The sequence below is a fragment of the Streptosporangium canum genome, from assembly GCF_900113865.1.
In the GTDB taxonomy this organism is placed as follows: Bacteria; Actinomycetota; Actinomycetes; order Streptosporangiales; family Streptosporangiaceae; genus Streptosporangium; species Streptosporangium canum.
Map to the genome: position 1 here is coordinate 1 of NZ_FOQY01000016.1, position 57,671 is coordinate 57,671.

45 protein-coding genes (1 of these 45 running past the window's edge) are annotated in these 57,671 nt (G+C 71.0%); 17 read left to right on the forward strand and 28 right to left on the reverse strand.

Annotated features, from left to right (window positions below; all coding sequences use genetic code 11):
• The 13 genes from BM085_RS22940 to BM085_RS23000 form a co-directional block, all read right to left on the reverse strand.
• Positions 1-2,421, reverse strand: a 2,421-nt coding sequence (locus tag BM085_RS22940; protein ID WP_093889121.1) for a sensor histidine kinase, incomplete at its 3' end; no start/stop codon positions are given.
• A gap of 5 nt (positions 2,422-2,426) precedes the next feature.
• Entirely contained in the window at positions 2,427-3,299 is an 873-nt protein-coding gene (locus BM085_RS22945; RefSeq protein WP_093888998.1) for a potassium-transporting ATPase subunit C, read from the reverse strand.
• Positions 3,300-5,432 (reverse strand): potassium-transporting ATPase subunit KdpB, encoded by a 2,133-nt coding sequence (kdpB, locus tag BM085_RS22950; protein ID WP_093888999.1) that lies wholly within the window; start codon positions 5,430-5,432, stop codon positions 3,300-3,302.
• Positions 5,432-7,093 (reverse strand): potassium-transporting ATPase subunit KdpA, encoded by a 1,662-nt coding sequence (gene kdpA, locus BM085_RS22955; protein WP_093889000.1) that lies wholly within the window; start codon positions 7,091-7,093, stop codon positions 5,432-5,434. Before kdpA ends, kdpB begins: the two co-directional genes overlap by 1 nt.
• On the reverse strand, positions 7,093-7,182 hold the full coding sequence (gene kdpF / locus BM085_RS43295; RefSeq protein WP_037936924.1) for a K(+)-transporting ATPase subunit F: 90 nt from the start codon (positions 7,180-7,182) through the stop codon (positions 7,093-7,095). The genes kdpA and kdpF overlap by 1 nt, the downstream gene beginning before the upstream one ends.
• 370 nt (positions 7,183-7,552) lie before the next feature.
• Positions 7,553-8,371 carry an alpha/beta fold hydrolase gene (locus BM085_RS22965; RefSeq protein ID WP_093889002.1) on the reverse strand — a complete coding sequence of 273 codons (819 nt, stop codon included), beginning with the start codon at positions 8,369-8,371 and terminating at the stop codon, positions 7,553-7,555.
• 674 nt (positions 8,372-9,045) lie between these two features.
• Positions 9,046-10,473, reverse strand: a complete 1,428-nt coding sequence (locus BM085_RS22970; RefSeq protein WP_093889003.1) for an L-fucose/L-arabinose isomerase family protein — start codon at positions 10,471-10,473, stop codon at positions 9,046-9,048.
• A gap of 39 nt (positions 10,474-10,512) precedes the next feature.
• The gene (locus BM085_RS22975; protein ID WP_093889004.1) at positions 10,513-12,555 is read right to left on the reverse strand and encodes a bifunctional aldolase/short-chain dehydrogenase; all 2,043 of its coding nucleotides are present in this window, start codon (positions 12,553-12,555) and stop codon (positions 10,513-10,515) included.
• Between the two features lie 89 nt (positions 12,556-12,644).
• Positions 12,645-13,817: an L-rhamnose isomerase gene (gene rhaI / locus BM085_RS22980; protein WP_093889005.1), complete on the reverse strand. Its 1,173-nt coding sequence runs from the start codon at positions 13,815-13,817 to the stop codon at positions 12,645-12,647.
• 62 nt (positions 13,818-13,879) lie between these two features.
• The gene (rhaS, locus tag BM085_RS22985; protein WP_093889006.1) at positions 13,880-14,965 is read right to left on the reverse strand and encodes a rhamnose ABC transporter substrate-binding protein; all 1,086 of its coding nucleotides are present in this window, start codon (positions 14,963-14,965) and stop codon (positions 13,880-13,882) included.
• A 12-nt stretch (positions 14,966-14,977) separates the two neighbouring features.
• Positions 14,978-16,033 carry an ABC transporter permease gene (locus tag BM085_RS22990; RefSeq protein WP_093889007.1) on the reverse strand — a complete coding sequence of 352 codons (1,056 nt, stop codon included), beginning with the start codon at positions 16,031-16,033 and terminating at the stop codon, positions 14,978-14,980.
• Entirely contained in the window at positions 16,023-17,045 is a 1,023-nt protein-coding gene (locus BM085_RS22995) for an ABC transporter permease (protein ID WP_093889008.1), read from the reverse strand. Before BM085_RS22995 ends, BM085_RS22990 begins: the two co-directional genes overlap by 11 nt.
• Positions 17,046-17,157: 112 nt before the next feature.
• Positions 17,158-18,621 (reverse strand): sugar ABC transporter ATP-binding protein, encoded by a 1,464-nt coding sequence (locus BM085_RS23000; protein WP_177245236.1) that lies wholly within the window; start codon positions 18,619-18,621, stop codon positions 17,158-17,160.
• Positions 18,622-18,916: 295 nt separating this feature from the next.
• Here BM085_RS23000 and BM085_RS23005 point away from each other — a divergent pair, with 295 nt between their 5' ends.
• Positions 18,917-20,017: a LacI family DNA-binding transcriptional regulator gene (locus BM085_RS23005; RefSeq protein ID WP_093889010.1), complete on the forward strand. Its 1,101-nt coding sequence runs from the start codon at positions 18,917-18,919 to the stop codon at positions 20,015-20,017.
• Positions 20,014-21,432, forward strand: a complete 1,419-nt coding sequence (locus BM085_RS23010) for a rhamnulokinase (protein WP_093889011.1) — start codon at positions 20,014-20,016, stop codon at positions 21,430-21,432. Before BM085_RS23005 ends, BM085_RS23010 begins: the two co-directional genes overlap by 4 nt.
• Positions 21,433-21,498: 66 nt before the next feature.
• Here BM085_RS23010 and BM085_RS23015 read toward each other — a convergent pair whose 3' ends face one another.
• The 6 genes from BM085_RS23015 to BM085_RS23040 all read right to left on the reverse strand — a co-directional run bounded on the left by BM085_RS23015 (position 21,499) and on the right by BM085_RS23040 (position 29,547).
• On the reverse strand, positions 21,499-23,382 hold the full coding sequence (locus BM085_RS23015) for an ABC transporter ATP-binding protein (protein WP_093889122.1): 1,884 nt from the start codon (positions 23,380-23,382) through the stop codon (positions 21,499-21,501).
• 505 nt (positions 23,383-23,887) lie between these two features.
• A complete protein-coding gene (gene fmdA, locus BM085_RS23020; RefSeq protein WP_093889012.1) occupies positions 23,888-25,135 on the reverse strand; it encodes a formamidase in 1,248 nt (415 codons plus the stop codon).
• A 110-nt stretch (positions 25,136-25,245) separates the two neighbouring features.
• Complete coding sequence (locus tag BM085_RS23025) at positions 25,246-25,893, reverse strand: AmiS/UreI family transporter (RefSeq protein WP_093889013.1); 648 nt, start codon at positions 25,891-25,893, stop codon at positions 25,246-25,248.
• Between the two features lie 185 nt (positions 25,894-26,078).
• Complete coding sequence (locus BM085_RS47450) at positions 26,079-26,354, reverse strand: FmdB family zinc ribbon protein (protein ID WP_093889014.1); 276 nt, start codon at positions 26,352-26,354, stop codon at positions 26,079-26,081.
• A 401-nt stretch (positions 26,355-26,755) separates the two neighbouring features.
• Entirely contained in the window at positions 26,756-28,003 is a 1,248-nt protein-coding gene (locus BM085_RS23035; protein ID WP_093889015.1) for an MFS transporter, read from the reverse strand.
• A gap of 266 nt (positions 28,004-28,269) precedes the next feature.
• Entirely contained in the window at positions 28,270-29,547 is a 1,278-nt protein-coding gene (locus BM085_RS23040) for an aspartate aminotransferase type Ic (RefSeq protein WP_177245225.1), read from the reverse strand.
• 175 nt (positions 29,548-29,722) lie between these two features.
• Here BM085_RS23040 and BM085_RS23045 point away from each other — a divergent pair, with 175 nt between their 5' ends.
• Positions 29,723-30,613: a DUF4429 domain-containing protein gene (locus BM085_RS23045; protein ID WP_177245226.1), complete on the forward strand. Its 891-nt coding sequence runs from the start codon at positions 29,723-29,725 to the stop codon at positions 30,611-30,613.
• A 144-nt stretch (positions 30,614-30,757) separates the two neighbouring features.
• Here BM085_RS23045 and BM085_RS23050 read toward each other — a convergent pair whose 3' ends face one another.
• Together BM085_RS23050 and BM085_RS23055 are read right to left on the reverse strand one after the other, a co-directional pair.
• On the reverse strand, positions 30,758-31,489 hold the full coding sequence (locus BM085_RS23050; RefSeq protein ID WP_093889016.1) for an HNH endonuclease family protein: 732 nt from the start codon (positions 31,487-31,489) through the stop codon (positions 30,758-30,760).
• A 127-nt stretch (positions 31,490-31,616) separates the two neighbouring features.
• A complete protein-coding gene (locus BM085_RS23055) occupies positions 31,617-32,585 on the reverse strand; it encodes a magnesium transporter CorA family protein (protein WP_093889125.1) in 969 nt (322 codons plus the stop codon).
• A 140-nt stretch (positions 32,586-32,725) separates the two neighbouring features.
• Between BM085_RS23055 and BM085_RS23060 the strand changes: the two genes are divergently transcribed.
• Complete coding sequence (locus BM085_RS23060; RefSeq protein WP_093889017.1) at positions 32,726-33,253, forward strand: hypothetical protein; 528 nt, start codon at positions 32,726-32,728, stop codon at positions 33,251-33,253.
• Positions 33,254-33,414: 161 nt separating this feature from the next.
• Here the strand turns inward: BM085_RS23060 and BM085_RS23065 are convergent, their stop codons facing one another.
• The gene (locus tag BM085_RS23065; protein ID WP_093889018.1) at positions 33,415-34,653 is read right to left on the reverse strand and encodes a benzoate/H(+) symporter BenE family transporter; all 1,239 of its coding nucleotides are present in this window, start codon (positions 34,651-34,653) and stop codon (positions 33,415-33,417) included.
• A gap of 130 nt (positions 34,654-34,783) precedes the next feature.
• Here BM085_RS23065 and BM085_RS23070 point away from each other — a divergent pair, with 130 nt between their 5' ends.
• Together BM085_RS23070 and BM085_RS23075 are read left to right on the forward strand one after the other, a co-directional pair.
• Complete coding sequence (locus tag BM085_RS23070) at positions 34,784-35,335, forward strand: helix-turn-helix domain-containing protein (protein ID WP_093889019.1); 552 nt, start codon at positions 34,784-34,786, stop codon at positions 35,333-35,335.
• Positions 35,336-35,444: 109 nt separating this feature from the next.
• Positions 35,445-36,665 carry an MFS transporter gene (locus BM085_RS23075; RefSeq protein WP_245789584.1) on the forward strand — a complete coding sequence of 407 codons (1,221 nt, stop codon included), beginning with the start codon at positions 35,445-35,447 and terminating at the stop codon, positions 36,663-36,665.
• A 108-nt stretch (positions 36,666-36,773) separates the two neighbouring features.
• Here BM085_RS23075 and BM085_RS23080 read toward each other — a convergent pair whose 3' ends face one another.
• Positions 36,774-37,526, reverse strand: coding sequence for an MBL fold metallo-hydrolase (locus BM085_RS23080; RefSeq protein WP_245789586.1), 753 nt, complete (start codon positions 37,524-37,526; stop codon positions 36,774-36,776).
• Between the two features lie 180 nt (positions 37,527-37,706).
• On the opposite strand from BM085_RS23080, the gene rho reads away from it, so the two are divergent.
• Positions 37,707-38,858, forward strand: coding sequence for a transcription termination factor Rho (gene rho, locus BM085_RS23085; RefSeq protein WP_093889021.1), 1,152 nt, complete (start codon positions 37,707-37,709; stop codon positions 38,856-38,858).
• A 128-nt stretch (positions 38,859-38,986) separates the two neighbouring features.
• Here the strand turns inward: rho and BM085_RS23090 are convergent, their stop codons facing one another.
• Positions 38,987-39,478, reverse strand: coding sequence for a hypothetical protein (locus BM085_RS23090; RefSeq protein WP_143121032.1), 492 nt, complete (start codon positions 39,476-39,478; stop codon positions 38,987-38,989).
• A 98-nt stretch (positions 39,479-39,576) separates the two neighbouring features.
• Here BM085_RS23090 and BM085_RS23095 point away from each other — a divergent pair, with 98 nt between their 5' ends.
• Together BM085_RS23095 and BM085_RS23100 are read left to right on the forward strand one after the other, a co-directional pair.
• On the forward strand, positions 39,577-40,407 hold the full coding sequence (locus BM085_RS23095; protein WP_093889023.1) for a putative RNA methyltransferase: 831 nt from the start codon (positions 39,577-39,579) through the stop codon (positions 40,405-40,407).
• Between the two features lie 176 nt (positions 40,408-40,583).
• On the forward strand, positions 40,584-42,350 hold the full coding sequence (locus BM085_RS23100) for a S9 family peptidase (RefSeq protein ID WP_093889024.1): 1,767 nt from the start codon (positions 40,584-40,586) through the stop codon (positions 42,348-42,350).
• Positions 42,351-42,459: 109 nt separating this feature from the next.
• Here the strand turns inward: BM085_RS23100 and BM085_RS23105 are convergent, their stop codons facing one another.
• A complete protein-coding gene (locus BM085_RS23105; protein ID WP_245789588.1) occupies positions 42,460-43,998 on the reverse strand; it encodes a PP2C family protein-serine/threonine phosphatase in 1,539 nt (512 codons plus the stop codon).
• A gap of 121 nt (positions 43,999-44,119) precedes the next feature.
• Between BM085_RS23105 and BM085_RS23110 the strand changes: the two genes are divergently transcribed.
• The 6 genes from BM085_RS23110 (at position 44,120) to BM085_RS23135 (ending at position 52,829) form a co-directional block, all read left to right on the forward strand.
• Entirely contained in the window at positions 44,120-48,298 is a 4,179-nt protein-coding gene (locus BM085_RS23110) for a HAMP domain-containing protein (protein WP_093889025.1), read from the forward strand.
• Positions 48,299-48,301: 3 nt separating this feature from the next.
• Positions 48,302-48,934, forward strand: coding sequence for a response regulator (locus tag BM085_RS23115; RefSeq protein ID WP_093889026.1), 633 nt, complete (start codon positions 48,302-48,304; stop codon positions 48,932-48,934).
• A gap of 684 nt (positions 48,935-49,618) precedes the next feature.
• Positions 49,619-49,786 (forward strand): hypothetical protein, encoded by a 168-nt coding sequence (locus BM085_RS23120; RefSeq protein ID WP_245789590.1) that lies wholly within the window; start codon positions 49,619-49,621, stop codon positions 49,784-49,786.
• A 16-nt stretch (positions 49,787-49,802) separates the two neighbouring features.
• The gene (locus BM085_RS23125; RefSeq protein WP_093889028.1) at positions 49,803-50,222 is read left to right on the forward strand and encodes a MauE/DoxX family redox-associated membrane protein; all 420 of its coding nucleotides are present in this window, start codon (positions 49,803-49,805) and stop codon (positions 50,220-50,222) included.
• A 10-nt stretch (positions 50,223-50,232) separates the two neighbouring features.
• The gene (locus tag BM085_RS23130; protein WP_093889029.1) at positions 50,233-50,763 is read left to right on the forward strand and encodes a TlpA family protein disulfide reductase; all 531 of its coding nucleotides are present in this window, start codon (positions 50,233-50,235) and stop codon (positions 50,761-50,763) included.
• Positions 50,760-52,829: an ABC transporter ATP-binding protein gene (locus BM085_RS23135; RefSeq protein WP_425443275.1), complete on the forward strand. Its 2,070-nt coding sequence runs from the start codon at positions 50,760-50,762 to the stop codon at positions 52,827-52,829. Before BM085_RS23130 ends, BM085_RS23135 begins: the two co-directional genes overlap by 4 nt.
• 1,093 nt (positions 52,830-53,922) lie before the next feature.
• Here BM085_RS23135 and BM085_RS23145 read toward each other — a convergent pair.
• Positions 53,923-55,107, reverse strand: coding sequence for an NYN domain-containing protein (locus tag BM085_RS23145; protein WP_093889030.1), 1,185 nt, complete (start codon positions 55,105-55,107; stop codon positions 53,923-53,925).
• A gap of 353 nt (positions 55,108-55,460) precedes the next feature.
• Here BM085_RS23145 and pyrE point away from each other — a divergent pair, with 353 nt between their 5' ends.
• A complete protein-coding gene (pyrE, locus tag BM085_RS23150) occupies positions 55,461-55,997 on the forward strand; it encodes an orotate phosphoribosyltransferase (protein WP_031163779.1) in 537 nt (178 codons plus the stop codon).
• A 61-nt stretch (positions 55,998-56,058) separates the two neighbouring features.
• On the opposite strand, the gene BM085_RS23155 is transcribed toward pyrE, so the two are convergent.
• Positions 56,059-56,466, reverse strand: coding sequence for a hypothetical protein (locus BM085_RS23155; RefSeq protein WP_093889031.1), 408 nt, complete (start codon positions 56,464-56,466; stop codon positions 56,059-56,061).
• Between the two features lie 77 nt (positions 56,467-56,543).
• Entirely contained in the window at positions 56,544-57,269 is a 726-nt protein-coding gene (locus BM085_RS23160; protein WP_093889032.1) for a DedA family protein, read from the reverse strand.
• 157 nt (positions 57,270-57,426) lie between these two features.
• Here BM085_RS23160 and fbaA point away from each other — a divergent pair, with 157 nt between their 5' ends.
• Positions 57,427-57,671, forward strand: the 5' end (the start) of a protein-coding gene (fbaA, locus tag BM085_RS23165; protein ID WP_093889033.1) for a class II fructose-bisphosphate aldolase. Its footprint extends 778 nt past the window's final position; the window shows 245 of its 1,023 coding nt (coding positions 1-245); it begins with the start codon at positions 57,427-57,429; the stop codon falls past the right edge of the window.

Genomic DNA, 57,671 nt, shown 5'->3' on the forward strand with positions numbered 1-57,671 from the left:
CGCCAGGCCGAGGCCGACCCCGGTGTGGTTGTCGCGGTCGCCGAGCCGCTGGAAGGGCAGGAAGACGCGGTCGTGCGCCTCGGCGGGGATGCCGGGGCCGCGGTCGACGACGCGGATCTCGACGTGGTCGCCGTGCCGGCTCGCGGTGATGAGGACCTTCTTGCCGGCCGGGCTGTAGCGCACGGCGTTGGACATGACGTTGACCAGGATCCGTTCCAGCAGCGCGGAGTCGGCCACGACCTCGGGGAGGTCCACCGACACCTCGCCCTCGACGCGGTCGCGGAGCGGGCCGAGGTCGTCGATCGAGCGCGGGATGACCTCTTCGAGCGCGACCGGTTGCAGGGTCAGGCCGAGCACGCCGGCCTGCAGGCGGCTCATGTCGAGCAGGTTGGCGACCAGCCGGTCGAGTTTGAGCAGGGATTCGTCGGCGGTGGCCAGCAGTTCCTCGCGGTCCTCGGCGCTCCATTCGATCTCGGTGCCGCGCAGGCTCTCCACGGCGAGTCTGGCCGAGGCCAGCGGGGTGCGCAGGTCGTGGCTGACGGCGGCGAGCAGGGCGGTGCGCATCCTGTCGGTCTCGGCCAGCGGCCCGGCGAGGTCGGCCTCCCGGCGCAGGCGCTCCTGGCGCAGCGCCACGGCCGCCTCGGCGGCGAACGCCTCCAGCACGCGCCGGTCGGAGGCCTCCAGCAGCCTGCCCCGTACCGCGAGCACCAGTCGCTCGTCGATCACCACGTCGGCGTCGGCGGCTGCCGGGCAGGTGCAGGGCGGCCCTCCGGAGGTCGCCGCGATCCGCCACGCCTCGGGGTCCGACTGGTCGTCCGGAGCCGGCTCGCCGATCCGTTCCAGCAGCGTGACCGAGGTCAGGGTGAAGGTCTCGCGCAGCCGCGCCAGCAGGGACGGCAGCGCCGACTCGCCGCGCAGCACGTGGCCGGCCAGGGTGGACAGCACCTCGGCGTCCGCGCCCGCCCGCGCGGCCTCCCTGGTACGGCGGGCCGCCACGTCGACGATGCCGCTCACCGCGGCGGCCACCAGGACGAAGACGACGAGGGCGAAGAGGTTCTCGGGATCGGAGATCGTCAGGGTGTGGACGGGGGTCGTGAAGAAGTAGTTCAGCAGCAGGGAGCCGCCGACCGCCGCGGTGACGGCCGGCCACATGCCCCCGATGAGGGCCACGCCGATGACCATGAGCAGGAAGAACAGGATCTCGCTGGGCAGCGTCAGGGTCTCCCTGAACGGGATGAGCACGCCGGCGAGCGCCGGCAGCCCGGTGACGGCGACGGCCCATCCGGCCAGCCTGCGCGTACGGGTCAGCGCGGCCCGGGACGGTGGAGGACGGCGTCCCTTCTGCGCCTCGCCGTGCGTGATCATGTGGACGTCGATGGAGCCGGACAGCGCGGTCGTCGTGACCCCCACGCCCCGGGAGAGGATCTGGGCGAACCGGCCGCGCCTGGAGGCGCCCAGCACGAGCTGGGTGGCGTTGACCCCCCGGGCGAAGTCGAGCAGCGCCCTCGGGACGTCGTCGCCGACGACCTGGTGGTAGGTGCCGCCCAGGTTCTCCACCAGCGCGCGCTGGCGGGCCAGGCGCGCGGGGTCTCCGCCGGCCAGACCGTCGGCCCTGGTGACGTGGACGGCCAGCAGGTCGGCGCCCTTGGACCTGGCCGCGATGCGGGCGGCCCGCCGGATCAGCGTGTCCCCCTCCGGGCCGCCGGTCAGCGCGACCACGACGCGCTCACGGGCCTCCCAGGTCCCCTCGATGCCGTGCTCGGCGCGGTAGCGGTCGAGCTGCTCGTCGACCTTCCCGGCGACCCAGAGCAGAGCCAGCTCGCGCAGCGCGGTCAGGTTGCCCACCCGGAAGTAGTTGGACAGCGCCGCGTCGACCTTCTCCGGCGCGTACACGTTGCCGTGCGCCAGCCTCCGGCGCAGCGCCTCGGGCGACATGTCGACCAGCTCGACCTGGTCGGCCCGCCGTACCACCTCGTCGGGCACGGTCTCGCGCTGCGGCACCCCGGTGATCTGCCGGACGACGTCGTTGAGCGACTCCAGGTGCTGGATGTTGACGGTGGAGACGACGTCGATGCCGGCGTCGAGGATCTCCTCGACGTCCTGCCAGCGCTTGGCGTTCCTGGAGCCGGGCACGTTGGTGTGCGCCAGCTCGTCGATCAGGGCGATCCGGGGGGCGCGGGCGATGACCGCGTCCACGTCGAGCTCGGTGAAGGCGGTCTCCCGGTGGAGCATGCTCCGGCGGGGGACCACCTCCATGCCGTCGATCAGCTCGGCGGTGCGGGGGCGGTCGTGGGTCTCGACGAGACCCACGACCACGTCCCTGCCGCGTGCCAGCCGCCGGTGCCCCTCGCCGAGCATCGCGAAGGTCTTGCCGACTCCCGGGGCCGCGCCCAGATAGACGCGCAGCCGCCCGCGTGGCACGCCGATCACCCCTTGTCGAGGGCCAGGTTGAGCTGCAGGACGTTCACGCCCGGCTCGCCCATGAAGCCGAGGGAACGGCCGGCGGTGTTCTCCTCGATGAGCCGCCTGACCGTCTCCAGGGGCAGGCCGCGCTCCCTCGCCACCCGAGGCGCCTGCAGTTCGGCGTAGGCGGGTGAGATGTGCGGGTCCAGGCCGGAGCCGCTGGCGGTGACCGCGTCGGCGGGCACCACCGCCCTGGCGTCGCCCCGGACCGGCACGGTACGGCCGGCCGCGTAGTCCTCACCGGGCCTGCCGCACTCCACCTTCACACCCCGGTACTCGGCGACGAACGGGACGGCCGGGCAGGCCTGGTTGACGCTGACCGCCCTGACCGGCGCGCCGACCGCCGGGAAGACCTTCAGCACGGCGCCCACCCCGTCGGGGGTGCAGTACGGCCGGGCGCCGCTGACGCCCTCCAGCTCGCCGACGGCCTTGCTGCGGGCGCAGACCTGGGTGAGCAGGCTCTGCCTGCCACCGTCGGGATCGCCCTCGGCATCCTTGGCGCCCGGGACCGGCAGGACGTCCACGACGTCCTCCGGGCCCAGGTTGCTCGCGGAGGTGGAGAGCATGTCGTAGCCGTCGCCGGCCGCCGACGGGCGGCTCTGGAAGTACTTCCCGACCGGGTTGCCCTCGGCGTCGGTGAACTTCTGGCCGACGAGCGCGCTGCCGACGTCCTTGCCGTCCTTGCGGACGATCGAGCCGTTGGCGTTGCCGTTGAAGACGGCCTGGGCGATCCCGGTGACCAGCAGCGGGTAGGCCGCGCCGAGGATCAGGGTGAGGACGAGCAGCGCGCGGAGCGCGGCGAGGTGCTGGCGGATCCAGCTGGGCAGGCGTTCCATTTATGACATCCCCGGAAGGAACTGGATGAGGAGATCGATGATCTTGATCCCGACGAACGGGACGACGATGCCGCCCAGGCCGTAGAGGTAGAGGTTGCGGCTGAGCAGTTTCGAGGCGCTGGAGGGGCGGTAGCGGACGCCGCGCAGGGCCAGCGGGATCAGCGCCACGATGACGATCGCATTGAAGATCACCGCGGCCAGGATCGCCGACTGCGGGCTGGTCAGGCGCATGATGTTCAGCGCGTCCAGCCCCGGGTACACCGCGGCGAACATCGCGGGGATGATCGCGAAGTACTTGGCGATGTCGTTGGCGATGGAGAAGGTCGTCAGCGCGCCGCGCGTGATGAGCAGCTGCTTGCCGATCTCGACGATCTCGATGAGCTTGGTCGGGTTGGAGTCGAGGTCGACCATGTTGCCGGCCTCCTTCGCCGCCGACGTGCCGGTGTTCATCGCCACGCCGACGTCGGCCTGCGCGAGCGCCGGCGCGTCGTTGGTGCCGTCGCCGGTCATCGCGACCAGTCGGCCGCCCTCCTGCTCCCTCTTGATCAGGGCGAGCTTGTCCTCGGGGGTGGCCTCGGCGAGGAAGTCGTCGACCCCGGCCTCGTCGGCGATGGCCCTGGCGGTCAGCGGGTTGTCACCGGTGATCATGACGGTGCGGATGCCCATCCGGCGCATCTCGTCGAACCGCTCGCGCATGCCCTGCTTGACGACGTCCTTGAGGTGGATGACGCCCAGCACGCGCGCCTTGCCGTCGACGACCTGGCCGACCACCAACGGGGTGCCGCCGGAGCCGGAGATGGCGTCCACGATGGCGCCGACCTCGTCGGTGGGGTGCCCGCCGTTCTCACGGACCCACTTCATGACCGCGGTCGCCGCGCCCTTGCGGACCTGGCGGCTGTCCACGTTCACCCCCGACATCCGGGTCTGCGCGGTGAACTGCACCCACTCGGCGTGGGCCAGTTCGCCCGCCTCCCGCTCGCGCAGGCCGTACGCCTGCTTGGCGTAGACCACGATCGAGCGGCCCTCGGGGGTCTCGTCGGCGAGGCTGGCGAGCTGGGCGGCGGTGGCGAGCTCGTCGGCGGAGACGCCCGGCGCCGGGACGAACTCCGAGGCCTGCCGGTTGCCCAGGGTGATGGTGCCGGTCTTGTCCAGCAGCAGGGTGCTGACGTCGCCGGCGGCCTCGACCGCCCGGCCGCTCATCGCCAGCACGTTGCGCTGGACCAGGCGGTCCATGCCCGCGATGCCGATCGCGCTCAGCAGCGCGCCGATCGTGGTCGGGATGAGGCAGACCAGCAGCGAGACCAGCACGATGCCCGTGACGCCGTCGCCGGTCAGGGCGAGCGAGTCGGGGATGCCGGGGTTGTCGGCCTTGGAGTAGATGGCCAGCGGCTGCATGGTGACGGTGGCGACCAGGAAGATGATCGTCAGGGCGGCCAGGAGGATGTTGAGCGCGATCTCATTGGGCGTCTTCTGCCGGTTCGCACCTTCGACGAGGGCGATCATCCGGTCGATGAAGCTCTCGCCCGGCTTCTGGGTGATCTGGACGATGATCCGGTCGGAGAGCACCTTGGTGCCGCCGGTCACCGCCGAACGGTCGCCGCCGGACTCGCGGATCACCGGCGCGGACTCGCCGGTGATGGCCGACTCGTCGACGCTGGCGATGCCCTCGACCACGTCGCCGTCACCGGGGATGATCTCCCCGGCCTCGACGACCACGAAGTCGCCCTGCCTCAGCTCGGACGCGCCGACGTCGTCCCACCGGTCCGGGTCTCTCCGGTCGGTGAGCCTGCGGGCGGTGGTGTCGCGCTTGGCGGCGCGCAGGGTGGCGGCCTGTGCCTTGCCCCGGCCCTCGGCCACCGCCTCGGCCAGGTTGGCGAAGATCACCGTGAGCCAGAGCCACACGACGATCGCCCAGGCGAAGAACGACGGGTCGGCGACCGCGAGCGCGGTGGAGAACACCGCGCCGATCTCGACGATCAGCATGACCGGGTTGCGCCACATGTGCACGGGGTTCAGCTTGACGAGGGCGGCGGGCAGTGACCTGACGAGCTGGGCCGGGTCGAGCAGCCCGCCGCCGACCTTCTTCCGCGGAGCGGGGGTACGGCCCGGCGCTTCGATCACGGGGGTGGACATCAGTGGATTCCTTCTGCGAGGGGTCCGAGCGCCAGAGCCGGGAGGAAGGTCAGGGCGACGAGGACGATCGTCACGCCGACGACCATGCCGACGAACTGCGGCCGGTGCGTGGGCAGCGTGCCCGCCGACTCCGGGACCGGCGCCTGCCTGGCCAGCGATCCGGCCAGGGCCAGCACGAAGATGATCGGCAGGAAGCGGCCGGACGCCATGCACAGGCCGAGCGCGGTGTCGTACCACGGGGTGTTGACGGTGAGGCCGCCGAAGGCGGAGCCGTTGTTGTTGGAGGCGCTGGTGAAGGCGTACAGGACCTCCGACAGGCCGTGCGGCCCCCCGTTGAGCATGCTCGCCCGCTGCTCCGCCGAGCCCATGGCCAGAGCCGTGCCGATCAATACCAGGACCGGTGTGACCAGGAAGTACATCGACGCGAGCTTGATCTCACGGGCGCCGATCTTCTTGCCGAGATACTCCGGGGTCCGGCCGACCATGAGCCCGGCCACGAAGACCGTGATCACCGCCAGCACGAGCATGCCGTACAGGCCCGCGCCCACCCCGCCCGGCGCGACCTCGCCCAGCATCATGTTGAACATCGTCATCATGCCGCCGAGCGGGGTGTAGGAGTCGTGGAAGGAGTTGACCGCGCCGGTCGAGGTGAGCGTGGTCGCCGCGGCGAAGGTGGCGGAGTTCGACACGCCGAACCGCACCTCCTTGCCCTCCATCGCCGCGCCGACGGCCTGCGGGACGGTGGCGCCGCCGGACAGCTCGAACACGTTGGTCAGCGCGACGCCGGCGAGGGCGAGGGTGGCCATCACGGCGACGATCGCGTAGCCCTGCCTGACCTGGCCGACCATCCTGCCGAAGGTGCGCGGCATCGAGAACGGGATGAGCAGGATCAGGAAGATCTCGAACCAGTCCGTCCAGCGCGTCGCGTTCTCGAACGGGTGGGCCGCGTTGGCGTTGTAGAAGCCGCCGCCGTTGGTGCCGAGCTCCTTGATGACCTCCTGGCTGGCCACCGGGCCGCCGGTGATCGCCTGCTGACCGCCCGTCAGGGTCGTCACGGTGTGCGGCTCGGCGAAGTTCTGGACCAGCCCTCCGGCCACCAGCACGATCGCGCCGACGAACGCGATGGGCAGCAGGACGCGGAGCGTGCCGCGGACCAGGTCCACCCAGAAGTTGCCGAGGTTCTCGGTCCGGTTCCTGGCGAACCCGCGCACCAGCGCGACCGCCACGGCCATGCCGACCGAGGCCGAGACGAAGTTCTGCACGGCCAGACCGGCCATCTGCGCCAGGTGGCCCATCGTGGACTCGCCCGAGTAGGCCTGCCAGTTGGTGTTGGTCACGAAGCTGATCGCGGTGTTCCAGGCGACGTGGTCGGTGACCGGGGCCATTCCCAGGGAGAGGAACAGCTTGTCCTGCAGGCGCTGCAGGCCGTACAGGAAGAGGACCGAGACCAGTGAGAACGCCAGCACGCCGCGGGCGTAGACGCTCCATTTCTGCTCGGCGTCCGGCCGGACGCCGATGGCCCGGTAGATCACCCGCTCGACGGCGTTGTGCTTGGTGCCGGTGTAGACGCGGTACATGTAGTCGCCCAGCGGCCGGTGCGTCAGGGCCAGCGCGAGGACGAGGGATCCGATGAACAGGATCCCGGCGAGGGTGGGGCTCATCAGAAGCGCTCCGGGAAGAGCAGGGCCGCGATCATGAAGATCACCAGGCCGACGGCCACCACCAGACCAGTGGCGTTGACAGCGCTCACAGGCGCTCCACCGCCTTGACGACGAGCCCGAAGATCGCGAAAACCGCGATCGTCAGGGCGACGAAGATGACGTCTGCCATCCCCACTCCTCAAATCCGGAAATGTTCTTGCACCGCCAGACAGGCGGCACATAAGCAGCAAATCGCGGATTTATCGCTGTATAGAGCTTCTTGACGGGTTCCATACGCCGGCTCGGCAAGCTTTGACGCCATCACTACGCGCGGGCCGGGACCGCCACGTCACGGCGGCCTCACAGCGGCCTCACAACAGCCTCACGACGGCCCGGGACCACATGCCGATCCGGCCGAGGACCCCGTCGCGACGGGGTGCTCGGCCGGATGCCGCATCGGACTCCGTGACACTCCTCTCATCAAACTTTGAAGTACTCCACCAGGACGGGGGCGAGGGCTTTCATGGACACGTTGTGGTTCTGTCCCTCCAGGGATCGGTGCCGTGCGGTGGGCACGGCGTTCGCGACTTCCTGTGCCGCCTGCCGCAGCACCGCGGAACTCCTCTCACCGGCGATCACGAGCGTGGGCACCGTGACCAACGACATCTGTCCGGCGGGCAACGAGTAGTCCCCCATCACCGCTGCGTCGTACGGCAGCGTGTGGGCCACCGCCTTGAACCTCGACCACATGGGGAGGAGCGGCAGGCCCACCGCGAGCACGGCGGGGACGCCTGCGACCTTCCTCATGTGGTACTTGGCCGCCGCGCTCCGCCGGCCCGCCGCCACGAGCCGGGTGAGCTGCGCCCGGTGGTCGGCCGGCGGCCGGCGGTCGCTGTCGCCCACCACGAACGGCGGCTCGTACAGCGCCAGCCTGTTGATGGCCAGGCCGCGCGCGGCCGCCCTGAGAGCGAGGACCGCCCCGGAGGACAGTCCCCACACCGACGCCGACCCGCCGGCATGCCTGATCAGGGCGTCGAGGTCGTCGACCTCCCGTTCGACCGCGTAGGGCGTCGTGTCCCCGCTGTCACCCCGGCCTCGGCGGTCGTAGTTGATGACGGTGAAATGCGGGGAGAGCAGCTCGGCCAGCTCCACCAGCCCCGGGAACGCGCGGTAGCTGAACGCTCCGCCCACCAGGATGAGCGGTGGCCCCTGCCCCACCCGGTCGTAGGCGATGGCGACGCCGTCGCTCGAAAGTATCTTGCTGACGGCCATGCCCTTGCTGGATGTCACTTCGGTCATAGATTCTCCTTTTCCGCGATTCCCCCGACGCCTTGCCGGGTTCTCCCGGGCCGTTCTCCGGGAAGAGCGCTCTCCCCGCCCCCCTTCCGCCCGTATATTCACCGGCGAATTCGATGCGGTCCAGCGGATATTCACGCCGCCCGCCCCTCCGGGATGTGATCGCCCGTTCCCAGGCTGCTCTGTCGGCCTTGACGGTGGATTCCATCATTTCTCAACCCCTTTTTCTCGGACCGTGCATTTTTCCTCGCACAGACAACTCTGCGCGCTCCACGGCCCTGGGACCAGGGATGTCAAAGGCAGCATGCTGCCCACCGGTGACCGCTTCCTGCCATGTCCGGTCCGGTGGAGGAGAATCGACCTCAATTCGTGCGGAGGTATCAGCCGCACCGCCCGGCCCCACCGCGCAAAGGCCACCGCGCAAAGGCCCACCGCGCAAAGGCCACCGCGCAAAGGCCACCGCGTAAGGACCCGCCGCGTAAAAGGCCAACCGCGCGAAGACCCTCCAGGCAAAGGCCCGCCACGTAAAAGGCCCACCGGCGCGGGCGGCGCGCCGGTGGGCCCTGTGGTCCGGGGACTCCTCCTGGGAGCCCCGCCTTACTGCTTCACCTCGATGCTTACTGCTTCACCCAGGTGCTTACGACTTCACCTCGATGCTTACTGCTTCATCCCGATGCTCACGGCTGCACCTCGATGAGGTCGACTCCGAGGAGATCGGCCACGGCGCGCAGCTCGGCGGCACGGTGGCCGGTGCCCAGCGCCCAGTGGTGGGAGATGCCGGTGGCGCTCCAGGCGTCGGTCCACTCCCCGGGGTCGCAGCCGAAGTCGACCCGGGAGGTGGTGTTGCCGATCCGCAGCAGCGGCCCGTCGACGACCTCGCCCTCGGAGACGACGAGGCCGAACCGGCCGTCCGGCCGGTGCAGCAGGCCGAACGCGGTGACGGGGCCGTGCGTGACGTCGAACTCCACCGACACGCCCCAGCCGCGCTTGCCGTGGTAGACGCCCAGCCCGCGCAGCAACGGCCGCTTGGAGCTGATGGCCAGGTGGGCGGGCCCGTCGTGGCCCATCTCGACGTGTCCGCGAGCGAAGTCGAGCGCCTGGAGCTCGGTGAACGAGCCGCCCCCGCCGAGGCGGTCCATGATGAGCATGGCCAGCGAGGTGCGCAGCTCGTACTCCCCGGCCGACGGGACGCCACGGGCGGTGAGCAGCGACGCGCCGAGGATCATCCCGGCGCCGAGCCGCTCGTGGATCTCGCCGTCCAGGCCCCGGTGGTAGTAGGCCAGGCTGTCGAGGGAGAAGTCCTCGACGAGCCGGTCCAGGCCGACCGACACCCGGGCGGCCCAGGAGAAGTCGTCGTCGTTGACCGTGTCGGCCAGCTCGAAGACGTCCCGGGCCAGGTCCATGCGTTCGGTGACCTCGGCGTCGGTGACCTTCTCCACCCGCACCCGCAGGTCGTCGAACTCCAGCACCTCGACGTGGCCGCCGAGGTTCGCCGGGACCAGGGTGAGGTCGGTGGCCACGTCGAGCATGCCCGGGTAGAGGTGGCCCATCAGGCCGTGCCGCCCGCGCCGGAGCGCGGCCCGCACCCCGGCGGCCTTGACCCACCGCCCGATCTTCGCCCAGGCCCGCTCGTCCTCCAGGTAGCCGGAGACCGAGCGGAACGGGATGCCGCAGCGGATGAAGGTGTTGGCCATCTCCGGCAGCGGGCAGGCCCCGCAGTAGGCCAGCCACTGACCGGTGTCGAAGGTGGCGTGGTCCATCGACTCGGTCGGCTGCAGGTTGATCAGCAGCACCGGCGCACCGCTGCGCTGCGCGACCGGGAGCAGCATGGTGGCGGTCATGTAGGTGGTGAGGAAGCCGACGATGATGTCGCAGCCGGCCGCGCGGAGCTTCTCGGCCGCGACGGCGCCCTCCTGGGCGTCGGAGATGAAGCCGACGTCCACCACCTCGCAGCCGAGGGCCCGCATCCGCTCCGAGACGCGCTCGGAGGAATGCTTGAGCTGCGGCAGCAGGTCGGGGAACTGCGGCCAGTAGGCTCCGAGGCCTCCGGCGACGAGCCCCACCTTGGTACGGGGAGCGGTGATCCTGGACAGCTCGGCACGCATGACGTTCTCCTCTAGCCGGGTTACCGGGGAATCTCGGGGTTACCGCAGGAAGGCCGCGGCGACACCGGCGTCGACGGGGATGTGCAGGCCGGTGGTGAGCGACAGCTCCCCGCCGGTGAGGGCGAAGACGGCCGCGGCGATGTGCTCGGGCAGCACCTCGCGCTTGAGCAGGGTCCGCTGGGCGTAGAACTCGCCGAGCTTGTCCTCCGGCACGCCGTAGACCGCCGCCCGGTTGGCGCCCCAGCCGGAGGCGAAGATCCCGGATCCGCGCACGACGCCGTCCGGGTTGACGCCGTTGACCCGGATGCCGTAGCCGCCCAGCTCGGCGGCGAGCAGCCGGACCTGGTGGGCCTGGTCGGCCTTGGCGGCGCCGTACGCGACGTTGTTGGGTCCGGCGAAGACCGCGTTCTTGGAGGAGATGTAGACGATGTCCCCGCCCATGCCCTGGTCGATCATCACGCGGGCGCTCTCCCTGGAGACCAGAAACGAGCCGCGGGCCATCACGTCGTGCTGCAGGTCCCAGTCGGCGACGCTGGTCTCCAGCAGGGACCGCGACAGCGACAGCCCGGCGTTGTTGACGATCAGGTCGACCCCGCCGAAGGCCAGCACCGCCTGCCGGAGGGCCGCGACGACCTGCTCCTCGTCGGTGACGTCCACCTGTACGGCCGTCGCGACGTCCTCGGGCCGGTAGGCCTTGGCGCCGAGCTCGGCGGCGATTTTCTCGGCGGCGGCGAGGTCGCGGTCGGCGACGACCACGCAGGCCCCCTCGGCCGCCAGCCGCCGGGCGGTGGCGGCGCCGATGCCCGACCCACCGCCGGTGACCAGCGCGACCCGGGTGGCCAGCGGCTTCGGCGCGGGCATCCGGCGGAGTTTGGCCTCCTCCAGCTCCCAGTACTCGATGCGGAACTTCTCCGACTCCTCGATCGGCGCGTAGGACGACACCGCCTCGGCGCCGCGCATGACGTTGATCGCGTTGACGTAGAACTCGCCCGCCACCCGCGCGGTCTGCTTGTCCTTGCCGAAGGAGAACATGCCCACGCCGGGGACCAGCACGATCGCCGGGTCCGCGCCGCGCATCGGCGGCGAGTCCGCCGTGGCGTGGCGCCGGTAGTAGGCCGCGTAGTCCTCCCGGTAGGCGGCGTGCAGCTCGCGCAGCCGTACGGCCACCTCTTCGAGGGGCGCGTCGCCGGGCAGGTCGAGCACGAGCGGGGCGATCTTGGTGCGCAGGAAGTGGTCGGGGCAGGAGGTGCCGAGCGCGGCCAGCTCGGGGTGGCGCTCGCGGGACAGGAAGTCCAGGACCTCGGGGGTGGCGGTGTAGTGGCCGACCTGCGGCAGGTCCGTGCTCGCCAGGCCCCTGACGAGGGGGAACAGCGCCGCGGCCCGCTCCCGCCGGGCGGCTTCCGCCAGCGGCTCGCCGATGACCGGGCCGAACGGCTCGGGCCTGCCGTGCTCGGCGAGGTAGGCCTCGGCGGTGCGGATGATGTCCAGCGAGTTGGCCTCACATTCGGCGGAGGTCTCGCCCCAGGCGGTGATGCCGTGGCCGCCGAGGACGCAGCCGATGGCCTGCGGGTTGGCGTCCTTGATCGCGGCGATGTCCAGGCCGAGCTGGAAGCCGGGGCGGCGCCAGGGCACCCAGACCACCCGGTCGCCGAAGATCCGCGTCGTCAGCTCCCGGCCGTCGGCGGCGGTGGCGATCGCGATGCCGGCGTCCGGGTGCAGGTGGTCCACGTGCGCGGCCTCGACGAGGCCGTGCATGGCGGTGTCGATCGACGGCGCCGCGCCGCCCCTGCCGAAGGCGCAGTAGTCGAACGCGGCGACCATCTCGTCCTCGCGCTCCACTCCCGGATACACCTCGGTGAGCGCCCGCAGCCGGTCCAGCCGCAGTACGGCCAGGCCGCCCTCGGTCAGCGTGCCGAGGTCGCCGCCGGAACCCTTGACCCACATCAGGTCCACGTCGGATCCGGTCACCGGATCGACGGCGACGCCCTTGGCCGACGTGTTGCCGCCCGCGAAGTTGGTGTTGCGCGGATCGGAGCCGAGCGCGTGCGACCGCTGCAGCAGCATCTCAACCGGCGAAGTCATGAAATATCCCCCAACGTATGAACAGTGATCTCACGGTGTGCCCTTCCACGTCTCTACCGCGGGCACACCGCCGGGACGGGACGCGGACCTCAGGCGCCCCAGCCCGCCTGGGTGCCGCCGACCCGCTCGGCGGCGATCTTCTCGAAGTACCCGGAACGGGCGTAGGCGGCCATCGGGTCGGGATCGAGGCCCATCTCCTGGCGCAGCTCGGCCAGGAGCGGCCGGACGTCGGTGTTGTAGGCGTCCATCAGCACGGCGTTGGCGGCCAGCACGTCGCCCTCGGCCTGGGCCGCCGCCAGCGCGTCCCCGTCGACCCGCAGCGCCTTGGCCGTGGCCTCCTGGATGTTCATCACCGAACGGATCTGGCCGGGGATCTTCGGCTCGATGTTGTGGCACTGGTCGAGCATGAACGCCACCCCCTGCTCCGGCCCGCCGTGCCGTCCGGAGAGGGCGCCGCCGCGGATCACCTCGTACATGATCCGGAAGAGCTGGAACGGGTCGGCCGCGCCCACCATCAGGTCGTCGTCGGCGTAGAAGCGGGAGTTGAAATCGAACCCGCCCAGCTTGCCCTCCCGGAGCAGGAACGCCACGATGAACTCGATGTTGGTGCCCGGCGCGTGGTGCCCGGTGTCCACCACCACCTGCGCCTTGTCGCCCAGCCGCAGGCAGTGCGCGTAGGCGGTGCCCCAGTCGGGCACGTCGGTCACGTAGAAGGCGGGCTCGAACAGCTTGTACTCCAGCAGGAACCGCTGTCCCTCGCCCAGCCGTCCGTAGACGGCCGACAGCGCCTCGGCCAGCCGGTCCTGCCGGGCGCGGATGTCGTCCTGGCCGGGATAGTTGGTGCCGTCGGAGAACCACAGCTTCAGCGTGTCGGACCCGGTGGCGTCCATGACGTCCACGCACGCCAGCAGGTGGTCCAGGGCCTTGCGCCGCACCGCCGGGTCGGGGTTGGTGACGCTGCCCAGCCGGTAGTCGTCGTCCTGGAAGACGTTGGAGTTGATCGCGCCGATCCGCACGCCCACCTCGGACGCGTGCCGGGCCAGGTCGGCGTAGTCGTCGACCCTGTCCCACGGGATGTGCAGCGCCACCGTCGGCGCGACCCCGGTGAAGGCGTGCACCTGGGCCGCGTCGGCCAGCTTCTCGTAGGGGTCCTGCGGCACGCCCCGCTGGGCGAACACCTTGAACCGGGTGCCGCTGTTGCCGTACGCCCACGACGGGGTCTCGATGGCCTGCGCCCGCAGCGTGGCCCTGATGTCGCTCAAGAAAGGCTCCTCGCCGGGTACGGCGTGCGCCACCAGGGCGCACGCCGTACCCACGTCTTCCGTCAGAAGTCGAACTCGTCGATGTTGTCGGCCTTGAAGACGAACGGCGCGCCGAGGATGACCTCGCCGTCCTTGCCGATCGTGTACTCGCCGAGCTTTCCGGCCGTGAACTTCTCGCCCTCGGCGCCGGTGATCTGTCCCGAGGCGAGCGCCGCGGCGGAGTAGCTGGCCAGGTAGCCCAGGTCCTTGGGGTTCCACAGGGCGAACTGCTGCACGGTGCCGTCCTTGACGAACTCGCGCATCTGGTTCGGGGTGCCGAGACCGGTCAGGGTGATCTTGCCCTTGTACTTGGAGCCGGAGATGTAGCGGGCGGCGGCGGAGATGCCGACCGTGGTCGGGGAGATGATCCCCTTGAGGTCGGGGTAGGCCTGGAGCAGGCCCTGGGTCTCCTGGAAGGACTTCTGGTCGTCGTCGTCGCCGTAGGCGACCTTGACCAGCTTCATGTCCTTGTACTCGGGCTTGGTGAGCTCGTCCTTCATGAAGTCGATCCAGGCGTTCTGGTTGGTCGCGTTGGCCGTCGCCGACAGGATCGCGATCTCACCCTTGCTGTCGATCATGTCGGCCAGCATCTTGACCTGGCTGCGCCCGATCTCCTCGGAGTCGGCCTGGTTGATGAACAGGTTCCGGCAGTCCTTGGCGGCGTCGGAGTCGTAAGCGACGATCTTGATGCCCTTGGACATGGCCTGCTTGAGCGGGCCGCAGACGGCGTTGGCGTCGTTGGCCGCGATCAGGATGGCGTCCTGCCGCTGCTGGATCAGGGTGTTGATGTAGGAGACCTGCGAGGAGGCGGAGGCGTCGGACGGGCCGACCTCCTTGGCCTCACCCTTGTACTCCTTGGCCGCCTCGATGCCCGCCTTGTCGACGATCGTCTCGTACGGGTTGTTGATCTGCTTGGGCAGGAAGGCGATCTTCAGGCCCTCCTTGATCGGCGCGTTCGGGTCGGCCGAGGCGGGCGCGGCGGCCGAGGCCTTCGGGTCGGCGCCCTGCTGGGCGGAGTCCTTGGTGGTGCCCCCGCAGGCCGTGAGCCCGAGCGAGACCAGACCGACCAGGGCCGCCGTCGAGGCGAGCCTCCGTGGAAAAATGAACATCGATGTTCTCCCTCAGGATTCGGGGGGCGGGGGCGACGAGGCGGGTGCCGGGATCCGGCGCCGCCCCACCGCGGCGACGAGCCTCGGAGTGATCACGGAGATGATCAGCAGCAGACCGGTGACGATGGACTGGATCTCGGTCGACACGTCGTTGAGCATGAGCAGGTTGCGGAGCAGCCCGATCAGCAGCACGCCGGCGATGACCCCGCCGAGGGTGCCCCGGCCCCCGTCGAAGTCGACGCCGCCGAGCAGGACGGCCGCGATGACGGCCAGCTCCAGCCCGACGCCGTTGTCGGCGCGGGCGCTGCCGTACCGCAGGGTGTAGACGACTCCGGCGAAGGCGGCGATGGCACCGGACAGCACGAACAGGGTGAGCTTGATCCGCTTGACCCGGATGCCGGCGAACTGCGCCGCCTCCTCCTGGGCGCCGATCGCGAACAGCGAGCGGCCGAAGCCGGTGGCGTGCAGCACCACGCCGGTGACCGCCGCCAGCAGGATGAAGAGCATGACCGGGTACGGGACGGGAGTGCCCGGCACGTCGTTCACGGCGAGGTCGACGTACTGCTGGGGAAACTCGGCGATCGCCCTGTCTCCCAGCACGACGTAGGCCAGGCCCCGGTAGAGGGCCAGCGTGCCGATCGTCACCGCCAGCGAGGGCAGCCCCAGCCGGGTCACCAGCAGCCCGTTGACCAGGCCGCACCCGGCGCCGACCACGATCACCAGCGGGATGATGGACTCGATCGCCCAGCCCGCGTCCCAGAGGCTGCCGACCAGCGCGCTGGACAGGCCGAGCACCGAGGCCACCGACAGGTCCACCTCGGCGGCGACCACCAGCATGGTCATCGCCAGCGCGATCAACGCGATCTCGCCGAGGTCGCCGAGGGCGAAGGACAGGTTGTCGATGCTCGCGAAGCCGGGCGACCCGGCCGAGCCGCCGGCGAAGACGAGCACCAGCAGCATGCCCACCAGCACGTCCCAGCGGAGGAACCGGCCGAGCGAGCCGCGCCCTGTCCCGGCCGGGACGCTCACGCCCTCCGCGGGCTTCGCGGCCGTCACGTCAGGAGCCATGTCGGGCGTTCCTCCTCCGCAGTACCCGCGCGACCCGCAGGGCGAGCAGCCGGTCCACGCTGATCGCCAGGAGCAGCAGCGCGCCGGTGATGGCCTGCTGCCAGAACGGGTTGACCTTGAGCACGACCAGCGCGCTGGTGATCGTGGTGAGCAGCAGCGCGCCGAGTGCCGCGCCGTACACGGTGCCGACACCGCCGGTGATCGCCACGCCACCGACCACGACCGCGCTGACCACCTGGAGCTCCCAGCCGTTGGCGGCGTCGGCGACCACGGTGCCGAACCGGGACAGCCAGAGCACCCCGGCCAGACCGGCGAGGGCGCCGCTGAACAGGTAGGCCCCCATCACGCGGCGCCGCACCGGGATGCCCGCCAGGCCCGCGGCCTCCGGGCTGGAGCCGATCGCGTAGAAGTCCCGGCCCGAGGCGTAGGAGCGCAGGTAGTAGCCGACGGCCAGCATCACCACGACGGCGATCACCGGCAGGTACGGGACGCCGAGCACCGTGCCGTTGCCCAGCGCCAGCAGCGCCGGGGGCAGGTCGACGGCGTTGATCTGCCGGCCGTGCGCGATGAGGTGGTCGAGCCCCTGGATCACGTACAGCGTGCCGAGGGTCACCACCAGGGCCGGAACCCGGCCGAAGCTGACCAGAAGACCGTTGACCAGGCCGCAGAGCGCGCCGATCGCGACACCCAGCACGACCGCGAAGACGACGCCCCGACCGTGGTCGGCGGCCAGGAAGTCACCGGTGGTGAAGGCCACCAGGCCGACGACCGAACCGGCGGACAGGTCGATGTTGCGGGTGATGACCACGACGGACTGGCCGACGGCCAGCAGCACCAGGATGGAGGCGTTGAGGAAGATGTCCTTCATGCCCTGGCCGGACAGGAAGTTGCCGTTGACGCCCGCGGTCACCGCGACCAGGACGGCCAGCGCGGCCACGATGCTCAGCTCGCGGGCCCGGAAGACCAGGTCCACCACGCCCCGGCTGCTCCGCCCGGCGGTGACGGCGCTCACGCGCTCTCCTCCGTTCCGCCCCGCGGGAACGCCCCGCGTCTCCGCGGGGGCTCCGGAACCACCGGCCGTACGACCGGTGTGCCGTGCCCGCCGCCTGTCTCGCCGCGCTCGATCACGAGGCCCTCCCGGTCGCTGCGGTCATCACGCTCTCCTCGGTCGCCCGATCCCGCGGGATCTCGGCGACCAGCCGCCCCTCCTGCATGACCAGCACCCGGTCGGCCATGCCGAGCACCTCGGGCAGGTCGGAGGAGATCATCAGTACGGCGAGCCCGTCGGCGGCCAGCTGGGACAGCAGCCGGTGGACCTCGGCCTTGGTGCCCACGTCGATGCCGCGGGTGGGCTCGTCGATGATGAGCACCTCGGGCCGGGTGGACAGCCACTTGCCCAGCACGACCTTCTGCTGGTTGCCGCCGGACAGCACGTTCACCGCGTCCGACAGCCGGTTGAACTTGAGCTGGAGCCGGATCGCCCAGTCCCGGGCGCGGTCCCGCTCGGCGGCCCGGGAGATCACCGGACCGCGGCGCAGCGTCTTCAGGCCGGTGAGGCCGATGTTGCGCTCGATCGACTGGTCCATCACCAGGCCCTGCTGCCGCCGGTCCTCGGGGACCAGAGCCAGACCGGCGGCCATCGCGGCGGTCGGGGAGGCGGCCGGCAGCCGCCTGCCGTTCACCTCGACGGTCCCGGCGTCCCAGCGGTCCACACCGAAGATCGCGCGGGCGACCTCGCTGCGCCCCGCCCCCACCAGCCCGGCGAGCGCCACGATCTCGCCCCGCCGTACCTCGAAGGAGACGTCGGTGAACACGCCTTCACGGGTGAGCCGCCCGACCCTGAGCGCCACCTCCCCGACCGTGGTCTCCTGCTTGGGGTAGAGGGTGTCGAGGTCACGGCCGACCATCCGGCGGATCAGGTCGTCGTGGGTGAGCCCGGCCACCGGCTCGCTGGCGATCCAGCCGCCGTCGCGCAGCGTGGTGACCCGCTGGCAGAGCTCGAAGATCTCGTCCAGCCGGTGGGAGATGAACAGCACCGCGCAGCCCTGCTCACGCAGCGCCTTGACCACGTTGAAGAGCCGGGCGACCTCGTTCCCGGAGAGCGCCGCGGTGGGCTCGTCCATGACGAGCACCCGGGCGTCCCGGGAGAGCGCCTTGGCGATCTCGACGAGCTGCTGGTCGGCGATGGACAGGCCGCGGGCCGGCTGCTCGGGGTCGAGTGCCACACCGAGCCGGGTGAACAGCTCGGTGGCCCTGGCGTGCATCGTCGCGCGGTCGATGCGGCGGAGCGCGGCCCGGGGCTGGCGGCCGATGAAGATGTTCTCGGCGACCGACAGGTCGGGGAACATCGTGGGCTCCTGGTAGATCACCGCCACACCCGCCTGCTGGGCGTCGGCGGGGTTGTGGAACTCCACCGGCTCGCCGTCCAGGAGGACCTGCCCGGTGTCCGGGCGGTGCACGCCCGCCAGGGTCTTCACCAGGGTGGACTTCCCGGCCCCGTTCTCCCCGGCGAGGGCGTGCGCCTCGCCGGCGAACAGCTGGAGGGAGACCTCGCGCAGCGCCCGCACGGCGCCGAACGCCTTGCTCACCCCGGCCAGGGCCAGGACCGGAGGGGCCTGTTCGGGGGGCGACCCGAGCGGCGCCTCCCCTCTGCCCGGTTCACTCACCGCGCCACACCCCTTCCCTGACCTAAAAACGTTTTAGAGAGTTGACGGGACGCTAAACCGAGGATCCGGCCATGTCAATGGGGCATGAAGGGCCCGTTTCCAATGCGTTACGTCCCCCATCAGGGACGGAGTGGCGGACCGGTCCGCGGCGTGTTTGGATAAGGTCGCCGCCAGACCGCCTAACACGTTTTAATAGAGACCGATCCGAGGAGGGTGGTTGGGGACTGTCAGCATCAAGGAGGTCGCCCGGCTCGCACGGGTGTCTCCCGGCACGGTCTCAAACGTGCTCAACCGGCCGGAGCGGGTGGCCCCCACGACCCGGGAGCGCGTCCGGCAGGCGATCCGCGAGCTCGGCTTCGTCCGGCACGGCTCGGCGTCGACGCTGCGCGCCGGGCACAGCCGGACCATCGGGCTGTCGGTCATGGACATCGGCAACCCGTTCTTCACCGACGTCGCGGCCGGAGCCGAGGACGTCGCCAGCGACCTCGGCTACGCGGTGATCCTCGGCAACTCGGCCGGTACCCGGTCCAAAGAGGAGCGCAACCTGCTCGTCTTCGCCGAGCAGCGGGTGCGCGGCGTGCTCATCACCCCCTCGGACGAGGCCCTCGGGCCGCTCGACGGCCTACGCGAACGCGGCATCAGCGTGGTGCTCGTCGACCATCCCGCGCACCGGCCCGACCTGTGCTCGGTGACCGTCGACGACGTGGCGGGCGGCCGGCTGGCCGTCGCCCACCTGCTCGATCTCGGCGTACGGAGGATCGGCTACCTCACCGGCCCGCGGACCATCCGGCAGTGCCTGGACCGGGGGCGCGGCGCCGGCCAGGCCCTGGCCGCCGCGGGCCTGGACCCCGAGACCGTCCTGGAGACGATGGAGGCGCCGGCCATGACCGCGCGGGCCGGACAGGAGGCGGCAGAGAGGCTGATCGCCTCCGGCCGGCTCCCCGAGGCGATCTTCTGCGCCAACGACCTGCTCGCCCTCGGCGTGCTCCGGGGCCTGCTCCAGGCCGGGGTCGGCGTGCCCGGCGACGTGGCCCTGATGGGCTACGACGACATCGACTTCGCGGCGGCCTCGGCGGTGTCGCTCAGCTCGGTCCGGCAGCCCACCTACCGGCTCGGGCAGATCGCCGCCGAGCTGCTGCTGGAGGAGTGCGGCGACCCCGGCGCGCACGCGCACCGGCAGATCGTGTTCCAGCCCGAGCTGGTCGTCCGCGAGTCCACCGGCGGGCCGGGCAGGACCGCGGCGACCACCCGACGACGAGCGTTGACTTGCTCCCCGGCGCCGAAACCCAGGGACTCCACGCTCAAGGAGATTCGATGAACGTTTACGCGGCGGTCGACCTCGGCGCCTCCAGCGGGCGGGTGATGACCGCGCGGATCGACGGCGGGCGGGTGCGCCTCACCGAGGTGCACCGGTTCGCCAACCGCCCGGTCCGGGTCGGCGGCACCCTGCACTGGGACATCCTCGCCCTGCACCGGGGTGTCCTGGACGGGCTGCGCGAGGCCGGGCCGGTCGACTCGGTCGGCATCGACTCCTGGGCGGTCGACTACGGCCTGCTCGACGGCGCCGGAAGGCTCATCGGCAACCCGGTGCACTACCGCGACGAGCGGACCGCCGGGATCATGGAGCGGGTGGCCGCCGAGGTAGGGGCCGACGCGCTCTACCAGGCCGGTGGCCTGCAGTTCCTGCCGTTCAACACGGTCTACCAGCTGCTCGCCGAGCCGGACCTCGACCGCGCCGAGACGCTGCTGATGATCCCGGATCTGCTGACCCACTGGCTGACCGGCTCCGTCGGCGCGGAGGCCACCAACGCCTCCACCACCGGGCTGTACGACGTGCGGACCGGCGGCTGGGCCAGAGAGCTGACCGAACGGCTGGGCCTGCCCGCCAGGATCCTCCCGGAGCTGCGGCAGCCGGGAGCCGCCGCCGGGACGCTCCGCGCCGAGGTCGCCGCGGAGACCGGGCTGCCCGGCTCGACCCCGGTCACCGCGGTGGCCTCGCACGACACCGCCTCGGCGGTCGCGGCGGTGCCGGCCGACACCGACCGGTTCGCCTACATCTCCTCCGGAACCTGGTCGCTCGTCGGCCTCGAACTCCCCCGGCCCGTCCTGACCCCGCAGAGCCGCCTGGCCAACTTCACCAACGAGGGCGGCCTGGACGGCACCATCCGCTACCTGCGCAACGTGATGGGCCTGTGGATCCTGCAGGAGTGCATGCGCGCCTGGGGCGATTCCGACCTGGCCGGGCTGCTCGCCGCCGCCGCGCAGGCCCCGCCGTTCCAGGCGGTGTTCGACCCCGACGACCCGGCCTTCCTGCCGCCCGGCGACATGCCAGCCCGGATCGCCGCGTTCTGCGAGCGCACCGGCCAGCGGCCCCCGGCCGGCCGGGCCCAGGTCGTGCGGTGCGTGATGGAGAGCCTCGCCCTCGCCTACCGCCGGGCGGTCCGCGACGCCGTACGGCTCAGCGGCCAGGAGGTGGAGGTCGTGCACGTGGTCGGCGGTGGCGCCCGCAACACGCTGCTCTGCCAGATGACCGCCGACGCGACCGGCCTGCCGGTGGTCGCCGGCCCGGTGGAGGCCGCCGCCCTGGGCAACGCCCTGGTCCAGGCCCGCGCCCAGGGCGTGGTCTCCGACATCCGCGCCCTCGTACGGCAGGGCGAGCGGCTCGTCACCTACCACCCCAAGGGCGAGGAGGAGTCGTGGGCCCGGGCCGAAGCCCGGCTCCCCGGCCGCTGAACGACGCGTCCCGGCCCTTGCGCCGACGGGTCGGCGGGTTGGCGGGTCAACGGGTCGGCGGACCGGTCAGTGGACCGCCTCCCTGACGGACGGCTGGTCGAACTGGGTCCGGTAGAGCTCCTCGTAACGGCCGCCGGCGGCGAGGAGATCGGTGTGCGTGCCGCGCTCCACGATCCGCCCGTCCTCGATCACGAGGATGAGGTCCGCGGCCCGGACGGTGGAGAGCCGGTGCGCGATCACCACCGAGGTCCGCCCGGCCAGCGCCTCGCCCAGCGCCTCCTGCACCGCCGCCTCCGAGGTGGAGTCCAGGTGAGCGGTGGCCTCGTCGAGGATCACCACCCTGGGGCGCGCCAGCAGCAGCCGCGCTATCGTCAACCGCTGGCGCTCTCCGCCGGAGAGCCGGTATCCGCGTTCGCCGACGACGGTGTCCAGGCCGTCGGGCAGCGCCTCGACGAGGTCGACGAGCCGGGCGCGGCGCAGCACCTCCCACAGCTCCTCCTCCGGCGCCCCCGGCCGGGCCAGCAGCAGGTTCGCGCGGATCGACTCGTGGAACAGGTGCCCGTCCTGCGTCACCATCCCGAGCGTCTCGCGGATCGAGTCGGCCGACAGGTCCCGGACGTCCACCCCGGACAGGCGCACGGCGCCCTCCTCGGCGTCGTAGAGCCTCGTGACCAGCTGCGCGATCGTCGACTTCCCCGCGCCCGACGACCCCACCAGCGCCACCATCTGCCCCGGCTCGGCACGGAACGACACCCCGTGCAGCACCTCGACGCCGCCGCGCGTGTCCAGGGTCGCGACCTCCTCCAGCGACGCGAGCGACACCTTGTCCGCGGACGGGTAGCCGAACCGCACCGCGTCGAACTCCACCGACACCGGCCCCTCGGGCACCCGCCGGGCGTCCGGCTTCTCGGTGATCAGCGGCTTGAGGTCCAGCACCTCGAAGACCCGCTCGAAGCTCACCAGCGCGCTCATCACCTCCACCCGCGCACTGGCCAGGGCGGTCAGCGGAGCGTAGAGGCGGGTGAGCAGCAACGCCATCGCGACGACGGCGCCCGGCTCCAGCTGCCCCCTCAGCGCGTAGAACCCGCCGAGACCGTAGACGACGGCGAGGGCGAGGGCCGAGACCAGCATCAGCGCGGTGACGAACACCGACTGCACCATCGCGGTGCGCACCCCGATGTCGCGCACCCGCCGGGCCCGCGTGAAGAACTCGGCCGACTCGTCGGCGGGCCGGCCGAAGAGCTTCACCAGCGTCGCCCCGGGCGCCGAGAACCGCTCCGTCATCTGCGTGCTCATCGCCGCGTTGTGGTTGGCCGACTCGCGTTCGAGCCGCGCCAGCCGGGTGCCCATCCGCCGCGCGGGCAGGACGAACACCGGCAGCAGCACCAGGGCGAGCAGGGTGATCTGCCAGGAGGTCCCGATCATCACGATGAGCGTGAGCACGAGCGTCACGAGGTTGCCGACCACGCCGGAGAGGGTGTCGCTGAAAGCCCGCTGCGCGCCGATGACGTCGTTGTTCAGCCTGCTGACCAGCGCGCCGGTGCGGGTGCGGGTGAAGAAGGCGATCGGCATGCGCTGCACGTGGTCGAAGACCGCGGCGCGCAGGGCGAGGATCAGGCCCTCACCGATGCTCGCCGACAGCCACCGGGTCACCAGCCCGAGCCCGGCCTCCGCCACCGCGATGACGGCGATGAGCGCCGCGAGCCTGACGACGACGTCCACCGCCGCGCCGTTGACGATCGCGTCGATGACCCGGCCGGCGAGCACGGGGGTCGCCACCGCCAGCGCCGCCGTCACGACGCTGAGCAGCAGGAACCAGATCAGCAGTCGGCGGTGGGGCCGGGCGAACACGGCGATGCGCCGCAGCGCGGCCATGGAGAACGGCCGTCGCTCCTCCTGCGCGTTCATCGCGTGGTACAGCGATGTCCACGCGGTCACTTCCATGTCCATCGCGTTGTCTCCGAGGTCTGGGGGATGGTCTCCGACGATCCCACGGAGCACCGACAGAATCCGGGGTGCCGCGGACCGTCTCCGCGGACACGGCGGATCACGCCGGATGGCCGTGGCGATCGTCACGGTCGCCGCGATCACGTTCCGCGCCGCCGTGGGAGGTCCACTGGGGAGCCACGGCGTCGCCGGCGTTCCCGGACGGCGACCTAAGAGGAGACTAAGACCTCAACATAGCTTGAGGTCAACCTCCGCCGCCGGCGCCCCGACGGCCGGGGCAGCCGGAAGACCCGCACCACGACGGCTGAGCCGGCCCAGACAGCCGAAAGGCCCGCCCCCACCGGGAGGCGAGCCCATGGATCCGCTCGGCGGGCGCGGCGAGACCTCTCGTCCGAGCCCCGGACGAGGGGGCCGAGGCCACAGCCGCCACGGGCGCGGTGATTCCAGGACCGCGGACTCGGGGACGGCCGCGGTCTCCGGAACCTCACACCCCGCTACGTCCTGCCGGTCAGGACGTCACCGCGCACTGCCCTCTGTCCTTCTTGACGGGTCCCTCCGCGTTCGGGCGCACGTCGAAGTCGAAGATCTCGGTGGGCAGGTAGAGCGAGCAGCAGGCGTTGGGGATGTCGACGATGCCGCTGATCCGGCCCTCGATGGGCGCCGACCCGAGGAGCAGGTAGGCCTGCTCGCCCGTGTAGCCCCACTTCTTGAGGTATTCGATGGCGTTGAGGCAGGCTCGCCGGTAGGCCACCGTCGCGTCGAGGTAGTAGTTCGTGTTCGTGTCGTGGTCGACCGAGATGCCGATGAACGACATGAACTCCGAGTACCGCGGCTCGACGTTGCCGGGCATGAAGATCGGGTTGGTGGTGACGCCGTACTTCTCCATGCCGCCCTTGATGAGGTCCACGCGGAAATCGATGAAGCCCCCCATCTCGATCGCCCCGCAGAAGGTGATCTCGCCGTCACCCTGGCTGAAGTGCAGGTCCCCTCCCGAGAGCTTGGCGTCCTTCACGTGGACGGGGTAGAAGACGCGTGCCCCGCGCGTGAAGTTCTTGATGTCGTGGTTGCCGCCGTTCTCCCGTGCGGGAACGGTGCGGGCCCCCTCCCTGGCGATCCGGTCGGCCACGTCGCCGGTCGCCGTTCCGGCGAGGGCGTTGTCACGCAGCGGCGGCAGGCCCAGGGCCGGGACCCGGTCGGGGTCGGTGTCGATGAGAGCCTGCTCGCGCTGGTTCCAGCTGGCCAGCAGCTCCGCCGACGGCGCCGTGCCGAACAGCCCGGGGTGGGTGATGCCGGCATACCGGATGCCGGGCAGGTGGCGAGACGTCGCGTATATGCCGTGGAAATCCCAGATCGCCTTGTAGGCGTCCGGGAAGTAGTCGGTCAGGAAGCCGCCGCCGTTCACCTTGGCGAACACCCCGGTGTAGCCCCAGCCCTGGCCCGGCGCGTCGCCGATCTGCTGGGGCACCGGACCGAGGTCGAGGATGTCGACCACCAGGAGATCTCCCGGCTCCGCTCCCTCCACCCCGATGGGGCCGCTCAGCATGTGCGCGACGGTGAGGTCGACGTCTCGCACGTCGTTGGCCGAGTCGTCGTTGTGTAACTGCGCGTCGGTCCACTCACGGCATTCGACGCGGAACTCGTCCCCGGGCCGCACCATGGCGACCACGGGTATGTCCGGATGCCACCGGTTGTGGCCTGGCACGGCCTGGTCACGCATCGACTTCGACTGGTCGACGCTGAACACGACTTCTGGCATGACGGTTACTCCTCTTGGATCGGATACGCGGTGATCGGGCGTCGGCGGGTCGCATCACCTCCTCCCCGCAGCGGTCCTCACCGGCCCGCCGGGAACGGTTGGCGGGCGGGCTAGTGGGCGGCGATCGTCTCACCGCCGGCGGGCCCCGCCCGGCTGGAGAGCGCCCCCCGCTTCCTCGTCAGCGGCCAGAGCGCGCCGAACACCACCACGCCGAACACCAGCAGGAGGGTCGCGATGACGTTCTGGTTCCAGCGCTGCCAGTAGCCGATGAGGATGAGGAACGCCGGGATGGCCGCCGTGACCCATCCCTCGATCGCCGTCACCCAGCCCGTGTAAGTGGTCAGGTGATCGAGCTTCAACCCCAGCAGCAGGAAGAACAGCAGCCACAGGAACGACCAGTAGAGCCAGATGACGGCGAAGGGCCTGTCATTGAGGACCCGGAAGTTCGCGAACGCGTAGCCGAGCGCCATGATCGCCACGAACAGCGAGAAGTAACCGATCCCGGTGGTGTCGAACCCACCGAGCAGGCCGATCCCCACATACAGGTAGGTGAACCCGAACAGGAAGATCCCCGACGCGTTGAGGATCACGTCCGGCCTGCCGTTGGCGGTGATGATCAACACGGTGGGCGTGATCACCTGCAGCGCTCCGACGAAGAGGTTGAAGATGCCCGCGGCCCGCGGATCGACCTTTCCCAGGAGCATCAGCCCGTTGATGAACAGCACCGCGCCGACGTAGAGCAGTCCGACTGCTCCCATCCGTGACACCCCCTAGTGTCGGTGATGGGAATTCAAGATGGGCAACGTGATCCGTCTACGCCATGCGGTGACACGACCGTGCCCATGACCGTGTCAGCCGTGAAGGCGGCTGGAGGCCGGCTTTCGCCGAGCTCCAGGCCTCGCCGGGGGGACGTATATGGACATGTTGTGCCGTGTTCCGCCGCTCACGGACGCGGCAGGCGCGCCAGTGCCGGATGCGGTGGCCGTGGAGGGCGCCGGCCGGGGACACCGGAGACGACGTCGGGCGAATCCCGGCTCCGCTCGTCGCGATCGAGCGCGGCGGACAGCGCCGGGTGCACCCGGGAGAAGCCCGGCGGGGAGAAGACCCGAGGGGCGCCGCGCCCGCACGTGGAGCAGTCATGAGACACCGGCGCGGTCCCCATAGGCAGCCGGACATCGAACCGTCCGCAAGCCTGACAAAGATATTCATAGGTTGCCATAGGCACCTCCACTCCGCCTGCCCGGGAACGGAGCCATGCGTGCCCGGCTCTCCGGCTGGCGGGACCACGGATCCGCGACGGATCGGGTCGACAATTCTGGACTACCTGAAGCCAACCGGCCTGTCAAGACCCGAACAGGAGAGCCCCCACGACGCCCCGGCACCCATGAAGAGGAACATAACCGCAGGTCAGACACGCTTTGGCGGCCGGCTCCGCCAGGGCCTCGCGGGAGGCTCTCCGGTTCGGGTGGAAACGCTTTCCCGGGCGGGTCGTCGTCCGTTTCTCCGACCCGCGCAAGCCGACAAGCACTCTCATTCCCCCTTCGGGAGGCTGATCCTTGGAGTTCCCCCTTCGGGAGGCTGATTCTTGGAGAAGCGGAGGTCAGCTTGGCGAAGCGGAGGTCAGAGGGAGGGCGCCTGCCGGAGGGGGACAGCGGTGGAGACGGCCGCCCGGTTCCGTTCCGCCCAGCGTACGGCCGGCCCCATGGCGGAGCCGGCCAGCAGGAACAGGCCGCCCAGCAGGAGCCAGCCCGGCGGACCCCAGGTGATGATCAACGTGGTGAGCAGGAGGGGGCCGAGCATCCTCGCGACGGCCGTGCCCGCGCCGAAGAAACCCTGATACTGGCCCTGCCTGTCCTGCGGGGCCAGGTCGAACCCGACCTCCCAGGCACCGGCGGCGTGCATCATCTCGCCGAGCACCTGCAGGCAGGCGGCCACGAGCAGGGCGGCTCCGGCGGCCCACGCCGAGGATCCGGCCGCCGACAGCGCGAACACCACGCACGAGGCGAGCATCACCAGGCCCGCCTGCCGTACGGACCGGGAGGCGGTGCTCAGGCCGGTCACCCGCCGGGCCACCCGCACCTGGAAGAGCACCACGCTCAGCGTGTTGAGCACCAGCAGCGCCGAGACCGTCCAGCTCGGCGCCGCGGTCCGCTGCACGATCCACAGCGGGATCACCAGGCTGAGGAGGGGCATGTAGAGCAGCATGATCATGTTGAGGAGGGAGATCAGGGCATAGGGCCTGTCCCGGAGCACCGCCAGGGCCGGTTCACCGGCCGGGGCGGGGGGCGAGGGCGGCACGGCGGGGAGCCGGAGCAGCACCAGGGCGGAGACCAGGAAGCTCAGGGCGTCCATCGCGAAGACCGCCAGATACGCCTGCCGGGTGTCGAGGTGCAGGGCCAGCCCGCCGAGCGCCGCGCCGACCGCCAGCCCCGCGTTCACCGTCGCCTGCAGATGGGCCCGGACCCCGGTCCGCCGCGCCTTGTCCACCAGCCCGGCGAGCAGCGCCTGCCGGGCGGCCCCGAGCCCGCACTGGCAGCAGGCGTAGAGGCAGGCGACCAGGATGAACAGGGCGAAGGACGTGACGGACAGGAACGAGCCGACCGCCGCGCCGGTCGCGACGGCGAGCAGCGCCGCCGTGCCCCGGGCGCCCCACCGGTCGGCGAGATGCCCGAGCGGGACCCCCGCCACGGACCCGAGGGCCCAGCCGAGGGTCAGGGCGAAACCGACCTGGGTCGGGGAGAGCCCCACGATCCGGGTGAAGTACAGCGCCGAGCACACGTAGTACGCGCCGTCCCCGAAGGCGTTGGCCAACTGAGCCAGGGCGAGAACCCGGGGCGGGCCGGAGGGCGGGAGGATCCTGCTGGACATGTGGCTCCTTGGTCATCACCGCTGAGCCGGGTGATGCGGACGCCGTCACCGCGTCCCGCTCCTCGCCCGCCGTGAGCGCCGTACGGCTCACACCCCGCTGTGCAGCTCACACCCTAGGAAGCGGGCCGGCCCCTCCATAAGAGCCAAAATCCAGCGGATCGACTGGGCCACTTCGGCCGGGTCCGAGCCGGGTCCGAGCCCGATCCGAGCCGGGTCCGAGCCGGGTCCGAGCCGCCGCCGGGGACGGCGGCGGCCCGGCCGCGTGACTATCGGGCCTGCTCCAGCAGCTTCTCGGTCCCGACGAGACGCACGCATACGGTCAGACCGGCGATGGCGAGCTCCACCTCGTCCAGCTCCGGGTAGGTGGGCGCGATGCGGATGGTGCTGTCACGGGGGTCGTCGCCGTACGGGTGGGTGGCGCCCGCGGGGGTCAGCGCGATGCCCGCCTCCGCGGCCCGGCTCACCACCTGGCGCGCGCAGCCCTCCAGCACGTCGAGACCGATGAAGTAGCCGCCCGCGGGGTTGGACCAGGACGCCAGGCCGGTGCCGCCCAGTTCCTTGGTGAGGATCAGGTCCACCGCGTCGAACTTCGGCCGGATCAGCTCCCGGTGGCGGCGCATGTGCTCCAGGACGCCGTCCTCGTCGCGGAGGAACTCCACGTGGCGGAGCTGGTTGATCTTGTCGGGGCCGATGGTCCCCTTGGCCATGTGCCCGAGCAGCCAGGCCACGTTGGCCGGGGACGAGCCGAAGAAGGCGACGCCGCCGCCACTGAAGGTGATCTTCGAGGTGGAGCCGAAGACGAAGGCGCGGTCGGGGTTGCCGTTCTCCCCGCACAGCGCCAGCAGGTCGGCGATCTCCACCGGCGTGTCCGTGAGGTGGTGCACGGCGTAGGCGTTGTCCCAGAAGATCCGGAAGTCCGGCGCGGCGGCGGGCATGGCCGCCAGGCGGCGCACCGTCTCGTCGCTGTAGGAGACACCGCTGGGGTTGCTGTACTTCGGCACGCACCAGATCCCCTTGACCTGGGGGTCTTCGAGCACGAGCCGCTCCACGACGTCCATGTCGGGGCCCTCGGCGGTCATCGGCACGGGGATGAGCTCGATGCCGAACCGCTCGCACAGGGCGAAGTGGCGGTCGTAGCCGGGGACCGGGCACAGGAACGCGATCCGCGGCTCCTCCACCCACCGGCGCTCGGCGCCGGGCACCCGGCCGAGCAGGGCGTGAACGATGGAGTCGTGCATCAGCGAGAGGCTGGAGTTGCCCGCGGCGATCAGCTGACCGGCGGGCACCTGCAGCAGGCCGCCGAACATCTCCCGGATCTCGGGGAGGCCCTGCAGCCCCCCGTAGTTACGGCAGTCGGTGCCGTCCGCGGCGGTGTGCCCGCCGGGAAGGGTCAGCAGGGCGGAGGCCAGGTCGAGCTGCCTGCCCGACGGCTTGCCCCGGGTGAGGTCGAGGGAGAGGCCTCGCTGGACGAGCGCGTCGTAGTCGCGCAGGGCGCGATCGCGCTGCGCGGTCAGCTCGTCGAGGTTCAGGGCCGAAAAGCTCACGGGGTTTCCTTCGCCTGCAGATCGCGGGTGGACGTCGTCGCGGATGGCCTTTGAAGAATAGAAGACCTCCGGGCGCGACCGGAAACCGGCCCACGGCCGGACCGCATGTCCCGGAAGCCCGCCCGGCATGTCCGCGAAGCCTGCCCGGCCGTGGCCACCGCCGTAAGATCCGGGTATGGCGGAGGTCATGGTTAGGGACGGGACATGGACGTTCGACGGCGAGATCCTGCGGATCGTGCCCAGCCGCGATCGAGGTGTGAACAAGCTGCGGCAGCTCCTGGGCGAGGTGGCGGTCCCGCTGGCCGCGGTGGCCGGCATCGCCTATGAGCCCGGCAAGAAGGGCGGGCGGCTGCGGCTGCGGCTGCGGGAGGGCGCCGACCCGTTCACCCAGGCCTCGCGCGGGCGGATCTCCGACTCGGCCGACCCCTACCAGCTGGCCGTCGACGCCGGCCGCACCGGCGTCGCCGAGTACTTCGTCGACGAGGTGCGCAACGCCCTGGTGATCGAGCAGGTGCCCGACGGGCCCAGCGACCGCTACCTGATGCCCGGCCCCGGGGTGCCGCTGGCCGTGGCGGGAGGCGACGGCACCGCGACGTTCGACGGCGAGTCGTTCCGCATCGAGTGGAACTGGGCGGTCGAAGGGGCCAAGAGGTCGGCGGGCTCCCAGCGGTTCCCGCTGAAGGACCTGGTCGGCGTGGAGTGGATCCCGTCCGCCGGTCTGGAGAACGGGCACCTCCGATTCACCATCAGGGGCTCGATGCACAAGCTGGCCCCCAAGCACGACCCGCACTGCCTGCTCCTGTGGGGCCTGGAGAAGGAGACCCGGACGGCCGCGCTGTTCGTCGCCGCCGTCCTCGCCCGGCTGCCGCACCCCTCCGGCGCCGCGGAGCCGCAGCCCGCCCTCGACGCCCCCGCACCGGCGGCCCCCGCCGCCCCCGCCGGTGGCGACGACGACCCGGACGCGCTCCTGCGCCGCCTGCGCGAGCTCGGCGACCTGCACCGGGACGGCGTGCTCACCGAGGAGGAGTTCACCGTCGCCAAGCAGGCGCTGCTCCGGCGCTTCTGAGCGGGACCGGCCAGGCGCCTGCGAGCGGGACCGGTCCCGCGTTCCCGTCAGGCACCGCTCCGGCGCTTACGGCCGGGAACGGCCCGGGAGCCTCCCGGACGGGGCCGGCCAGGTGCTCGCGAGTGCCCGGCGGCCGGACACGGCCTAACGGCACTGGGCGAGCATGACGGCCTTGTCGGCCCTGGTGACCGGCAGGCCGTACTTCAGGGAGACCTGGGCGAAGCGCACGACATAGGCGCAGCGGATCCGGCGCAGCGGCGGGAGCCACGAGGCCGGGCCCGAGCCGCCCTTGGCCTGGTTGGCGTCGCCGTACACGGGGATCAGGTTGAGCGGGTCGTTGGCGATCCGCATCCGCTTGGCCATCGGCCAGCGTGAGACGCCCATCCGCCACCCGTAGGACAGCGGGACCACGTGGTCGACCTGGACCTGGTCCGCCCGCTGCTTGCGCCAGCGGATCGTCCTGCCGGTGTAGGGGTCGCGCAGACTCATCGCGATGACGACGCAGTCCGACCCACGGCGGTATCTCACCTGCTCGCCGTCCCGGGCGAGCAGGTCGTTGCGGGTGCCGCAGCCGTTGCGCGCGTACGGCACGCCTCTCGCCGTGTCCGCCCAGTTGGCCCCGTACCGGGCCCGCGTGTAGCCGGTCTTCGGCCCCATCCCCCTGACCCGCAGCCTCTTGATCAGCCTGAGCGCCGCGATCCTGTCACGCGCCGACCGGACCGGGGCCAGGCCCGGCCGGGTGCCGCGCGGATTGTCCAGCGGGGCGGCTCTGGCCCGGCTCTCAGGAGCGGCTCTCGCCCTGCTGTCCGCCGGGCTCACCAGTGAGAACATCACCGCGGCGCCCAGAACGACAGTGACCACCCCCCGCGTGCTCACCCATGCCTCCACAAAGGATTACGGGCCAAGACATAACTGATCCCCGCAATTCCCTTGGTTTAACATCGATCGCTGTGACCCGTCGTTCACACCCCCGTCACCCGGACGGGAAACCTCCGGCGGCCGGCTAGAGCCAGCCCTTCTTCTTGAAGATCAGATAGAGGATGGAGGAGGCCACGAGGATGGCGGCGGTGGAGGTCCAGAAGCCGAGCGGCTGGCTGAAGCCGGGATACGGCACGTTCTGGCCGTAGAATCCGGTGATCATCGTGGGCACCGCGATGATGGCCGCCCAGCTCGTGATCTTCTTCATGATGTCGTTGAGCCTGAACCCCTGCTGGTTGATGTGGGCCTCGCGGACGTTGCCCACCAGCTCCCGCAGGGAGTCGGTCCACCCGGCGGCACGCAGCGTGTGGTCGTAGAGGTCCTGGTAGTAAGGGGTCAGCGCGGGATCGAGCATCTCCACGCCCTTGCGGAGCAGGCTGCCCACGACCTCGCGCATCGGCACCGCCAGCCGCCGGAACCGCACCAGGCTCTTGCGCATCTCGTAGGTCTGACGCTGGATGTGCAACCGGTCGGCGTCGTTGTCCTCGAAGAGGTCGTCCTCCAGCGCCTCGACCTTGTCGTCGATCACCTGCAGCACGTCGAAGTAGCCGTCCACCACGTAGTCGAGCAGGCCGTGCAGCAGGTACGGCACGCCGTACCTGGCCATCTCGGCGTTGGCGTCCCAGCGCCTGATCACCGCGTCGATGTCGAAGTTCGGGCTCTCCCTGACGGTGACCAGGGCGTTCTTGGTGACGAAGATCGATATCTCGGTGAGTTCGAGGCGCTTGCCCACCAGCTTGGCACCGTAGACGGTGATGAACAGGTGGCTGTCGTAGGTGTCCAGCTTGGGACGCTGGTCACTGTGGAGGGCGTCCTCGACGGCGAGCCGGTGCAGGCCGAGCTCCTCGCTGATCTTCCCCAGATCCGCGGACGAGGGCGAGCACAGGTCGAACCACACCACGACGGACGGGTCTCCGATGTGATCGGAGACGTCGTCGATGGGGAAACCCTCGGCCTTCAGGACGCCGTTGCGGTAAAGGCGAGTGCGGTCCATGTCCGCCACAGTAGCCCGAGGCCCGTGGGGCTGAGCGATCTCCGCCACGTTTTCCGCCGACCGCCCGCGGCCGGTGAATAATCCGGCGGTTGCGGGGCAGCAGCGGTTACGCCAACAGACGCAGCCCGAGATGAGGTCACATGATAGTGCTGGGACTCCTCCTGATCATACTCGCGGGCGCGGCCGTGGTCGCGGTCTCCTGGGACGAGGCCGCCACAGCCACCACCCCCGCGTCTTTCACGGTCTTCGACCAGACGATTCAGCTCTCCCAGCTGGAGTTCTTCTTCGCCGGCGCCGTCACCGGGGCGCTGTTCCTGCTCGGGCTGGCGGTCATGTTCAGCGGCATGCGCCGCTCCGCCACGCACCGCCGCAAGCTCCGCAGCTCCCGGATGGAGGCGCGCGACCGCGTCGCCCGCCTGGAGGAGGAGAAGCGGGAGCTTGAGCGCAAGCTGGAGACGACCCCGGCGGCCCCCGTCGTCGACCGTGACCGCGACGGCGTCGACGACCGCAGCGAGACGACGGCCCGCCCGCAGGTCGACCGTGACCGCGACGGCGTCGACGACCGCGGCGAGACGACGGCGCCCCACTCCCGGGTCGAGGTGCCCCGTCAGCACAGCACCGACCAGCTCGTCGCCGGTCGCCACGGCCGCCCGGGAGACGGCCGGTAACCCGCCCCGCCCCACGCCTCCGCCGGTACGGCACGCGTGCCGTACCGGCGGAGGCTTCCGGCCACGATGATCTTCTCCCCACCGGCCGGTCCGCTCGACGATCGGCATCGGGTACGGCATGGGCGCCATCGCCCGGCTCGCCCGGCCGGACCTCGTGCCGATCACAGCCGGCTGATCCGGGCCCCTTCGCCGGCCGCCCCCTCCTCGGGCGCGACCTCTCCGGACGCGGTCTCCCCAGGTGCGGTCTGCGGGGCCTTCCTCCTGCGGTGCAGGAACGTCATCGCCCCTCCCGCGACCAGTCCCCAGAACGCCGCGCCCACCCCCAGCAGGGTCAGCCCCGACGCGGTCACCACGAACGTGACCACCGCCGCCTCCCGGCCCTGCGGCTCGGCCACGGCGGCGGTGATCGCCGAGGCGAGCGCGCCGATCAGGGCGAGACCCGCGACGGCCTCGATGAGCACCGGCGGGGAGAGCAGGACGAGCGCGGTGGCCAGACCGGAGCCGACGCCGAGGACGATCATCGAGGCCCCGGCGGTGACCGAGGCGATCCACCTGCGGCCCGGATCGGGGTCGGCGTCCGGGCCGGCGGTCAGCGCCGCGGTGATGGCCGCCAGGTTCACCGCGTGCCCGCCCAGAGGCGCACCGAGGGTGCTGGCCAGGCCGGTGCCGAGGAGGATGCCGCGCAGCGGGGGGCGGTAGCCGTACCTGGCGAGGACCGCCATGCCCGGCACGTTCTGGGAGGCCATGGTGACCAGGAACAGCGGGAACGCGATACTGATCATGGCCGCGGCGCTCCAAGACGGGGCGGTCAGCTCGACCACCGGGCGCACGTCCACCGTTCCCAGGCCGGGCCCGGTCAGCGCGATGGCCACGACGGCGACCAGCAGGGCTCCCGGGATCGCCCACTTGGCCGCGGAGCGGCTCAGCAGCGCCCACGTGAGCACGGCGGGACCGGCCATCAGCGGCACCTCGCCGAGGGCCCGGACCGGCGCGACGCACAGGTTGAGCAGGACTCCGGCGAGCATGGCGCCGGCGATCGGGGTGGGGATGGCCGCGATCCAGCGTCCCAGCGGGGGGAAGAGCCCCGCGGCGGTGATGAGCAGGCCGGAGACCACGAACGCGCCGACCGCGGCGGGGAAGCCGCCCTCCACGGCGCCGGTCGCGACCAGCAGCGCCGCTCCGGGCGTGGACCAGGCGATGGTGATCGGCACGCGCTGCCGCAGGCCCAGCCAGATCGCCACCACGCCGTTGGCCAGGCAGAGCGCGAGCAGGCCGGACGTCGCCTGGTCCTGGTCGGCGCCCACCGCCCGGAGCCCGGCCAGAACCACGGCGAAGGAGCTGGCGAAACCGACCAGCGCGGTCACCACCCCTGCCAGCATGGGCTGAAGAAGGCGTGCCATCCCTGCCGTCCTTTCCGCGCTTCCCCGGCAGCCTTCGATCGGCCCGGACCATCCGTGACTCACCGCGCCCGTCCCGCGCGCCGACGCCCGTTCCGTAAACGGAACGGGCGCCGTGCTGCACGATAGCCTCATGGACTCCGGTACACAAAGCCCCCGTCCCGCCCAGGACATCGGAACACCGGACGTAGGGCAGCGAATCCGCAAATTAAGGGAGGAGCGCGGCATCTCGCTCTCCGAACTCGCCCGGCGCGCGGGTGTCGGCAAGGCCACGCTCTCCGGGCTGGAGAACGGCACCCGCAACCCCACCCTGGAGACGCTCTGGGCGGTCACCGCCCAGCTCGGCGTGCCTCTGACGCTGGCCCTGGGCGCCGGCCCCACCATCCAGGGCACCGCCGTCGAGGGCGTGCTGCTCCAGGTCTTCGAGGATGAGGGCGTCACCTACGAGCTCTACCGGCTGACGATCCCGGCCGGGGCCACACAGGTCTCCCCGGCCCACCACGAGGGTGTCACCGAGCACCTCACGGTCTTCGCCGGGGTGCTGAGCGCCGGCCCGCAGGACGCGCCGCTCCGGGCCGCGGCGGGAGAACATCTCACGTGGCGCTCGGACGTCCCGCACATCTACTCCGCGATCGGCGCCCAGGACGTCCACGCCAGCCTGCTCATACGCTATCCCCACCACTGAGCGCGGGGGGACCGCCATGTCCCTCAGGGGGCCGGGGAATGTACCCGCCGCCGGACCCCATGACCACCCCAACACATCCTTTAAAACCCCTAAAAGTAATATTTAGCCCATGACACCACGGTCCACGGCAGTGATGTTCTGGGCCACGGGTGTACTGGCCTACGTCATCGCGATCTTCCACCGCCAGTCCCTCGGCGTCTCCAGCATCGAGGCCGCCGCGAGGCTCGACATCGGCGCGGCCGGGCTCTCCACCCTCGCGATGCTGCAGATCCTGGTCTACGCGGCCATGCAGGTGCCCGTCGGAGTCCTCGTCGACCGGATCGGGTCCAAGCGCATGCTGGTCGCCGGCGCCGCCGTGATGGCCTGCGGCGAGCTGGTCTTCGCGCTGTCGGAGGGGCTGCTCCCCGGAGTCGTGGGCCGGGCGCTGATCGGCTGCGGTGACGCGATGACGTTCATCAGCGTGATCCGGCTGGTCAACCTCCACTTCCCCGCCCACCGCAACCCGGTGATGGTCCAGCTCACCGGCCTGATCGGGCAGCTCGGCGCGATCGCCTCGGCGGTGCCCCTGATCCACTCCCTCCACACGTACGGCTGGACGCCCACCTTCATGGGCGCCGCCGGCCTGGGCGTGCTGTCGGTGATCCTGCTGCTCACGGTGCTGCGCGACGCCCGCCCGGCGCGGACGGACGGTCCCCCCAGCCTGAAGGCCGCCTGGGCCGAGCCCGGCACCCGCCTGGGCATGTGGACCCACGCGGCCACCCAGTGCTCGGCGGCCGCCTTCCTGCTGCTGTGGGGCTATCCGTTCCTGGTCCAGGGACAGGGGCTCGACCCGTCCACGGCGGGTGTGCTGCTGTCCACGCTGACCCTGTGCGGCATGGCGTGCGGGCCGCTGCTCGGCTACCTCGCCGGGCGGTTCCCGTTCCACCGCTCCCGGATGGTGCTCATCGTGATCGGCACCACCACCGCCGCGTGGACCGCCGTGCTGGCCTGGCCCGGCCGGGCGCCGCTCTGGCTGCTCGTCCTGCTCGTGGTGGTGCTCGCGGCCAACGGACCGGGGTCGATGATCGGCTTCGACTACGCCAGGACCTTCAACCCGGCCGCCCGGATCGGCGCGGCCACCGGCATCGTGAACGGCGGCGGATTCGTCGCGTCCGTGTCGGTGATCGCTCTGGTCGGCATCACCCTCGAACTGATCGGGGAGACCGACCTGGACGCGTTCCGCTGGGCCTTCGCCGTGCAGTATCCGATCTGGGCGCTGGGCGCGGTCCAGGTCCTCCGCTACCGGGGCAAGGCCCGGCGCCTGCTGCTGTCCGCCCAGCCAGGCGGCTGAGGCCCGGCGCCTGCCGCTGTCCGCCCAGCCGGGCGGCTGGGGAAGAGGCGCCGGACCACCGTCGGGGTCATGCGGGAACCGTCGAGGTTCACGCGGAGACCGTCGGGGTCACGCGGGAGAGAGCACGGTGAAGGGCTCGGCGAAGTGGGCGGTGGCGATCATCCCCCGCGCGGCCCTGACCCGCTCCAGCAGCTCCATCCGCGTCGCGGTGGCGAGCTCGGGGTCGTCGTCGTAGAGGTAGGGCACCTTCGGGTCGGCCAGCTGCGCCGGATGCAGCACCACGTCACCGGTCAGCACCAGATCGCCCACCTGGACGACCTGGTGGCCGGGGGTGTGTCCCGGCGTGTGGAACACCCGGATGCCGGGGAGCACGTCCGCCTGGCCGTCCACCACCTGCACCCGCTCGCCCAGCGGCCGGACGACGTTGCCGAGGACGTCCTCGGCCGCCGCGTCGATCTCGGCGCGCTGGAAGACGTGCCGGGCGTTGGCGAACACGGGCGTCCCGCCGATCACGGCCCCGCTCGCGTGGTCGCTGTGCAGATGCGTGATGACCACCGCGTCCACCTCCTCGGGGCTCACCCCCACCCGCGCGAGCTCGGCCCCGAGCACTCCGGGAACCGGCGCCCAGCTCGCCGCCGGCGAGTCCTCCGGACCGATCCCGGTGTCCACCAGCACGGTCCTGCCCGCCGCGTCACGGAGCAGGTAGCAGTGGAAGTGCAGGATCCACTCGTCGGACTCCCCGTGGCAGCCTCCGGGGAACATCTCCGGCAGCGGCCGCCGGATCGAGGCGCCCATCGGCCCCACGGCGTCGCACAGCGGGAACACGTCGACGCCTGCGACTGTTATGGACTGATGTGGCATCCGGTCTCCTGTCCGATATGGATTGACGGTGCTACTGTGATAGCGGGCGTGACGCACTGTCGGCTAGGCCACGTGCGATGATCCGCTCCATTTCCCACCTTTTCTTACCGCGCCTTCTCAGGCATGCGGTTCTCCCCCGCGAAAGGTCAGTCACGACCTTTCGCCTGTGAAAGGTCACTCATGACCATCGAAACCACCACCAGAAAGCGGCCCCGTGCCGCACGCCCCCCGCGTCCTCGCGAGAGCGACGCCTACGTCGAGACCGTGGCCGGACTGCTCGATGTCCGCGACAAGACGGGCTACATCCGCACCCGCGGCTACCTCCCCGGGGAGGGCGACGTGCGCGTGCCCCACGCCCAGATCAGGCAGTACGGCCTGCGCCCCGGTGACCATGTCGTCGCCACCACGCGCAAGCCGTACGAGATGCTGGCCGGGGTGGAGAGCGTCAACGGCTCCACCGACTGGCGGAGCAGGCCCGACTTCGCCGACATGACGCCGATCCACCCGCGCGAGCGGCTCCGTCTGGAGACCGAGTCGGTGACCGGCAGGGTCATCGACCTGTTCGCGCCGATCGGCAAGGGCCAGCGCGGCCTGATCGTCGCCCCGCCGAAGGCGGGCAAGACCATGGTCCTGCAGGACCTGGCCGCCGCGATCACGCGCAACCACCCGGACTGCCACCTCATGGTCGTGCTCGTCGGCGAGCGGCCCGAGGAGGTCACCGAGATGCGCGAGTCCATCCACGGCGAGGTCGCCGCGTCCACGTTCGACCGCCCCGACCGCGACCACACCGCCCTCGCCGAGCTCGCCGTCGAGCGCGCCAAGCGCCTCGCCGAGAGCGGGCACGACGTCGTCGTCCTGCTCGACTCCCTGACCCGCCTGGGCCGCGCCTACAACAACCTCGCCCCCGGCGGCGGGCGCACCCTCGCCGGCGGCCTCGACGCCGCGGCCCTGCTCCCCCCGCGCCGCTTCTTCGGCGCCGCGCGCAACCTGCGCGACGGCGGCTCGCTGACGATCCTCGCCACCGCCCTGGTCGAGACCGGCTCGCGGATGGACGACAACCTCTTCGAGGAGTTCAAGGGCACCGGCAACATGGAGCTGCGCCTCAGCCGCGCGCTGGCCGACAAGCGCCTCTACCCCGCCGTCGACCTCGACGCCTCCGGCACCCGCCGCGAGGAGATCCTGCTCGACCCGCAGGAGCACCAGCTCACCTGGCGCCTGCGCCGTACCCTCGGCGGCCTGGAGAAGCAGCAGGCCCTGGAGCTGCTCACCGACAGGCTCCGGGAGACCCCCTCCAACGCCGCCTTCCTCCAGCAGGTCCGGCAGACCACCTGATCTCCCGGCCGAGCCCGGACGGCCGACCGCCTCCCCGAGCGGGGCCCGGACGGCCGATCGGTCACCTTCCCCCGCCTTCCCCGGCCGGACGGTCCCGCCCGGCTCTCCCCGGCGATCCGCGGCCCCGGCTAGCGAGGCCAGTTGGCGATGTCCTCCGCCCGGATGACGTCGACGTGGCAGGAGGAGGTCGTGCGCCTGCCGCGGTCCAGGACACAGACCCTGACGTCCACCCGGGTGATCTCTCCGTCGGAGGACATCCTGAAGGCGCCGCTCGGGCGGCAGGTCGAGCGCGGCTGCGCCCAGCCGGTGCCGCCGCCGACGTAATGGAACCTGGCGCGGATGTAGGCGCAGTGGTCACGATGGGGGTCACGGTCGCGGAGCGTGCCCGACACGGCGAACGTCTCCGCGCCGAAGTCCGTGATCCACACATCCGCCGCGGCGTGCCCGGAGTGCCCGGCGGCCGATCGCACCGGCCCCCAGTGGTGCTTCGCCCCAGCCGGGGCGGTCACGCCGGCGGTCGTGGCTTTCGCGGCCGGGCTCACGGCGGCGTCGGCGGCCGCCGGCAGACCCGCCACGAGCACGGACGCCAGCAACCCGCCGATCAAAGATCTCTTCCTCATACGTCCGAGTTATAGGACCGGCGACTTGGAACGTCCTTGCATCTCGCTGACCCCACCGGAGATCTCGCTGACCCCGCTGGAAGCGGGATGATGGTGGGATGCTGGCTGACGTCGTCGAATACCTCATCTGCCCGGTCTGCGGGGCCGGACTCGACCTTGGCGACCGCGTCCTGCGCTGCGCCCGGGGCCACGCCTTCGACATCGCCAGACAGGGATATGTCAGCCTGCTGACCGGTTCCCAGGCACCCGGAACGGCCGACAGCACGGCCATGGTGGCGGCCAGGGAGGCGTTCCTCGGGGCGGGGTATTTCGGTCCCCTGTCGGAGGCGGTCGCCGGCGCCTGCCGTACCGGCGCGAGGGTGGTCGCGGACGCGGGCGCGGGGACGGGACATTACCTCGCCGGGGCCCTCGACCGGCTCCCGGGAGCCGTCGGGATCGCGCTGGACGTGTCCAAGCACGCGATCAGACGGGCCGCGCGGGCGCACCCCCGGCTGGGGGCGGTGGTGGCCGACGTGTGGCGGCCGTTGCCCGTCGGGGACGGTACGGTCGACGTGGTCCTCAACGTGTTCGCCCCCCGCAACGGGGCGGAGTTCGCCCGGATGCTCAAGGACGACGGCGTGCTAGTCGTGGTCACGCCCACCTCACGGCACCTCGAACCGCTGGTGGAGCGGCTGGGGCTGCTCTCGGTGGACGAGTCGAAGGAGCGGAGGGTCGCCGAGAGCCTGAGCGGCCACTTCGTGGAGACCGGGCGGAGCGTCCACGAGTTCGGGATGACGCTGGGACACGGGGCGATCGAGGCCGTCGTGGGGATGGGGCCGAGCGCCTGGCACACCGATCCGGAAGATATGCGAAGAAAGATCATAGAACTACCGAAAACAAGCAATGTGACTGCTTCTTTCCGTATGTCTATCTTTCAACCCACCCCCTGATCAAGCCTTGCGCTTGACAGCTACCTTCGGGACGCATGTTACTGAAGTGGTATTTAGTCCGAAATTCCCACACTTTAACTAAGCAAATTGGTGGCGGAAGCGACATACTGGACGGCAATCCAGCGAGCCCTCGCCTGGACGCGTGAAGCGAATGCCTTGACGGAGGGAAGCGCCATATGAAGGCGGAGGAGCGCTGGCAGGCCAGGTTCCGTGCGCCACGCGTGACGCTGCCCGTGTGGGCGCGTCAGGCTCCGGCCCGCGCCGTCTACCGCAGCAACGCCTCCGGCGCCTGGGAGGTCTACGCCTGGGACCGGGCGGCGGGATCCACCCGCCAGGCGACCGCCCGGCCCAAGGGCACCTCACACGGCACGATCGACCCCACCGGCCAGTGGATCTGGTGGTTCTCCGACACCGACGGCGACGAGTGGGGCAGCTGGATGCGCCAGCCCTTCGCGGGCGGTCCCGACGAGCCGATCGACCTCGCGGCCGGCTACCCGGCGGGGGTCGCGCTGTCCGCCACCGGCGAGGCCGCGATAGGCGTCGCCAGGCCCGGCGAGGGCTTCCAGATCCACGTCGTGCGGCCTGGCGGGTCCGCCCGGCTGGTCTACGAGCACGCCGAGGCCGCCTCCGTGGCCGCCATGTCCATGGACGGCTCGCTGATCGCGATCAGCCACAGCGAGCACGGCAACTCCCGGCACCCCGCGCTGCGGGTGCTCCGGCAGAACGGCGACACCGTCGGCGACCTGCACGACGGCCCCGGCAAGGGGGTCCTCGGCCTGCGTTTCGCGCCCGTGCCGGGCGACCGCCGGCTGCTGGCCCTGCACGAACGCAGGGGCCGCCGCGAGCCGCTGGTCTGGGACCCCGAGAGCGACGAGCAGCGGGAGATCTGGCTGCGCGACCCCGGCGAGATCACCGCCGACTGGTACGGCGACGGCCGCTCGCTGCTCGTCGTCCGGGCCAACCGCGGCCGTACCCACCTGCACCGTTACGACCTGGCGGGCGGCAGGCTCTTCCCGATCGAGACCCAGCACGGCGTGATCGACGCCGCCACGCCCCGCCCCGACGGCTCGGTGGAGTACTCCTGGTCCAGCGGCGCCCACCCGCCGGTGATCCGGTCGAGCAACGGCCACGTGGTGATGAACCACGGCGGCCCGACCTCGCCGCCTTCCGTCCCGGTCGAGGACGTGGACGTGGAGGGCCCCGGCGGGCGCATCCACGCCCTGGTGTCACGGCCCGAGCGTGGCTCGGGACCGTTCCCGACGGTCTTCCTGCTGCACGGCGGGCCGACCTCGCAGGACGACGACTCCTTCGTGCCGCAGGTGGCCGCGTGGGTGGACCTGGGCTTCGCGGTCGTGCGGGTCAACTACCGGGGCTCCACCGGCTACGGCTCGGCCTGGCGGGACGCCCTGATCGGGGAGGTGGGGCACATCGAGCTGTCCGACGTCGCCGCGGTCAGGGACGTCATGGTCGACCGCGGCATCGCCGACCCGGAGCGGCTCGTGCTGTCCGGCGCCTCCTGGGGCGGCTACCTCACGCTGCTCGGGCTGGGCACCCAGCCCAAGGTCTGGGCGGCGGGCATCGCCACGGTGCCCATCGCCGACCATCTGGCCACCTACGAGGAGGAGACCGAGGCGCTGCGGGCCTACCACCGCGCGCTGCTCGGCGGCTCCCCCGGCGAGCAGCCGGAGCGCTACGCGAACTGCTCGCCGATCACCTACGTCGACCAGGTCGAGGCGCCGCTGCTGATCCTGGCCGGGGAGAACGACCCGCGCTGCCCGATCGGGCAGATCGAGACCTACGTGTCCCGGCTCGCCGAGCGCGGCCACGAGCACTCGGTCTACCGGTACGACGCGGGCCACGGCTCCCTGGTCGTCTCCGAGCGGATCGCGCAGATGTCGGCCCAGCTCGAATTCGCGCGCAAGCACATCAGAATCGAGGCGTGACAGCCCGGCCGCCGGACGACCGACCCCGCACCGCCCCGGGCCCGGCGGGCCGGGCCGCCACCGGACCCGCAGGCCACGACCGCGCGCCGCCCCGGGCCCGGCCGGGCCGCTACCGGGCGCGCAGGACCACGATCGCCATGTCGTCCGCGCTCGGCTCGGGGGCGAAGTCCTGGACGGCCCGGCGGATCCGCTCGGCGACCGCCCGCGCCGACAGGCCCACGCACTCGGCGAACAGCTTGGCCAGTCCCCCGTTGTCGTCGAGCAGCCGGCCGCCCTGACGCCGCTCGGTCACCCCGTCGGTCACCGCGAGCAGGACGTCGCCGGGGTCGAGGTGGACGACCTCGGCCTTGAAGGTCGCCTCGGGGAAGACTCCCAGCAGCGACTGGGAGGTCACCACCGTCTCCACGACACCCGTGGGCCGCAGCCGCAGCGCCTCGGGATGGCCGGCGGAGACCATCCACACGTCCAGCCCGTTGGGCACGGGCTTGATCTCCCCGTGCAGCAGGGTCAGGAAGCGGGCCCGCTCCCCCTCGTCCAGGATCGCCTGGTTGAGACGGTCGAGGACGGCCGCCACGCCGTACCCCTCCCTGGCGAGCAGCCGCAGGGTGTGGCGGGCCAGGCCGGTGACCGCGGCTGCCTCGGGGCCGGTGCCGCAGACGTCGCCGACCGCGAAGCGCCACGAGTCGTCCCCGGCCGCGAACAGGTCGTAGAAGTCACCGCCGACCTCGTTGGTCTCCCCGGCCGGCTCGTAGACCACGGCGGGATCGAGCCCCGGGATCTCGCCCGGCTCGTTGGGGGGCAGCAGGCTGCGCTGCAGCGCCCGGTTGGCCGCCGCCTGGGTGGCGTAGAGCCGGGCGTTGTCCATCGCGAGGGCCGCGCGGCGGCCGATGTCCTCGGCGTACTGGAAGACGTCCTCGGCGAAACGGTCCGGCCGTCCCAGGCACATCACCCCCAGCGCCCGTCCCCGCGCGAGCAGCGGGATGACGAGCATCTGCGAGTCGCCGAGCTGCATGGAGCCGCCCGCCTGCGGGATCTGGGCCGTGGCGAGCTCCTCGCGCAGCTCGTCGATGCGCCGCTCGTCGGTGTGCCACAGGTAGGCGGGACGCTGCGGGCCGCCGTCGCCGCTCCAGGTGTAGACCGCGCACCAGGCGGCCAGGCGGGGGACGACGATCTGGGAGATGATCGCGGGCACCATGTCCGGGTCGAGGGTGCCGGCCAGCAGGTCGCTGGCGTCGGCGAGGAAGCCCATCCAGATCGGTCCCCGGCTCGGCTCCTCCATGGACCACTCGGCGGCGGTCCGCTCGGCGGAGCCGGGCAGCGGCAGCCGCGCCCAGTGGGTGTGGTGCTCGCCGGAGAAGGTGACGCCCCACTCGTCGACCAGCACGGTGGGACCGGTGGGAACGCCTCCGGGGACGCCCTTCTGGCGGACCTCGACCTGGACGCCGTCTTCCAGGTGGCTCCAGACGACCTCGAACGGCGCCCGGGCCGCCTGCGCGACGATCTCACCCGCCAGCTGCTCGGCCACGGCCAGCACGGACGTGGCGGCCCAGGCGGTCATCACCTCCACGGTGAACCGCCGGGCGGCAGGGACGGCCGTGTCTCCTGGGGCGAACGTCGCAGCCAGGACGGCTCGGGGAGCTTTGGTCACTGTTCCGTGCCTACCACACTTCACGTCGTCATGGGGTAATTCGAAGGCGGGACTGCGGGTTCCGCACCGTGACAGACTGGGATGACTCGCGGCTGCGCCCCCCGGGAGTCAAGGAGGTCTCATGACCACGGCCAATACCGTGCCCGACGTCGAGGAGCGACGTTACAGCGAATCGGATCTGAAGCCGATTCTCCAGACACTCATCACCTGGCGCGACGGTGACTTCCGCCGCCGGGTGCCGCACGCTCCTCCCGGGATCCTGAGTGAGATCCGCCTGCTGCTCAACGAGGTCGCCGACCGCCGTGAGCACCTGGCCAACGAGCTGCACCGGGTCCGCCGCGAGGTGGTGAAGGAAGGCCGGTTCAGCGAACGCCTCACCGCGGGTCCGGGCGTGGGTTCCTGGGCCGAGAGCGTCGACTCGGTGAACTCGCTGATCGACGCCCTGGTCGGGCCGGTCACCGGTGCGGCCGACGTGATCGACGCGGTGGCCAAGGGAGACCTGTCCCGGCGCATCGACCTCGACCGCCGGGCACGGGGCGAGGTGCGCCGCCTCGGTAAGGCGATCAACGGCATGGTCGACCAGCTCTCCCTGTTCACCTCCGAGGTGACGCGCGTGGCGCGCGAGGTGGGCACCGAGGGCCGTCTGGGCGGCCGGGCGAACGTGCGGGGCATGTCGGGCAGCTGGCGTGACCTCACCGAGGCCGTGAACACCATGTCCAGCCGCGTCTCCGCCCAGGTCCGCGACATCGCGCTGGTCACCACGGCGGTCGCCAGGGGCGACCTGAGCCGCAAGGTCACCGTCGACGCGGTCGGCGAGATGTTCGAGCTGAAGAACACCGTCAACACGATGGTCGACCAGCTCTCGGCGTTCGCCGAGGAGGTCACCCGGGTCGCCCGCGAGGTCGGCACCGAGGGCGAGCTGGGCGGTCAGGCCCAGGTGCGCGGCGTCTCCGGGGTCTGGAAGGACCTCACCGACAACGTCAACGTCATGGCGAGCAACCTGACCACCCAGGTCCGCGCCATCGCGGCGGTGTCCACGGCGGTGGCCCAGGGCGACCTGTCCAAGAAGATCACCGCGGACGCCCAGGGGGAGATCCTCCAGCTCAAGGACACCCTCAACACCATGGTCGACCAGCTGTCGATGTTCGCCGACGAGGTCACCCGCGTCGCCCGCGAGGTCGGCACCGAGGGCCAGCTCGGCGGCCAGGCCCGCGTCCGCGGCGTCTCCGGGGTCTGGAAGGACCTCACCGACAACGTCAACTCGATGGCCAACAACCTGACCTACCAGGTGCGCAACATCGCCGAGGTCACCACCGCGGTCGCCACCGGCGACCTGACCCGCAAGATCGACGTGGACGCGCAGGGCGAGATCCTCGCGCTCAAGACCACCATCAACACCATGGTCGACCAGCTCTCCTCCTTCGCCTCGGAGGTGAGCCGGGTCGCCCGCGAGGTCGGGTCGGAGGGCCAGCTCGGCGGCCAGGCCCAGGTGCGCGGCGTCTCCGGCACCTGGAAGGACCTCACCGACAACGTCAACGTCATGGCCAACAACCTGACCACCCAGGTCCGGCAGATCGCGGCCGTCTCCACGGCGGTGGCCCAGGGCAACCTGTCCAAGAAGATCACCGCGGACGCCCAGGGGGAGATCCTCCAGCTCAAGGACACCCTCAACACCATGGTCGACCAGCTGTCGATGTTCGCCGACGAGGTCACCCGCGTCGCCCGCGAGGTCGGCACCGAGGGCCAGCTCGGCGGCCAGGCCCGCGTCCGCGGCGTCTCCGGGGTCTGGAAGGACCTCACCGACAACGTCAACTCGATGGCCAACAACCTGACCTACCAGGTGCGCAACATCGCCGAGGTCACCACCGCCGTCGCCAACGGCAACCTGACCCGCAAGATCGACGTGAACGCCCAGGGCGAGATCCTCGCGCTCAAGACCACCATCAACACCATGGTCGACCAGCTCTCCTCCTTCGCCTCCGAGGTCACGCGAGTGGCCCGCGAGGTCGGCTCCGAGGGCAAGCTGGGAGGCCAGGCCCGCGTCGAGGGCGCCGAGGGCATCTGGAAGCGGCTCACCGAGAACGTCAACGAGCTGGCGGGCCGCCTCACCACCCAGGTCCGCGCGATCGCCGAGGTCACCACCGCGGTCGCCACCGGCGACCTGACGCGCTCCATCACCGTCGACGCCGGGGGTGAGATCGGCGAGCTCAAGGACAACATCAACACGATGGTGTCCGTGCTCCGCGACACCACCAAGGCCAACCAGGAACAGGACTGGCTCAAGTCCAACCTGGCCCGCATCTCCCGTCTCATGCAGGGCCACCGCGACCTGATGGAGGTCGCGAAGCTGATCATGAGCGAGCTGACCCCGCTGGTCTCCGCCCACTACGGGGCCTTCTACCTGGCCGAGCCCACCGGCGACCACGACCTCTTCATGATCGCCGGGTACGGCGCGCGCCCCGGCTCCAAGATCCGCAACCGCTTCGCGGTCGGCGAGGGGATCGTGGGACAGGCCGCCTTCGAGGGCAAGCGGATCATCCTGGAGAGCGTCCCCGCCCAGTACCTCACGGTGGACAGCGGCCTCAGCTCCTCCGTCCCGGCCCAGATCGTCGTGGTGCCGATCCTGTTCGAGACCCAGGTCCTGGGCGTCGTGGAGCTGGCCTCGTTCAGCCAGTTCGGCGAGGTCCACCACGACTTCATGACCCAGCTCGTCGAGACCATCGGCGTCACGATGAACACGATCATCGCCAACTCCCGGACCGAGGACCTGCTGACCGAGTCGCAGCGCCTCACCACCGAGTTGCAGGAACGCTCCGACGAGCTCCAGCGCCAGCAGGAGGAGCTGCGCCGCTCCAACGCCGAGCTGGAGGACAAGGCCGCGCTGCTGGCCAAGCAGAACCGGGCCATCGAGATCCAGAACTTCCAGATCGAGCAGGCCCGCCGTACGTTGGAGGAGCGCGCCGAGCAGCTCGCGGTCTCCTCGCGCTACAAATCCGAGTTCCTGGCCAACATGTCCCACGAGCTGCGCACTCCGCTGAACAGCCTGCTCGTGCTGGCCAAGCTGCTCACCGAGAACGCCGAGGGCAACCTCACCGTCCAGCAGGTGGAGTTCGCCAGGACCATCCACGGCGCCGGCTCCGCCCTGCTCCAGCTGATCAACGACATCCTGGACCTGTCCAAGGTCGAGGCCGGGCGGATGGACATCCACCCCCAGCAGATCTCCCTGCCCAAGCTCGTCGACTACTTCGAGGCCACCTTCGCGCCGCTGGCCCAGGACAAGGGGCTGTCGTTCGCCGTCGAGGTGGACCCGTCGGTGCCGCAGGAGCTCCGCACCGACGAGCAGCGCCTCCAGCAGGTGCTGCGCAACCTGCTCTCCAACGCGATCAAGTTCACCCCCAAGGGCGAGGTACGGCTGCGCGTGATCCCCGCCCAGCGCGCGGTGGCCTTCGTGGACGACACCCTGCGCGGCGCCGACGGCATCCTCGCCTTCGAGGTGGTGGACACCGGCATCGGCATAGCCGCCGACAAGCTGGAGGTCATCTTCGAGGCGTTCCGCCAGGCCGACGGCACCACGAGCCGCAAGTACGGCGGAACGGGCCTGGGCCTGTCCATCTGCCGCGAGATCGCCCGCCTGCTCGGCGGCGAGATCCACGTGATCAGCGAGGTGGGGCAGGGCAGCACCTTCACCCTCTACCTGCCGCCGTCCTACGGAGGGCCGCTGTCCTCGCGCGACGGCGGGGCGGCCGCGCCGAACTCCTCGCCGCGCAACCAGACGCTCATCGGAGTGCTGGAGGAGCCCGACGACCTCCCGGAGATAGCGCTGCCGGAGGAGCTGCCGGTCTCGCACTTCCCGCAGAACGAGGGCCCGGCGTGGAAGGGCGGCGACGATCCGCTGACCGGCGCCAAGATCCTGATCGTGGACGACGACATCCGTAACGTCTTCGCCCTGACCAGCGTCCTCGAACGGTACGGCTCCACGGTGGTCTACGCCGAGAACGGCCGGGAGGGCATCGAGCAGCTCGAACGCAACGAGGACGTCGCGCTGGTCCTGATGGACATCATGATGCCCGAGATGGACGGCTGGGCCACCACGTCCGCGATCCGGCGGATGCCCCAGTTCGCCGACCTGCCGATCATCGCGCTTACCGCTAAGGTCATGCAGGGAGACCGGGAGAAAAGCATCGCCTCCGGCGCCTCCGACTACGTGCCCAAGCCCGTGGACGTCGACCGCCTGCTGGAACGCCTGCGCGGCTGGCTCACCCGGGGCAAGCCAGCCGGCGACTCCGACGAAGGGGCGTGATCAATGCCGGACCGAGCCAAGATCCTCCTGGTGGACGACCGGGAGGAGAACCTGATCGCGCTCGAAGCGATCCTCAGCTCCCTCGATCTGATACCCGTCCGGGCCAGGTCCGGCGAGGAGGCGCTCAAAGCCCTGCTCAACACCGAGTTCGCGCTGATCCTGCTGGATGTGCGCATGCCCGGCATGGACGGCTTCGAGACCGCCTCCCACATCAAGCGCCGCGAACGCACGCGCAACATCCCGATCATCTTCCTGACCGTGGTCGACAGCGCCCCCGACTACGCCTTCCGCAGCTACGCCGCCGGCGCGGTCGACTACCTCACCAAGCCGTTCGACCCCTGGGTGCTCCGGGCCAAGGTCGCGGTGTTCGTCGAGCTCTACAACATGAACCGCCGCATGGCCGAGCAGGCGTCCATGCTGCGCGAACGCCTCTCCGCCGAACTGCCTCCCGGCGACGCCGCCGACCAGGCGGCCGTCCTCCCCGAGCTGTCCAGACGCCTCACCGCGGTCGAGGACGAGCTCGCCCGGGTCAGCGAGCTGGCCCGCAAGACCAACGACCCCAGCCTCTCGGGCCCGATGTCCGACCTCTCCCACCGCGTCAGCCACCTCCGGGCGGGCTTCGACGCCCTCACCTGACCAAGCCGCGTCCGGGTAGGTCCTTGTGAGGCATGTGCACGGCCGGGCGTCACTCGCCCTCGACCCGGCCGGCTGAAGCCGGCGCGCGGGAGACGGCGCATGCCGCGCCGACGCCGTCCTGTCGGCTGCGCCCGGCGCGGGATCTGGGAGTGCTCCAAGCAGGCCGACCGGGTCGACGCCGCCTCCACACTGGGCTCGGCCCCTGCCGGTTCACCTCGGCCGCCCCGGGCATGTCGGGTCGCGGTGACGTGGCCGACTCATCGCCGATTCCGGCCGGACGCGCCGTCGGCGCGGCGCCGCCCGCAGGTTTCCGCCGATCGCCTGCAAACAGCGGATCATGGCTGGGTGAGCAGGCACCGAGTGAGGCTTCGGAAGGCCGTCGCCGCGGAGAGAATTCTTCGTGACAGGAATCAGAGAGACCTGTCCGAAATTAGCCTTAGGGACACATAGACCAGGTCACCAGCACTCCACGAGCTGATGTCAAGATCATAAGCTGTTGAAGCGGAACCGTCTGACATGGCGATCTCCCCCATTATTCTCCGATCTTGGTCCGGTTTACGGTGCAGGCGCCACAAGTAATGATCACCGACTCCGGCGGCTCGGGATGGCGCACGGACGAGGCGCTCAACGCTCGACAAACAGTCGGTGTCGATGACGCCGTACGGCTCGACAGAGGAGAATCTCATGATCCGTTCCCTCGACAAACTGGGCGACCGCCTGCTCGCCAAGCTGCTGCCCACGGCCTCCGCTGCCGCGGAGACCTGCTGGGACGAGACGAAGTGGGTTGGGTACAGCGTGCGCCGGACGTGCTGCATCGCCGCCGGTCGCACGGCCTGCACCCCCTGGCGCTGATCGAGACCCCAGCCGAGTGACCGTCACGCAGTACGTGGCGCCGGCCTGCCGATGTGCACTGGGTGTCGTCTTCCTGGTGGCAGTGTTCAGCAAGGTGCGCGGCCGGGACGCCTTCCATGCCTTCCGCGCCTCCCTGCTGAACATGGTCGCGCTCCCGGCGGACAAGGCGACCCTGTTGCGTGCCTCGGTGGTCCTCTCCGAGGTGTGCGTCGTCGTACTGCTGACGGTCCAGTGGACGGCGCCGGTCGGCTTCGTGCTGGCCGGCGCCGTGCTGCTGGCGTTCTCCGCGGGGATCGTGCGGGTCGTGCGCTCCGGCGCCCGCACCCCCTGCCGCTGCTTCGGCGCCACGGCGACCCCGTTGAGCGGCAGGCACCTCATCCGCAACGCGGGCCTGCTCGCCGGGCCTCCGCCGACCTCCGGGCGTGCCGGCCTGTGAAGGGATCTCGATGCCGTACCTCGTCGCCGCCATCGTCCTCGTCGGAGCCCTGTGCGCCGTCAACCTGCTGCTGACCCTGGCGGTCATCCGCCGCCTCCGCGAGCATTCGGCCCAGCTCGCCGCCGACCGGCCGGCGAGGCCGCCCCTCGTGGCATCCGGCACCGCGTTGCCCGAGTTCACCGCCGCCGCGCCTGACGGCACGAGGCTGTCACGGGACTTCTTCGCCGGGCCGACCCTGGTGGGGATGTTCTCCACCACCTGCGCCGCCTGCCACGAGCGGTTGCCCGAGTTCACCGCACGGGCGGAGTCGCTGGGACCCGGACGCGCGCTTGCGATGGTCGTGGGTGATCAGGAGGACGCCGGCGCGTTCACCGCCACCCTGACCCCGGTGGCGACCGTGGTCGTCGAACCGCCGGACGGACCGCTGAGCAAGGCGTTCCAGGTGTCGTTCTTCCCGGCTTTCTACCTCGTCGACGACAGGGCGGTGATCACCGCCGCGGCGCTCACACCGGATGAGCTGCCGCTGGCGGCGCACACATGAGGGAGGCCGAAGGACCCGAGGGCCAAGAGGGAAGGAACGCCGGGGTGGGCTCCCTGTTCCGCCGCGGACAGGTCGCGGGTGAGCTGGCCTGGCGGGCTCAGCCGGCCGCCGTGGCAGGTTCGCTGGTGGTGGTGCTGCTCATGGGGGTGGCGCCGGTGGCGGCCGCCTGGCTGACCAAGCTGGTCCTCGACGGGCTGGCCGGCGGCGGGGGCCAGAGCGGCCTGCTCCCGCTCGCAGCCGCCCTCGGGGTAGCGGGCCTGGCTCTGATCGTCCTGCCCCACGTTTCCGAGTATCTCAACGGGCAGCTGCACCGGGGGCTTCAGAGGCTGATCTACGACCGGCTGTTTCGGGCCGTCAACGCCGACCCCGGACTCAGCCGCTTCGAGAACCCCTCCTTCCACGACGAACTGCGGCTGGCCCACGAGGCCGGCCAGAACGCTCCGCAGCAGATCGTCGGCTCGTCCCTGGCGATCTGCCAGGGCATCCTGACGCTGCTGGGGTTCATCGTCACGCTGACCGTGCTCAGTCCGGTCATGGTCGTCATCGTCATCGCCGCCGCGTTGCCGTCAGCCCGGGTGCAGCTCGCGCTGAGCCGCCGCAGGGCTGACACGATGTGGGGTATCAGCTCCAACACGCGCCGCCAGATCTTCTTCAGTGCCCTTCTCACCAGCCCCGACGCGGCTAAGGAGGTGCGGCTGTTCAGTCTGGGCGACTTCCTGCGCAGCCGGATGCTCACCGAACTCGAAACCGTCAACGAGGCCGAACGGGACCTGGACCGGCGGACACTGCACAGCCAGGGACTGCTGTCCCTGCTGGGTGCCGCCGTCGCGGCCGGCGGCCTGTTCTGGGCCGTGCTGACCGCCATCGCGGGAGGTCTGAGCGTCGGGGACGTCTCGGTGTTCGTCGCCGCCGTCGCCGGGGTGCAGACGGCCCTGACCTTGATCGTCGGCCAGTGGGCGAGCGCGCACAACGCCCTGCTGATGTTCGGGCACTACCTCGGCGTCGTCCAAGCCGATCCCGGGCTTCCGGCGCCCGCGGAACCCACCGCGCTGCCCCCGCTCCGGGAGGGCATCGAGCTGCGCGACGTGTGGTTCCGTTACGACGACGAGCACCCCTGGGTGTTGCGAGGGGTCGACCTCTTCATCCCGCACGGCCAGGCTGTCGCCCTGGTCGGCCTGAACGGGGCGGGCAAGAGCACCCTGGTCAAACTGTTGTGCCGGCTGTACGACCCGGTCCGCGGCTCCATCCACTGGGACGGCGTGGACCTGCGCGACGTGCACCCGGACGACCTGCGCGCCCGGCTCGGCGCGGTGTTCCAGGACTACATGTCATACGACCTCACCGCCACCGAGAACATCATGCTGGGCGACCTGACCGCGGGCGCCGACCCGGAGCTCATCCGGACCGCCGCCCGGCGCGCGGGGATCCACGACACGCTCAACGATCTGCCCAGGGGCTACGACACGCTGCTCAGCCGGATCTTCTTCGGTGACAACGACGACCGGCAGGCGGGAGTGACGCTGTCGGGCGGGCAGTGGCAGCGGCTGGCGCTGGCCCGCGCCCTGATGCGTCACCACCGGGACCTGCTCATCCTCGATGAGCCGAGCTCCGGTCTGGACGCGGAGGCCGAGCACGCCGTCCACCTGGGACTGCGCCAGCACCGGGCAGGCCGTACCAGCGTCCTGATCTCACACCGGCTCGGGGCCCTGCGGGACGCGGACCTCATCATCGTGCTGAGCGAGGGGAAGATCACCGAACGCGGTTCCCACAGCGAGCTCATGGCGCTGGGAGGAAACTACGCGCGGCTGTTCAGCCTGCAGGCCAGCGGCTACGAGCTCACACCGGACCCCGCAGGGGAGAGGACGGCGCGCGCCGTGTTCTCAGGTGGCGGTGGCGTCGCCGTGCAGGAGGGCCGCCCCGAGAGGGGTCAGCACATGCAGGACGGCCCCGCCCATCCGGGTGGTCGAGACGAGCCCCGCACCACGCAGCACCGTGGCGTGCTGGCTGGCGGAGGCGATGGAGACGCCGACCCGTTCGGCCACGGCGGTGGTGGCCGGGTCACGTAACACGGCGAGAACGGCTGCCCGAGTACGCCCGAGCAGGGGACCGAGAGCGTCCGTCGCGCCTGCCGGCCGGTCTCCGCGATACACCGGGTACGCCAGCACGGTGGACTTGCCTGGCCGACGCATCAGCAGCGCCCCGAGGATGAAGTACGACGGAACCAGCAGCAGTCCGCGTCCGCCCAGATCGACGTCCCATGGGCGGGGAAACGGAATATGCAGGGTCGGCGCCTGCCAGCGCCACTGCGGGACGAGCGTGGCGAGCAAGGCGTCAACCCCGCCTCTCAGCAGGGTCTCCGACCGCAGGGCGCGGTCGGCGACCCCGCTGGCCTGGACCTGTGGCCACCGCGATGCCAGCGATGAGGTGAAATATCTCTTCAGGTCTCTTCGCAGAACCTCCCGTGCGCCGGGAGCGTCGGCCGCGAGCTCCTGAGACCAGCGACTGGCCTCCTGGTGGACGGCCAGCAGGCTCAGGCCCGCGGAGACCTGCGCGCTGGGGGCGTGCATGACCAGGTCGAGGCCCTCAGCGAGGTCCCCGGCGGACGGCTGGAGCAGGAAACCGGGCAGGAAATCCTCCCGAGGGATCAGATCGAGCACCACCCCGGCCCGAGCTCTCAGACCGCCGCGCACTTCCCGTTCCCAGCTCTCCAGGCCGAACCGCAGCTGGGGCCCCACAGTCGCCGGGAGCCGCAACCGGTGCACGCTCACGGCCGTCTCCTACAGCGGGGTGGGGCCCGGTGCCAGCGTGATCTGACGTAGGTCGGCCGCGGTGAAGTGTATGCGCATCACTCAACGGATTTTCCCGTAGAACAACCCTTCCAGCCAAAGCCGAAAGGCATTGCGGTGAAAGGCGGAGAAAGGCAAAGAAAGGCCGCCTCCAGTGCGGTTCTCTCACGGTGCGGCGCGGCGGCTCACCGAATACCGGTACGGCCCGGCTGACGGAAGATACGGCTGACGAAAGATACGGCCGGACACCGGTTCCGCGCCTGCGTGCAGATCGCCAGCGGGTCCACGGAGTGCGGAAAACGGCGGTGACGGCCACCGCCTCGGCACAGGCCCTTCTCCACCGGCGGGCCTCTGCCCGACGGAGTGGCCTCCGTCAGCGGCGGGCGCGCTCCAGGGCGTCCCAGAAGCCTCGGCGGAGGGCGTGGCGGACCTCGTCGTGGAGGAGGAAGTCGATCGGCAGGGAGGAGCCCTGGAGGAGACGGGCCTCCAGGTCGGAGGGCATACGGGGCTTGCGGGCGAGCACGGCCTCCAGCCACAGGGCGGGGGCGTCCTTGGCGACGGACTCGCCGAAGTCGTGGCCTTCCTTGTGGGCGGACTTCACCGCGTCGGAGAGGGTGGTCGTGCTGCTGTTGGAGGCGTTCTGGACCGGCACGGGGGCCGCCTGGGGGCCGGTGTAGGCGCCGAGCTGGCCGGGCTGGTAGCCGGGCATGTTGCCGGTGTTGCCCGAGGCGTACTGCTGGGCCTGCGGAGGGGGCGACAGCGGGCCGGTCGGGCCGTTGGGGGCCGCCAGGGGTTGCGGAGCCGGGACCGGCGGGGGCTGCTGGGGGGCCTGGACCGGCGGGGGTTCGTGGTTGTAACTCGGGTAGGACGGCAGCGCGGGCTGGGAGGGCGCGGGAGGCGGCGTGGCGCGGGGAGCCTGCGCCGGAGGGGCGACGGGCGGGGCGCCGTTGTTGAGGGGGGCGGTGGCCTGGCCGTTGCCGCTCGGCTGGTGGCCGTTGCTCAGGGCGGGCGTCTCCATGGCGCCGGCGGCCAGGCTGACGTAGGGGCGCAGGTGGCTGCTGCCGATCTCGATCAGGTCGTCGCACTCCTGGCGGAGCGAGCGGGACACCGCCCAGCTTCCGTCCGCGGTGATGTGCACCACGGTGACGCGGATACCGAGGTCCTGGGCGTCGCAGACGACCTGCGCCAGGTCCTCGTCGCCGCTGACGACCACCGCGTCGCAGACCGCGCTGTTGCGGGCCAGCGTCATCAGGTCACGGTGGACCTGGGCGTCCACGCCTTCGCGGCGGCCGGGGCGGATGCGCGACAGCCGGAGCTTGAGGCCCGGGAGGTCGGCCAGCGCGTCGTGCTCGGCGGTCCGGCGGCCTTCGACGCTCGCCTCGTACCAGTAGCAGCGCAGCAGCGGCAGCCCGGTCCGTTCCTTGGACAGGGTGCCGAGCAACTTGAGCAGTCCCGGGTAATCCCAGGAGACTGCCTCGCGATGGCGGGTCCCATGCACGGCCATCGCGCCGTCGGCCAGCAGGTAGCCAGCGTCCACGAACAGCGCGCAGCGATCCACGCGACACCGCCCTTCCTACGTGGCCCGCCTCTTCGGCTCAGACAAGCCTGAAAGACCTCCGAGAGACCCGACAGACGGCCCTTCCTCAGGGTAATCAAGCAACTGATCGTCCGAGGGTTAATCCCGACGATTCGACCCGCGCCTGACCATACGCCGGAGTGTTCACGCAGACCGTACCAGTTCGTCCCGTTCTTGAAGCCGTGCCGTTGACCCTCCTGCTCCCAAACCTTTATTGGCCCGTTCCACGCCCCTCCGGGACCGGCCCGTCCCGCACCGCGCGGGATCGCACGGGCACCTCACCCCCGGCCGGGGCACGATCCGGGTGCTCCCCGGACCGCCCTAATCTTGTCTCCATGAGCGATCGTGAGAGCCTCCTGGCCGAGATCAAGGACAAGGGCGTCGTGCACGGCAAGGTGGTGCTGTCCTCCGGCAAGGAGGCGGACTTCTACGTGGACCTGCGCCGGGTGACCCTCGACGGGCAGGCGGCGCCCCTGGTGGGCCGGGTCATGCTCGACCTCACCGAGGACCTCGACTACGACGCGGTCGGCGGGCTCACCCTGGGCGCCGACCCGGTGGCGACCGCCATGCTGCACGCCGCGGCGGCGCGGGGCCGGGCGCTCGACGCGTTCGTGGTCCGCAAGGCGCAGAAGGCGCACGGGATGCAGCGCAGGATCGAGGGGCCGGACGTGGCGGGGCGGCGGGTGCTGGCGGTGGAGGACACCTCCACGACCGGCGGGTCCCCGCTGACGGCCGTGGAGGCGCTGCGCGAGGCGGGCGCCGAGGTCGTGGCCGTGGCCACGATCGTGGACCGGGGCGCGGCCTCCGCGATCGCCGAGGCGGGCCTGCCGTACCGGACCGCCTACAGCCTCCAGGACCTCGGCCTGGCCTGACCCGGCCGTCCCGGAGCGGCCGGGCGCGGGAGACGGCGAACTCCTGGCGCTCCCCGAGAGGTCAGTCGCGGGAGACGGTGAACTCCTGGCGCTCCCCGGCCCTGCCCGGGGGACGGACCTCCCCGTTCACCTCGACGCGGACGGCGGCGGAGTCGGCCAGCACCACGTCGACCTTGGCGTCGAAGGACTGGGCCTGCTCGTCCCTGGCCATCTCCCGGTCGAGCAGCACGTCACCCCCGGCGACCTTGAGGAAGACCTTGGGGCAGTGCTCCTGCAGGCACTGGACCCGGACCGTGGGGATCTGCTCGGGGGTGGCGGAGGGGACGGAGGGCGCGGCGGCCGGGGTGGAGGGCGCGGCGGGCCCGGCGTCCGGGTTGAGCGCGCCGACCAGTGAGAGGGCGCCGACCACGATCAGGGCGACCACCACCAGCACCGCCAGCCCCGCGAGCGCGAGGCGGGCGATACCCATCGGGTCAGACCTGTGGCGTCCCACACTGTGGAGATTAGCGGTTGGCGAGGAGATCCCACGACCGGTCGCGGGATCGGTTACCGCTGGCCGTCACCGTTCGACGGGCCGGTCGGCATGGTGCGGTGGTGCTTGCCCTGCGGCAGCGGCACGTCGGAACCGCCGTCCTTACGGTTCTTCACGAGCTCCCGGATGATCGGGATGACCGAGAGGAGGATGATCACCAGGGCGCCCGGCAGGATGTACTTGTCGATGTCGGGCACCGCCGAACCGACCACGCGGCCGAAGACCAGCAGGCCGTCGGTCCAGATGATGCCGCCCACGCAGTTCCACAGGAAGAACCGCTTGCGGTCCATGCCGAGCATGCCCGCGACCGGGTTGAGGAACGTGCGGACGATCGGGATGAACCGGGCGAGCACCACGGCCTTGGACGGGCCGAACTTCTGGAAGTAGTGCTCGGCCTTGTCGACATACTCCTTCTTGAAGAGCTTGGAGTCGGGCCGGTCGAACATCCTGCGGCCGTAGGTGGCGCCGAGATGGTGTCCCAGCTGGGCGCCGGCGATGGCGCAGATCGGGGCCAGGACCAGCAGCAGCGGGAACGAGAGCGGTGCGAGGCCCTCGATGGCCGCCGCCGCCTCGGGCGTGCTGAAGACGCCGGCCGCGACGAGCAGCGAGTCGCCCGGCAGGAAGAAACCGAGCAGCAGTCCGGTCTCGGCGAAGATGATCCCGAGGACGCCGATGGTGGCGAACGGCCCGAGCAGGCCGAGCCACCATTTGGGGTCCAGGAGATTGTGCAGGAGGTCCATCGGCGTGAAGCCTACCGGCGATCAGGATCCCAGATCGAGAGATGACACAGGCAGAAGTGGTGGCGGAGCTATCCGGCCGGGAAGGAACCCGGAATACTGGCCAACGGGCTATGTCCCGCGCCAGCTGTTCACAGCCGTCTCGAGGGAGATGACACCGATGCCTATCGCGACCCCAGAGGTCTACGCCGAGATGCTCGACCGGGCCAAGGCGAACGAGTTCGCCTATCCCGCGATCAACGTGACCTCGTCCCAGACCCTCAACGCCGCCCTGAGAGGCTTCGCCGAGGCGGAGAGTGACGGCATCGTCCAGGTGTCGACCGGCGGGGCGGAGTTCCTGTCCGGCGGCACCGTCAAGGACATGGTGACCGGCGCGACGGCTCTGGCGGAGTACGCCCGCGTCGT

What these genes read in the sequence shown, in the direction of transcription:
- kdpB (WP_093888999.1), bottom strand. Translation starts at nt 5,432, where the DNA reads ATGTCCACCCCCGTGATCGAAGCGCCGGGCCGTACCCCCGCTCCGCGG.
- BM085_RS23025 (WP_093889013.1), bottom strand. Translation starts at nt 25,893, where the DNA reads ATGGGAGCAGTCGGACTGCTCTACGTCGGCGCGGTGCTGTTCATCAAC.
- BM085_RS23095 (WP_093889023.1), top strand. Translation starts at nt 39,577, where the DNA reads ATGCTGGCTGACGTCGTCGAATACCTCATCTGCCCGGTCTGCGGGGCC.
- BM085_RS22975 (WP_093889004.1), bottom strand. Translation starts at nt 12,555, where the DNA reads ATGACTTCGCCGGTTGAGATGCTGCTGCAGCGGTCGCACGCGCTCGGC.
- BM085_RS23060 (WP_093889017.1), top strand. Translation starts at nt 32,726, where the DNA reads ATGATAGTGCTGGGACTCCTCCTGATCATACTCGCGGGCGCGGCCGTG.
- BM085_RS23070 (WP_093889019.1), top strand. Translation starts at nt 34,784, where the DNA reads ATGGACTCCGGTACACAAAGCCCCCGTCCCGCCCAGGACATCGGAACA.
- BM085_RS23035 (WP_093889015.1), bottom strand. Translation starts at nt 28,003, where the DNA reads ATGTCCAGCAGGATCCTCCCGCCCTCCGGCCCGCCCCGGGTTCTCGCC.
- BM085_RS23055 (WP_093889125.1), bottom strand. Translation starts at nt 32,585, where the DNA reads ATGGACCGCACTCGCCTTTACCGCAACGGCGTCCTGAAGGCCGAGGGT.
- BM085_RS23135 (WP_425443275.1), top strand. Translation starts at nt 50,760, where the DNA reads ATGAGGGAGGCCGAAGGACCCGAGGGCCAAGAGGGAAGGAACGCCGGG.
- BM085_RS23015 (WP_093889122.1), bottom strand. Translation starts at nt 23,382, where the DNA reads ATGGACATGGAAGTGACCGCGTGGACATCGCTGTACCACGCGATGAAC.
- BM085_RS23045 (WP_177245226.1), top strand. Translation starts at nt 29,723, where the DNA reads ATGGCGGAGGTCATGGTTAGGGACGGGACATGGACGTTCGACGGCGAG.
- BM085_RS23010 (WP_093889011.1), top strand. Translation starts at nt 20,014, where the DNA reads ATGAACGTTTACGCGGCGGTCGACCTCGGCGCCTCCAGCGGGCGGGTG.
- BM085_RS23100 (WP_093889024.1), top strand. Translation starts at nt 40,584, where the DNA reads ATGAAGGCGGAGGAGCGCTGGCAGGCCAGGTTCCGTGCGCCACGCGTG.
- rho (WP_093889021.1), top strand. Translation starts at nt 37,707, where the DNA reads ATGACCATCGAAACCACCACCAGAAAGCGGCCCCGTGCCGCACGCCCC.
- BM085_RS22970 (WP_093889003.1), bottom strand. Translation starts at nt 10,473, where the DNA reads ATGCGTGCCGAGCTGTCCAGGATCACCGCTCCCCGTACCAAGGTGGGG.
- BM085_RS23130 (WP_093889029.1), top strand. Translation starts at nt 50,233, where the DNA reads ATGCCGTACCTCGTCGCCGCCATCGTCCTCGTCGGAGCCCTGTGCGCC.
- fmdA (WP_093889012.1), bottom strand. Translation starts at nt 25,135, where the DNA reads ATGCCAGAAGTCGTGTTCAGCGTCGACCAGTCGAAGTCGATGCGTGAC.
- BM085_RS23080 (WP_245789586.1), bottom strand. Translation starts at nt 37,526, where the DNA reads ATGCCACATCAGTCCATAACAGTCGCAGGCGTCGACGTGTTCCCGCTG.
- BM085_RS23090 (WP_143121032.1), bottom strand. Translation starts at nt 39,478, where the DNA reads ATGAGGAAGAGATCTTTGATCGGCGGGTTGCTGGCGTCCGTGCTCGTG.
- BM085_RS23065 (WP_093889018.1), bottom strand. Translation starts at nt 34,653, where the DNA reads ATGGCACGCCTTCTTCAGCCCATGCTGGCAGGGGTGGTGACCGCGCTG.
- BM085_RS22990 (WP_093889007.1), bottom strand. Translation starts at nt 16,033, where the DNA reads ATGGCTCCTGACGTGACGGCCGCGAAGCCCGCGGAGGGCGTGAGCGTC.
- rhaS (WP_093889006.1), bottom strand. Translation starts at nt 14,965, where the DNA reads ATGTTCATTTTTCCACGGAGGCTCGCCTCGACGGCGGCCCTGGTCGGT.
- BM085_RS23160 (WP_093889032.1), bottom strand. Translation starts at nt 57,269, where the DNA reads ATGGACCTCCTGCACAATCTCCTGGACCCCAAATGGTGGCTCGGCCTG.
- BM085_RS23115 (WP_093889026.1), top strand. Translation starts at nt 48,302, where the DNA reads ATGCCGGACCGAGCCAAGATCCTCCTGGTGGACGACCGGGAGGAGAAC.
- BM085_RS22965 (WP_093889002.1), bottom strand. Translation starts at nt 8,371, where the DNA reads ATGACCGAAGTGACATCCAGCAAGGGCATGGCCGTCAGCAAGATACTT.
- pyrE (WP_031163779.1), top strand. Translation starts at nt 55,461, where the DNA reads ATGAGCGATCGTGAGAGCCTCCTGGCCGAGATCAAGGACAAGGGCGTC.
- BM085_RS23120 (WP_245789590.1), top strand. Translation starts at nt 49,619, where the DNA reads ATGATCCGTTCCCTCGACAAACTGGGCGACCGCCTGCTCGCCAAGCTG.
- kdpA (WP_093889000.1), bottom strand. Translation starts at nt 7,093, where the DNA reads ATGAGCCCCACCCTCGCCGGGATCCTGTTCATCGGATCCCTCGTCCTC.
- BM085_RS47450 (WP_093889014.1), bottom strand. Translation starts at nt 26,354, where the DNA reads ATGGCAACCTATGAATATCTTTGTCAGGCTTGCGGACGGTTCGATGTC.
- BM085_RS23075 (WP_245789584.1), top strand. Translation starts at nt 35,445, where the DNA reads ATGACACCACGGTCCACGGCAGTGATGTTCTGGGCCACGGGTGTACTG.
- BM085_RS23110 (WP_093889025.1), top strand. Translation starts at nt 44,120, where the DNA reads ATGACCACGGCCAATACCGTGCCCGACGTCGAGGAGCGACGTTACAGC.
- BM085_RS23155 (WP_093889031.1), bottom strand. Translation starts at nt 56,466, where the DNA reads ATGGGTATCGCCCGCCTCGCGCTCGCGGGGCTGGCGGTGCTGGTGGTG.
- BM085_RS22945 (WP_093888998.1), bottom strand. Translation starts at nt 3,299, where the DNA reads ATGGAACGCCTGCCCAGCTGGATCCGCCAGCACCTCGCCGCGCTCCGC.